The following is a 57,671-nucleotide window of genomic DNA, read 5'->3' as shown; positions in this document are numbered from 1 at the left end:
TCACCGCCAGTTAGTGCCCATTGCTGATTGTTGAAGCTTGGTGTCAGGCGCTTTAACAGCAGTGCTTCAAATATCGACTCTTTACTCTTAAAGTGGGCATAAAGGCCACCTTTCGAAAGCTCCGCTCGCTGGGCGATATCCTCCATACGGGCAGAGGAGAAGCCATGTTGTGAAAATTCCACCAGGGCCGCACGGAGTATTTGTTCTATACGAACGTCAGAAGGAAGACGGCGATGTTTGCGAATAGAGTTAATAGCAGGATAAGACAAAGCGAAGTTACTCATCAGTGGGCGTATGAAAGGCGTTATTTTTTATCACTTCTTGTTCTCCAGTGCGAGAAATTGCATGCCCGAGAGTATCCCTGACCAGCATAACGGGTACGGGAGCGATACGTGCAACTTGCTCGGCATCGCTGCCGAGTAGTAAGCGTTGCACTCCGCGCCGACCATGGGTGCCCAGAATAATGAGATCGGCCAAGGATGTCGTTGCATGGTCAGCGATGAGTTCCGATACCCGCTTTCCATCGGCCTCTAGAAGTACTGTAGTGACGATGACCCCCTGTGCCTCTAGCTGGCCGCGTGACCTGTCGAGAAGAGTATTGCCCACTTTCAGAAAATAGGGCCTGACTTTTTCGATATAGGCCCGTGGGCTTTCGAAGCCATTGGAGTACTCCAGTGCATTAACGATATGAAGTAGCTCGATGCTGGCGCCGGTCAACTTGGCCAGGGAACTTGCCTGAGCCAAGGCCAAAAGGGAGGTTCGGCTGCCGTCGATGGGTACAAGCAATTTTTTGTACATAGTTGATTCCTGAAAATTTCTTTCTTAGAGGATCGGGTTGTTGTGAAACCTTGCGGCTACGACTCTCAATCCTGTTCGTGGGCCGCTGCGGCGAATAACGCCAGCATCTGCTCCAAGCTGGCTTGCTCTTCCGGCAGGAGTGGTTCGGTAGCGGTCAGCATCTGCTCGATAAGTCTCGCCATATCCCGTATCTCGTGGGGGCGGCTACCCGCCAATAATGCGGGTATGGCAGCGATCGTCGCATCGAGGTCGAGGCGCATCAGCTTGGCTTGGCGTCGAAACAGTGCGCGGAAGGTGGTCATGTTGAAAGTAGCCAGGTAGTCCGGCTGTTGCATCTGGGCCGCGAGATTAGCCCGTCGCTCATCGGCTTCACCTTGAAAACGTCGGACAAAGAGCAGTGCACGAATAGCGGCTTCCAGCAGGCCGCCCTGATCGATCTCTGCGCGTAGGCGTTTGCTCTCCTCCGCGACGAAGGCACGATGCTCCGGTGAGACACCGGGATGCGGACGTGAGGGCTGGTCATCGGCGGCTAGCCCAGCTACGGCCTGTATCCAGGGGGATCCGTAGATCAGGTTGAATGTGCGCTCGTAAGTGTTATCACGCTGTATGCGCCAATGATCCAGCGCCGACACCAGGGCATCGGAGTAAGCTTGCTGCCATTGCACAAAGGGATTGTCACTGGCGACGGGGAGACGCGCTTCACGAATATGGCGTGCCTGCTCGGCCACCGTCGAGGCCAAGGGGTGCCGGCTCGACCAGCGTTCGTAGGCGATACGCAGTGGATGTACGCTCTGCAGCCAGTGGGCTAATGCAGGCGTGGAACGGGAGCGTACCCAGGGCTGAACGAACTGACGATAAAGCCCCAGGTTAATTCGTGATACCTGGTTGACAGCTGCAAATTTTCGGTCGTTTTCCTCGTCTGGCTGAACGATTGCGCGGACGTCTTCGACACGGCGAGCCTTGAACGACAATACGAAGTCGCCCTCGACCAGCTCGGCTTGTGGCATGTCCTCGGTCTTATCCTGAATCTCTGCTTGGTAGATACCGGCGGGCAGCACGTCGATTAAGTCTATGTTACTGGCGAATTTTTGGTGCTCCTTGCGGGCTACGCTGCCGGAAACAAAGATCCCCAGGTGGCCGATGTTGTCGTGTACTGCGTAGACAATGGTCTGGTCGTGACTGATCACTTCATCATCATCGCGGTAGAGGTCGGTGATCCAGCCAAGTGCCTGCGGAGGAGGGGAGATATTGTCGCCATTGGAACAGAACACCACGATCGGTGAGCGGATATTGCGTAAGTCCAGGCGGATTCCATCCGAGGTGACCAGCTCGGCGCTCGACAGACGGTTACCGATAAACAGGTTGTCAACGATATACTGCATTTCGACGGCGTTGAGGAAGACGTGGCCACCCCAGTATTTCTCAAAGCCCAGGTAGCGCGGCGCCTCGGTATCGATATTGGCGTACAGGTTGTACTGTTTGCCCCACAGGGTGTTGGCGGGGTTGAGACTTTCAAAGTTTTGCACCAAGTGGGCACCGTCGAAGCGACCGTTGCCCAGATCGCTGGCCAGCGCAGTTGCCCAACTGCCGCCGAGCAGACCACCCGCGTAGCGCATGGGGTTCTTACCCGGCCCGCCGGCCCAGTACGATACTGGGGTGCCAGCGACAATGATGGGGCCAAACAGCTCGGGACGCAGAGCCGCGGCCATCAGTATCTGCCACCCGGCCTGGCAGTTGGCGACCACCGCAGGCTTGCCTTCGCTGTGTGGATGCAGCTCGGTGACCTTCTCAAGGAAGGCGACTTCTGCGCGCATTACGTCTTCGACGGTTTGACCCGGCTCGGGGTCGGGGCCGAAGCCGATAAAATAGCAGGGATGCCCGGCAGAAAGTGCGACACCGACCTCACTCTCAGCCTTGAAACCGCCAATCCCAGGGCCATGGCCAGCACGCGGATCGACCACCACGAAGGGCCGCTTGTGAGGTTCTACGGGAACATCTTCCAGTGCTTGAATTCGCGCCAGCCCATAGTTCACTGGGCGCGGTAGATCGCGACCTGAGACGACGACGTCATAGGCGAAGTCGAGCACATGTGGGGCGTCATCTTCCAGATGCTCCCGGTACTGGTCACCACGCTGACGCATCACATCAGCATAGAGTACGGCACGTTGCCAAGCATCGGTCGAGTAATCCAGTGCGGCAGCCGCATACCCCTGAGTCATGTCCAGTAGTGGCCACCCAGCAGGGCGCTGGGTGGGTTCATTAAGCGCTTTTACCATGGGATCTTCTCCTTTGTAAGAGAATAGTGCCGAGTGGGAGGGGCGATGTCCCCCTCCCGTTACGCGGGCCGCTTAGTACATATGCTGCCCGCCGTTCATCGCCACATTACTGCCGGTCATGAAACCAGCTTGTTCGCTACAGATGAAGGCGATCAATGTGGCTATCTCGTCCGGTTTGCCGAGCCGCCCAACCGGAATCTGGGAGATCACCTTCGACTCCAATACCTCCTTGGGTACCGCCATCACCATGCTGGTCTCTAGGTAGCCAGGAGAGACGGTGTTGACGGTAACGCCACGCTTCGCCACTTCCATGGCCAGCGACTTGGTGAAGCCATGAATGCCAGCCTTGGCAGCGGCGTAGTTGGTCTGGCCGAACTGGCCCTTGGAACCGTTGATCGAGGAGATATTGACGATACGCCCCCAGCCGCGCTCGACCATTGCGTCGCAAAATGGCTGGGTCATATGGAACATCGAGTCCAGATTGGTACGCATCACCGCATCCCAGTCGACCTTTGTCAGTTTGCGGAAGGTGGCATCGCGGGTGATGCCAGCGTTATTGATCAGAATGTCGACAACGGTGCCTTCGGCCTCGATATTGCTTGCCAGTCGCTGACAATCGTCAAAGTTGGCCACATCGACGGCGTAGGCGGAGAAGTGGTAGCCCTTACTGGCCTGCTGCTGCAGCCACGTTTGGACATGGTCATTGTTGGGCGAGTGAGTGACCAGGACGTGATGTCCCGCATCGTGTAGTGTCCGCGCGATAGCTTCACCGAGGCCGCCCATGCCACCAGTTACAAGTGCTGTGTGTTGAGCTGTCATCCGTTCACTCTCCTTTTTTTGCTGTGTCTTGGGCGTCTGGTGTGCAGGTGTATAGCCAGTAGAGCGCTGGAGAGTTAGCACAGGTAGTGTCAAGCAAGGCTTTTGTCGTTTGAACCTGCCAACTTAATAGAGCTTCATACAGGCCCATTAGCAGAGCACTCTGTTTATCAAAGGACTGCTGTATGTATGTGCCCTTAGCGTAGGGTTGAGTGTCGAATATGTGCCACGCTTGCTGACTTTTCTGTGTCAGTTCCATCGTTTGATAACAAAGATCCTGATTGGCTTGAAAAAGCGCCAGAGGTAGGTTGATGTTGTGGTTCATTGTGTGCTCCTTCTGGTTTGTTGCGCGAATGGGCGCTGCTTTCCTCAGGCCATCTGGCTGATGGTCTTGCGAAAGCGAGTCAATGAGATGGTGAATAGCACGCTGCCAATTATCAGCAGCATCAGAAACTGACCCCAGACGACATCAATGCCGGCCCCACGGAATAGAATGGCCTGGCTCAGCTCGACGAAGTGTGTAGTGGGGGCGATGAGCATTACATTCTGGACAAATTCGGGCATGCTTTCGCGTGGTGTAGCACTGCCCGAGAGCATTTGAAGCGGCATTAGAAATAAGATCATCAGCATGCCAAATTGCGGCATGCTGCGTGCCAGGGTGGCCAGGAAGATACCCATCGAGGTGGTGGCGAACAGGTGCAGGGCGGCTCCTGCCAAAAACAGGGCGACCGACCCTTCTACCGGTACTTGCAGCAGGCCCCGTACGACGAAGGTTAGCGAGAGTGTCACGGCGATCAAGACGACCGCCCCCATCGACCACACCTTGGCCAGCATGATCTCCGTTGGGGTGACTGGCATGACCAGCAAGTGTTCGATGGTGCCGTGCTCACGCTCGCGGATCAGTGCCGCACCAGTGAGAATGATGGAGAGCATCGTGACGTTATCGATGATTGACATTAGCGAGCCAAACCAGAACTGTTCCAACCCAGGGTTGAAGCGTGCGCGCAGGGCCAGGTCGACAGGCGGTACGGCTCTAGCGCGATACCGCTGGACGAACCCATTGATCTCGCCCATGACGATCTGCTGTACATAGTTATTGCCCGAGAAGGCCTGACTCATGCGGGTGGCGTCGATATTGAGCTGGAGGTCGGGCGTGCGTCCGGCCAGTACGTCACGCTGGAAGTTGGCGGGAATAACCAGCACAAAGGTGTAGTGCCCGGCATCCAGTCCCGCGTCCATTTCTGGAAATGAGATGATTTTCGGATGGACGAACTGTGGGGGATAGAAGGCTGAAACAATACGCGCGGAGAGCGGTGAGTCGTCTTCGTCGACGATCGCAATAGGCGCGTTGTTCAGCGTCTCGGGCATCGCCGTGGCGGAGGTATAAACGGCGATACTGAATACGTAAACGATGAGCACCAGCATTGTCGGGTCGCGCAACAGGCTCCAGAACTCCTTGATGCCGAGGCGAAAAATAGTGGCGATTTGGCGCATCTTAACGCTCCTGCTTTTTGAGGAGGATGATCGCCAGCCCCATGATCACGGGAACCGACAACAGCATCGGTAAGAACGAACCGATGAGGTCGCGAAGGTCGAGTGCCTTGCTAAATACGCCGCGGCTGATGGTGAACATATGGCTTGCCGGGTAGATATTGCCGATGAATCGCCCGACACCGTCTAGTGACGAGACCGGGTCGGTCAGGCCTGAGAACTGAGTAGCGGGGATGAGGGTGCCGATCATGGCGAAAAACATGGCGGCGATCTGACTTTTGGTGATAGTGGATGCCAACAAACCCATCCCCGTAGCAATGATCGAGAACACTAGCGCCGAAAGTGCCAGCGTAGGGAAACTGCCGGTGATCGGCACGCCGAACAGCGTGATCGCAAGCCCGGTCATCAACAGAAAGTTGATCATTGCCAAGCCAATGTAGGGAATCTGCTTGCCGATTAGGAATTCGGCTCGGGTGACCGGGGTGACATAGAGGTTGATGATCGAGCCCATCTCTTTTTCACGTACTACCGACAGCGCGGTAAGCATTGCCGGGAGCATCAGTAACAGTAGTGGAATCACGGCAGGTACCATGGCTGGAAGGCTCTGTATATCGGGGTTGTAGCGGTAGCGGTTCTCGATGCTGGCCGCCATCGCGATGGCCGCTATTCCAGACTGCCTTGCCTGCTCCTGTAGCCACTGCTGATGCATGCCCTGGACGTAGCCCTGCACGGTTTCAGCGCGCTGGGGCATGGCGCCATCGATCCAGGCCCCGATCGCCACGTTGCGTCCACGCATCACGTCACGTGCAAATCCCGGAGGTATCTCGATCGCCAGGGCCAGTTCTCCGCTACGCATGCGGCGATCAAGCTCTTCATAGTCAGTCAGTGGTGGGCGCTCGATAAAATAGTGAGGGGCTCCAGAGAGATTCAGAGCGTAATTGTGGCTAAGCGAGGTTTGGTCACGGTCGAGGATGGCGTAGCTGAGATCCTCGACATCCATGCTGATACCGAAACCAATCACAAACATCAAGATAAGCGAGCCGACCAGTGCCAGGGCCGCACGCACCGGGTCTCGGCGTAACTCCAGGGTTTCGCGCCACATATAGCTAAGCATGCGCTGCAGGCTGAAATGCTGGTGGCGCGGTGAGTCAAGATGGCTCTCTTCGGCGATAGGGGGTGATTCTGAGGCGCTGCCGACTTCCTGTGGTGTGTTTTGCGGTTCTGAGCTCTCCTGATCCGCGCCCGCCTCGAGCAGGTAGCCTATAAAGGCTTCCTCCAGTGTTGCAGCGCCACGCTTCTCGACCAGCGCCGCTGGCGTGTCGCTGTCGAGTACACGGCCGGCGTGCATCATCGACATGCGGTCGCAGCGCTCGGCCTCATTCATGAAGTGAGTAGAGATAAAGATAGTCACCCGATCCCGTCGCGACAGCTCGACCAGGAGGCGCCAGAAGTTGTCACGGGCGATCGGGTCGACACCTGAGGTAGGCTCGTCGAGTATCAATAGTTCGGGCTTGTGGACCATCGCGACTGCCAGCGATAGCCGCTGACGCACCCCCAGCGGTAGACTCTCCGGCAGGTCGTCGAGGACATGATCGAGCTCGAAGCGCTTGACCATCTCGGTGACCCGGTCGGGGATGTCGTGCTTTGCAATCTGGAATAGACGCGCGTGCAGCAACAAGTTCTGGCGCACGGTGAGTTCGCCATACAATGAGAATGCTTGGGACATGTAGCCCACTCGTCGGCGGGTATCGATATCCCGTGGATCGACCTCCTGACCGAACAGCCAAGCCCGGCCTTCGCTGGCAGGCAGTAGACCGGTGAGCATTTTCATGGTGGTTGACTTGCCGCAGCCGTTGGAACCGAGGAAACCAAAGATTTCGCCGCGCCGGATACGAAAGCTGACATGGTCGACGGCCACAAAATCGCCGAAACGCATGGTCAAGCCCTTGGCTTCGATGGCGATGTCGGTCTCGGTATCGACTTCCAGCGGAGGGATATGCACAGGTTGATAGCCGCGTTTCTTCTCTTCCGGTAGCAGCTCAATATAGGCGCCATCCAGTGAGTCGCTGGCGGTACGTTCAAGCAGCTCCTTGGCGGTGCCGGTGGCGAGTATGCGTCCTGCATCCATCACTACCAGCCAGTCAAAACGCTGGGCTTCGTCCATGTAGGCGGTGGCAACTATCACGCTCATCTGTGGTCGATCGACGCGGATGCGGGTGATCAAGTCCCAGAACTGGGCGCGGGCCAGCGGGTCGACGCCGGTGGTGGGTTCGTCAAGAATCAGCAGGTCGGGGTCATGAATCAGCGCACAACACAACCCGAGCTTCTGCTTCATGCCGCCTGAGAGTTTTCCAGCAGGGCGCGTCAAGAACGAGTGTAGCCCTGTGCTGCGAGTCAGGTCGTCGATACGTCGGCGACGCTCACTGGCCCCGTGGCCGAACAGCCGGGCGAAGAACTGCAGATTCTCCTCAACGGAGAGGGTGGGATAGAGGTTTTTACCTAGCCCTTGGGGCATGTAGGCAATACGTGGCCCTACGCGGCTCCGGTGCCGCTTGTCACGCATGTCGCCGCCTAGCACCGTAACCTCGCCCTCTTGCACTTTGCGAGCGCCAGCGAGTAACGCCAGCAGGCTGGATTTTCCGACACCATCTGGGCCGATCAACCCGATCATGCAGCCAGCTGGCAGTTCCAGATCCAGTGCGTCAAGTGCTGTGATGCTGCCGAAGCGCAATGTTAGCGCGCTGACGTGGGCGACAGAGTGTGTATCTTGGATCATGGTGAAACATTGACCTGGAGATGGTCGGGCCAGGTCGCTTCTTTCTCGATTTTTAGATAGGCCATGCCGGGCAGTCCTGTCTTGACCTGCTCAATATGTTCGAGAAGCAGTGCTGGATCTATCTGAGCGCGAATTCGGAACATCAATTTTTCCCGTTCGCTCTCCGTTTCTACGGTTTTGGGGGTGAACTGTGCAATGCTGGCTACGAAGCTGACCCGTGCAGGAATCACATAGTCCGGGGCAGCATCTAGCACTAGGCGAACCTCGTCGCCGATGGCAACCCGGCCTGCCTCGCTGGTGGGTAAGAAGAACGTCATATAGACTTTGGTGAGGTCGACTAGGTTGAGTACCTTGCCTCCGGCACCCAACACCTCGCCTGGTTCGGTCACCCGGTACTGTACTCGGGCCAAGCGGTCAGTTTTCAGCTCGCTGTCCTCCAGGTCGGCCTCGATGCGCTGGATCGAGGCCTGGGTGGCTTCCACCTCTGACTCGGCTTCGATTACCTGGGATTCGGAAGCGCGGATAGCGGCTTGGGCGGAGAGCACCTGTGCATTGGCTGAAGCCAGGGCGGCCTGCTGGCTTTGGTAGTCGGCTAGGGTATCGTCGAATTGCTGGCGAGAGATGGCGTTTCGCTCTACCAATTCAGCCGAACGCTCGTAGCGCTTTCGAGAGGCATTCAGTTCAGCTTGTCGCTGGTTGACTACAGCGCGTGCGGTTTCCAGCTCGCTCTGGCGCATGGCAACCATGGCTCGGGCTGTCTCTAGGGCGTTCTCGGCTCGGCGAGTTTGTGCTCTGGCCTGAGCTAGATCGGCCTCCAGGGTGGCGGTATCCATGCGGGCGACCACTTGGCCGACTTCAACGAACTCTCCCTCCTCAACCAATACCTCGGCGAGGCGGCCGGCGACGCGGGTGGCAATATCGATCTCAGTGGCTTCAATGCGTCCGTTGCCGCTAGTGATACCCTTGCCTGGGCCATCTGGCTGCAGTTCCCTCCAGACCAACCAAGCCACGATACTGATAGCGGCAAGGGTTGCCAGACTCTTGATCAACTTGCTTTTACTGCTTGACTTCATGGTGTTGTACTCTTATTTGGCAGTCGATTAATGGGTTAACGTGACTGACTCAGTCACCGTGTCGAGGTTTTGGCTGTCAAAGCAAGATTGACTTGATTTCAGACGGAGCGCTCACCGCTACTCTCCCGATAGATGTGAAGAGCTAGCGCTGAGAAAACTTTTGTGGCGTACGCTTGGATTAAAAAGTTAAATTTGTCGTTACTATTATCTAATTATTTATAGACAAGGTTTTGACCTTGATCAATTAAAAACCGTCTAGTCGGTTTTTAATTTTTAAAATTTACTCTCGTGCTGCTAACAATGAAATGACTCTCCTACGCCATTTTTGCAATCCATACTCATCCCAACGTCGAAAGCACCAAGCGAATGGGGCGGCCCAGGGTTTCAGCTTAACCATTGATGCGAGATCGACTAGGTAGACACGCCCGCCTGGGGCCACCAAGATGTTTCCTCCACTGCGTAAATCCATATGGAAGAGGCGGCGTTCATGCAAAATTTCAACGCTTTTCTGAAGTTTGAGGTTGGCTTGTATTAGCTGGCGAGTGTCGAGTTTTGAAATAGGTATGGACGGCACGTAACGTAACATAAAAGCGTCTTTGTCGAGCCAGCCCAACCACTCGGGAACAAGCTCCGTACCATAAAGCCGCTGGTATGCTTTGCACTCTCGTCGCAATAACCAACGAATCAAGGGGCGTGCTAGCTTGGGGCGATAACGACAATCCTTAATTACAATCATTTCTTGTTGCCAATTTAAGGCGTAGGTGTCCGCATTGAGTGCTGAAGGCTTTTTTTTTCAAAGGCATGCGTAAAGTTTGCGCCAAATGGTGCCGACGAAGAGCTTCCTTTTTGGGTAGAGAACTCCTGGCTCTCGTGTCTTGGCAGAGTTTGGTTTGATTCATATCAGTTCCCTTTTGAGGGGGGGAAAAGCAGAAGTAGAATAGAGCCGAAAGCGGCGATGCTTTAATGATTCAACGAGTTATGAGGAAAGCAGAAGCTAATAATACACATACATTTTCGAATGTATGTGTATTAAGCAACAGCCCCAATGATTGCAATTATTCATTAGATTTAATCATTTAAATTTGATGGTCGTCAATAAAAACCGACCAGACGGTTTTTATAAGAGGGTGAGCTAGTTACACTAACGTAACGTGTCATCTACCGAGTAGGTTGCTACTAGGGCCTGTTGGCGTATCACTCACAGCCGCGTTGGTGACCGTCTTTATTTGGGGGAAGGCAGGAAGAGAGATGTTTGGTGTTTCCACATGAACGACGACTTACTGTGCGGGCCGCCAGTGCAATGATTTCGTTAGCAAGATATCTTGCTGATATCTTTCGTCACAAGGTGGTATCGCCTGCTGTGGGGCTGATGGAGCTGAATATTTAAAATTAAATCAAACATAAGTTCGCTAAGCAAGGAGATGTGATGTATCGCCAAGCCACCTCAGGGTTATTCAAGGGAATGAATGCTCGCGTCACGTTGATCGCCATTATTATGGTGGTAGCGGCTTTAATTTATGGGGCCTTTTTTACCGGACACCTCGCCGACGTCCTTGAACGCATGCGTCGCTCAGTGAACCCCTTTCTTGAGTGGTACTACGTCTTACTCGTCGCGTTTTTACTGCTGTTTATGATCTGGCTGGGTGTAGGGCGCTTCAAGAACGTACGCTTGGGTGGTGATAACGAACAGCCGGAGTTCACCTTTTTCTCCTGGGTTTCAATGCTGTTCGCCGCGGGCACTGGGGTAGGGCTTCTATTCTGGGCGGTGGCTCAGCCGATCCTGCAATTTCAGGAAAATCCTTTCATATCCGAAGGTATGAGCCCTGAGGCAGCGCGGGTGGCGATGCGCCTGACCTACTTCCACTGGGGGTTGAATGGCTGGGCGATCTTCTCTTTCGTTGCGTTAGTGCTGGCCTACTTCGCCTATCGCCGTAACCTGCCGCTGACGGTGCGCTCTGGGTTGGAGCCGATTCTGGGCAAGCATAATCATGGCATATTAGGCGACGTGGTCGACCTGCTTGCCGTATTCGGCACGGTGTTCGGGATCGCTACCACGTTGGGGCTCGGCGTTCAGCAAATGAATGCGGGCCTTGATGCAGTGTTCGGGTGGGAGCCATCGGTCAGACTCCAACTGCTGGTCACTGCCGTGATTATGAGCGTGGCGACGCTGTCAGTGGTCTCTGGAGTCAAGCGCGGCGTGCGCCTACTCTCCGAGGTTAACTTCTGGCTAAGTATTGCGGTGGTGGTCTTCATGCTGCTATTTGGCCCGACCCAGTACCTGATAGCGCTAACGATCGAATCCGCTGGCGACTATTTACAAAACCTGCTCGGCATGGCCTTTCACACCAATGCCACCGTCGCTGATGGCTGGCAATCAGAATGGACGGTCTTTTTCTGGGGGTGGTGGCTTGCTTGGTCGCCTTTCGTCGGTATGTTCATTGCCCGGGTCTCCCGGGGGCGTACCTTCCGCGAGTTCGTGATGGGGGTACTGCTAGTGCCCACGGTGATCACCATTATCTGGATTGGCCTGTTTGGCGGCACCGCGCTCTATCACGAACTCTTTGGCGCAGGGGGGATCATCCAGGCCGTGGACGACGATGTGGCTACGGCGCTGTTTGCCACGGTAGCGGCAATGGATCTGGGCATGCTTGGCATCGGCGTATCGGCGGTACTGGTGGTGTTGATTGCGACCTACCTGATCACCTCTGCCAACGCTGGAACACTGGTGATCAACACTATTCTCGCCGGCGGTGATCCTGAACCGCCCACTGTACATCGCATCATCTGGGGGGCTGGGCTGGGTTTGCTGACAGCCGTAATGCTGCTGGCGGGTGGCCTTGAAACCCTTCAGTCAGCGGTGATTATGGCTGCCTTGCCATTTTCAGTGGTAGTGATCTTAATGGTGTTTGGACTACTCAAAGCATTGCACAGTGAGAGATTTGCCGCCCGTACCGGTTCGCGTATTGAAGCACCTCGCGAGCCTTGGGTAGACCTGGAAGATGCAGGGGCTCTCCCCACACAAGTAAAGCCGGATGAGGACTTTAAGCGGCATTGATTGGGCTGAGCCTTGTGCCGTGTTAGCTTGGCTTCCCGAGATGAGGCTTACGCAATGCTAAAGTGCCGGAAAGCACTTATCTCGGCCCGCCTAAATTTGAAGGCTATGAGGTAATGCTGTAAGACCGACTTTATAACACCTCTACCACTCCAGTCGGCGTCAGTGGCGGCAAATAGCGCTCAAGCAACTGAGCGGCATGCAGCACTTTTAGATCCTGGAATTTGCCTGCTACAAGGTGCAAGCCTACTGGCAGGCCTTGGTTATCCAGCCCGCAAGGCAGCGATGCGGCTGGCTGCTGGGTGAGATTGAAGGGGTAGCTGAACGGCGTCCAGTCCATCCAGTCGCGGTAGGTGCCACCCGGTGGCACGTTGTGGCCCGCGGCAAAGGGGGCAATCGGCATGGTGGGTGTGACCAGCAGGTCATACTGTTGATGAAACGCCTCCATATATGCCGTCAGCTCGCTACGCTCGCGCCGCGCGGCAAGGTAGGCGGAAAGCGATACATCCTGCCCGCGCCTCGCAATATCCAGAAACCCTGGGTCGAGTGCCTCCTGCTGCTGCTCGTTGAGTTTTTCGAGCGCTTGGATGGCGCCCGCAAACCACAGCGTATTAAACGTCTCAAGCGGATCACTAAAGCCAGGGTCAATTCGCTCTACCGTCGCGCCCAATGCTTCTAGATGGGCAACTGCTTCCTCAACCCGCTGCGCAATATCAGGTGCTACTTCTACATAGCCAAGGTCAGCGCTAAAGGCGATTCGCCAGCCGCGTAGATCAGCAGGGGGGGGCGTTAGCCAGTCTGGTCCAAGCGGATTACCGGAATAGCCATCCCGAGTATCGGGCTGCGCCATCACGCTAAGCATGAGCGCGCTGTCGGCGGCGGTGCGGGTCATCGGGCCCAAGTGAGAAAGCGTACTCATGGCGCTGGCGGGCCACTGGGGCACCCAGCCAAAGGTCGGTTTAATACCAAAAGTGCCCGTAAAGCTGCATGGAATGCGTATGGAACCACCCGCGTCGCTGCCCTGATGCAACAGGCCAAGGTTAAGTGCCGCGGCTGCCCCCGCGCCGCCGGATGATCCCCCGGGCGTTAATGCCGTGTTCCAGGGGTTGCGGGTAATGCCATGCAACGGGTTATCGGTGACGCCTTTCCAACCAAATTCCGGCGAGGTGGTCTTGCCGATCACGATGGCCCCAGCATTGCGTAGATGACGGCTGATCGGAGCATCTACCTCCCAAGGGCCATCCGGGGTGGTCGTTGAACCCAAGCGCGTGGGCAGTCCTTTGGTTAAGGTTAAATCCTTAATGGTGACAGGAACGCCATCCAGCGGGCCGCAGGGTGTGCCTGTTTGCCAGCGTCGAGTGGATTCTGCGGCTAATCGGCGGGCCTCTTTTCCGTTAATACAGGTGAAGGCATTTACCTTGGGGTTATGTCGCTCAATACGCGCTAAGCAGTCATCAACCAGCGTTTCCGGCGAGAGCGATCCCTCGCCGAAGCGTGCCAATGCGTCGACTGCCGTCAGTGTTTCAAAGGTCTCGGCCATGATTATTCACCACCCTCAACACCGGCAGCTTCAAGCATGGCGTGGAGTAGCACATTACAACCTGCGTGTACGTGCTCTGGCGTGGCGCTCTCAATCTCGTTATGGCTGATGCCATCCTTGCAGGGGATAAAGATCATCGCGGCAGGGGCAACCCGGCCAACGAACATTGCATCGTGCCCGGCACCGCTGATGATATCCATATGCGACAGTTGGAGCTTTTCGGCGGCCTGGCGCACGGTATCAACACACGCTTGATTGAAGTGTTCAGGTTCAAAGTCTGCGGTGGGGGTTAGCTCGTATTCAAGCCCATGGCGTTGGCAAATTTCTTCAACGGCATTGGCAACGGCTTGGCCCATCGTCTCAAGCGCTTCAGGTTCCCAATGGCGCATATCCAGGGTCATTTTGACCTGGCCGGGAATCACGTTTCGTGAACCAGGGTGTAGCGTCATACAGCCGACCGTGCCGCGCCCGTGGGGCTGGTGATCAAAGGCGATGCGGTTGAGCGCTTGGGTAACTTCCGCAGCACCCATCATGGCGTCGCGACGTAGGTTCATCGGTGTAGGGCCCGCGTGGGCTTCAAGCCCGGTCAGGGTTAAATCAAACCACTTCTGGCCAAGCCCGCCAATAACCACGCCAATGGTAGTGTCGGTGTCTTCTAAAATAGGCCCTTGCTCAATGTGCGGTTCAAAATAGGCTTTGATCTCGCTTGGCGAGACCTCATCGCTGCCGCGATAGTGGATAGCATCAAGCGCATCGCTAACGGTCACGCCATCAGCGTCGGTGCGTGCCATCATGGCGTCAAATTCGAGCACACCGGTGAAGACACCGGAACCCATCATGCAGGGGGCAAAACGGCAGCCCTCTTCGTTAGTCCAAGCGACGACTTCGATAGGCGCTTGAGTAGTGATTTTGTGCTCATTAAGGGTGCGAATCACTTCGAGGCCAGAAAGCACGCCGAAGCAGCCATCATATTTTCCGCCAGTAGGCTGGCTATCAAGGTGGCTGCCCGCCATAACCGTTTTGGCGTTAGGATCGCAGCCTTCCCTGCGGGCAAAAATATTGCCGATATTATCAATTCGAATCGTGCAGCCTTCCGCCCGGCACCATTGAATAAACAGGTCGCGCCCTTGGCGCTCAAGGTCGGTGAGCGCCTGGCGATTCACCCCACCTTTGGGGGTGGCGCCTAGCTTGGCCATTTCCATCAGCGCCTGCCATAGGCGGTCACTGTCGGTGCGTAAGTTGGTTATATCGTTGGTGGGTGTAACGTAAGTATTCATCTCAGTATCCTCGCAAGGTTAAACGGACGCGTTTTCCGTTGGTAAGTCGTGTAGCTTGGAACGGTGATTATGGGCGTGCAGTAAATCGCCGCTAAACAGCATCTGTGCAGCCATTTCTGTTTCCAGTGCGCTCATATGGTGCTCGGCATCAGCCATGTGCTCAGCCATAATGTTGCGGACACGCTGAGTATCTTCTGCACGGTAGGCCTCAACCAACTGGCGGTGGTAATCCTGGTTGGCGTGGTCGAACTGCTTGCGCTCAGGCACATAAGCTTTTTTGATCACCACTAAATCGCGCAGCATGTCGTTTAAAAACTGGCACATAAACGCCAGCAAAGGGTTAGGGCAGACGCGGGCCAGAAGTTGGTGAAACTCCAGCTCTAAAAAGCGCTGGCGGCGATGATCCTCCTCTCCGCCACAGCAGGCGCAGGCTGACATGTTGGCTTCAAGCTGCTGGAAATCATGCTCTGTCAGCCTGCCTACTACCGAGGCCGCCAGCTCAACCTCCAATAGCTTGCGTAGTTGGTAGACTTGCCTGCCATCCAACTGTTGGAAGTGCAGAAAGTTGCGCAGCATGCGACTAGCGGGCTCCATGCCCGGCTGGTTAATTACCGCGCCGCCTTTAGGCCCGGTTTTTAAGGTGATTAGCCCCTCAACCTCGAGGATCTTCAATGCTTCGCGTACTGTGGCCTTAGCGCTGCCGTAAAGCTCCATCAGGGCTTTCTCATTGGGTAGCCGGTCGCCTTCCCCCAATGACTCGGCGGCAATCCAGCGCTTGATATCATCGCTAATCAACTCGGCAAGCTTGGGTCGGCGCCTTGAGGCTGAAACAGGGGTTTGAGCCATCAACTCCACTCCTTATTTGTAGTTAGCGGCGTTGGTCGTTTCTTGGGTGTATGCAAGCAAGCGCTCGGGGTGGTACTCGGCATCATAGTCGTAGCGTGCCTGGGTAAAACGTTCTACTACTGCTGTATCGCGACGATGTAGCGCATGGCTTAGGCCTACAAACAGCGCAGTGTTTAGCAATAGGCCCCAAATACCCGCATGGTAGCCAAAGGGAGCGCTTAGCGGGCCAAAGGTCATCAGTAGCACGCAGGCAACACCCGCCCACAAACCAGCGAGCGCAGCGGTGGGGTGGGCTTTTTTCCAAGTGATGGCACCAATAGTAGGAATCACCAGCTGTGCAGTGCCCGCCAGCGCAGCAATACCAATGGTGACCAGTACGCCGGGTACCGTAAGCGCCATGATATAAGCCGTCAGAGAGAAGCCCACCAACGATAGACGACCGATATAAACGATACGTGCCTGGCTTGCTTCACGGTTCACATAGCGTTTGTAGATATCCATTGTGACCACAGTGGAAACCGCGTGAATCTGCGAGTTAGCGGTCGACATGGCGGCCGAAGCGCCTGCCGCCATAATCAGCGAGGCGAGTAAGTAAGGCGCATACTCCATCAGCATAATGGGCAGGATTTGATCAGGATTTTCTACATTGGGTTCGAGTATTACGCCGGAGTAACCAGAAAGCACCGACCCCACGTAGGCAAAGGCTGCCAGGCCAAGTAGAAATGGCATTAGGTTAAACAGTTTGCCGTGTTTTACCGAGTACATGCGCAGCCAGATTTGTGGGCCCATAAAGGCACCAATCGCGGTAATAGCGAAAAGCGAGAACCACATGGGGTAACCCATCGTGCCGTTAGGCCCTGGCATGGTGAGGTGTTCGGGGGAGGTTTGGTGTAGCTGGCTAAATAGTGCCGTTGGCCCTCCTAACTGGGTGGAAATATAGTAGCCCGCGTACAGCATGCCAAAGAACAGCAGTGCGCCGTATATCACGTCGGTCCAGGCGATGGCGCGTATACCACCGATCCACACATAGATAATAATAATGAAGTAAAACAGCAACGCTGCTAACCAGAAAGGAATTAATCCCCCTGAGGCAACTTCAATTAAGTAAGCGCCCCCGGTTAATTGGATCTGTAAATAAGGCACGGTAAAAATCAGCGTGATTGCTGCAACGGTAATGCGCAGCGCCTCACTATTATAAAAGTCGCCAATTAAATCTGAAGGCGTTAAATAGTTGAATCGTTTACCTAAAAACCAAACCCGCTTGCCTATCCAGTAATACATAAAGCCAAATAGCAGGTTCCAGGCTAGCGCGGTAAGAAATACCGGGCCGTTGGTATAAAACGTTGCGTTAGAACCCAGGAAGGCAAAGGCACTCCACCAAGTGGCGGCAACGGTGAAGAACACCGCAATACTACCCATGGCACGACCTTGAACGAAAAAGTCTTCACTGGTTTCCTGTGATTGTCTTGCTGATAAAATCCCTACTATCAAGGGGATAATCATAAATGCAGCGATAATTAATAGACTACCTGTCATGGTTAATCCCTCTCTTTATGGCTGTTGTTTAGCAGTGTTTTCAGCCATTGGTGTCGGGCTGCCCCAATTAGTAAAGTACGCCACCAAAAAAAGCGCTGTTAACGCAAACCACCAAAACAGGTTCCATACAATAAGAAACGGAATGCCCAGTACCATGGGTTCAATCCGATTAGCCAGCATAATGATGGGACTTTCCAACATGAAAAAACTGAATATCATGCCGCCATAAATGGACAGTTTGAGCGGAGTTAAATATTTCATAGCAAGTAAGCCCTATGTTCCTGGTGAATTATTTATGTTTAGTAAGTGAGCGTTCTTTTCAGCACATGGCAGCCAACAGCAGCGGTTATTAGCGCGACGCTATCGGTGCTGTGGACTGTTTGGGCGTGATCCAGATATTTGTTGTATTTATTCGCATAAATATAATGATTAGGTGTTTTTTAAGCAGCCGTCAAGGTTGCAAGGTCTTCACAACACCGTTTTACGTATAGATTCTCTAACGTGAACAAAAGAAGAGCGTAATTTTATAAACGTGTTCGGTGGCGCATGCTGGGGCAATGCCTCATACGATGGAGCCGGACACCATGTTTGGAATAAAAAGCAAAACCAAGACTAAAGCCTCACCTTCTTCTATGGGGGATGCGCCCTCAAAAACGGCACTTAATCAACACTACTGGATGCCGTTTAGCGCCAACCGCGACTTCCATGCCAACCCGCGGGTGATCGCTGGGGCAGAAGGGCGTTACTACATTGATGACCAAGGCCGTAAGCTGTTCGATTCGCTTTCCGGGCTATGGACCTGCGGCGCGGGGCATAACCGCGAAGAGATCCAAAAGGCTGTAGCAGCGCAGCTCGGCAGCCTCGATTTTGCCCCAGGTTTTCAGCTTGGCCATCCGCTGGCGTTCAAGCTGGCGGAAAAAGTCGCTAGCCTAACGCCTGCTGGGCTGGATCACGTGTTCTTCACTAACTCAGGTTCAGAAGCCGCCGATACCTCGGTCAAAATGGCCAAGGCCTACTGGCGACTAAAAGGTAAGCCTGAGAAGACCCGTATGATCGGCCGTGCCAAGGGCTATCACGGGGTGAATATCGGTGGCACCAGCCTGGGCGGTATCGGTGGCAACCGTAAACACTACGGCCAGTTAATGGATGTGACGCACCTACCGCATACCCTTCAAGCGGGCCACGCTTACACCCGTGGTCAAGCGGAAACCGGCGCTGAGCTTGCCGATGCGCTGCTCGACCAAATTGCGCTGCACGATGCCTCTACCATTGCCGCGGTGATTGTCGAGCCGATGTCTGGCTCAGCGGGCGTCATTGTGCCGCCAAAAGGCTATCTAAATCGGCTGCGCGAGATCTGCACCGCCCACGATATTCTGTTGATTTTTGACGAAGTGATTACCGCCTTTGGCCGCAGTGGTGCGACCACTGGCGCGGAAGCCTTTGGCGTAACGCCAGATATCATGAACGTGGCGAAGCAGATCACCAATGGCGCCATTCCTATGGGCGCGGTCATTGCTTCCAGCGAGATATTCGACACCTTTATGCATGCTGGTGGCCCTCAGCACGCCGTTGAGTTCTCCCATGGTTACACTTACAGCGCCCACCCAGTGGCTTGCGCGGCGGGTCTAGCGGCGCTTGAAATGTTGGAGCGTGAAAATTTCCCCGCTCAGGTTAGCGCCATAGCGCCCACCTTTGAACAGAAACTTCATGCCCTGCAAGGTCGCAATCACGTCGTTGATATTCGTAATTATGGTTTGGCAGGGGCGATTCAGCTAACGCCCCGGGACGGCGACCCCATTATCCGTCCGCGTGATGCGCATATGGCGCTCTGGGAAGCGGGTTTCTACGTGCGCTACGGCGGTGACACGCTGCAGTTTGGCCCTCCGTTTGGCACCACCGAGGCCGAGCTAGAGCGGCTGTTCGACGCGGTGGCGACCACCTTGGATTCATTAGCCTAACCTACTGATCAACTTCAGCGAGTTTAAATATAGAGAGTTTAACTATGAGTGTTGTTTCCCACCTGATTAACGGTGAGTTAGTTGAAAGTAAGCGCACGTTGGATGTCACCAACCCTTCAACAGGCAAGGTGATTCGCCAAGTCGCTGACGCGAATGCCGCCGATGTAGAGCGTGCTATTGCCGCTGCCCAGGCGGCCTTTCCTGCCTGGCGCGATACGCCGCCCGCCAAGCGCGCCCAGGTGATGTACCGTTTTAAGCAGCTGCTGGAAGAGCACGCTGACCGTCTAGTGCAACTGGTCAGCGAAGAGCATGGCAAAACTCCCGAAGACGCCATGGGCGAGCTCAAGCGGGGCATTGAGAACGTTGAGTATGCCTGCGGTGTGCCAGAACTGCTTAAAGGCGAGTACTCCCACAACGTAGGGCCAGGCATTGATGCGTGGTCTAACTTTCAGCCGTTAGGCGTGGTGGCGGGCATTACCCCGTTTAACTTCCCCGCCATGGTGCCGCTGTGGATGTACCCCATGGCGATTGCCTGCGGTAATACTTTCATCCTTAAACCGTCAGAAAAAGACCCTTCAGCGGCCATGGCCGTGGCCGAGCTGCTGCAAGAAGCGGGGCTACCTAAAGGCGTGATGAATGTCATTCACGGCGGTCGCGAAGCCGTGGAAACACTGCTGGATGCCAAGACCGTCAAAGCCATTTCGTTTGTTGGCTCCACGCCAGTGGCGGAAGCGATTTACTCACGCGGTTCCGCTGCTGGTAAGCGCGTACAAGCCCTTGGCGGGGCGAAGAACCACGCTGTCGTCCTGCCGGATGCCGATTTAGAGAATGCCGCTAATACGTTAATGGGCGCCGCTTACGGTAGCTGCGGCGAGCGCTGTATGGCGATTTCGGTGGCGGTGTGCGTCGGCGATGAAACGGCCAATCGTCTGGTCGAAACCATGCTGCCCAAAATCGCTCAGCTAAAAGTGGGTCCCGGCACTGACAAAGGCCTGGATATGGGCCCGCTAGTGACGGCAGAACACCGCGATAAAGTGCTCGGCTTCATCGAAGACGGTGTTAACGCCGGTGCCACGCTGGTCGCTGATGGTCGCAGCCTAACAGTTGCTGGCCACGAAGAGGGCTATTTTGTAGGCGGCTGTCTGTTCGATAACGTCACCGCTGAGATGCGTATTTACCAGGAAGAGATCTTTGGACCGGTGCTGTGCATTGTGCGGGTCGGCAGTTTGGACGACGCCATGCAGCTGATTAATGATCATGAATACGGCAATGGCACCTGCCTATTCACTCGCGATGGCGAGGCCGCCCGCCGTTTTACCGACGCTATTGAGGTTGGCATGGTGGGGGTGAACGTACCGCTGCCCGTGCCCGTGGCCTACCACAGCTTTGGTGGTTGGAAGCGCTCACTGTTTGGTGACCTTCACGCTTACGGCCCCGACTCGGTACGCTTCTATACCCGCCGCAAAGCGGTTTCCCAGCGCTGGCCGTCAGTTAGCGAAGCGACCCGGGCGGAATTCTCGTTTCCCGCCAATCAAAGTTGACGTCTTGGGGTAACTAGGACATCTTCTCAGCACCACCGCCCTGCGGTGGTGCTTTTTTTGGTCGTTTACTTCAGCTGTAAGGGATAAAGGCACCGTGGCGCGAACTCAGGATGAAATTCGGCAAACCAACGTTAAAAAGATCCTCTTGGCAGCGGAGCAGCTATTTGCCGAGAAAGGCTACGCCGGTGCCTCCATGGGTGAAATCGCCCAGTTGGCCGATATTCCCAAGTCCAACGTTCACTACTACTTCTCCACCAAAAAAGCGCTTTACCAAGATGTGTTGCTGGAGCTTCTAGAAGTATGGAAGCAGGATGCGCTGTGTTTTGAGCTCTATGATGACCCTCGCGTCGTACTCTCTACTTATATTCGCGCCAAGATGACCCACTCCCGCAATCGCGCCCACGGCTCAAAAGTATGGGCGGCTGAAGTCATGCAGGGCGCGCCAATCCTTAAAGAACGCTTGCGTGAAAATCTCTACGAATGGGCCAAGCTTAAAGAGTCAAAAATACGTGAATGGGTGGAATCCGGTCAGATCAACCCCGTCGAGCCTTCCTACTTGCTGTATATGATCTGGGCATCAACTCAGCATTACGCCGACTTTGACTACCAAATCTATCTGCTCAACGACGACCAACCGCTGGATGACCTACAGTTTGAGAAAGCCGTGCAGTCGGTGACTTCGGTGATCTTGAAGGGCATTGGGCTAACGGCTTAGGCCTTACTGACGAATTGAGAATGTTGTCCAGTGCTTATGCTCGCATTGGAGTTCGCAGAAGCTTTCGGTTACGCCTTTCAGTTACTGTTAACAAAAGAGGGCATGTTCTAATGATACGAAATCTTGTTGGTTTTCTCTCTGTGCTTATTACAGCCCTCTTATGTGCTCAAAGTGCTTATGCCCAGCCAACAGTTCAAACATTAAATATTGAGTCCGACGAGGGCGCAGCGCTATTAGAGCGCCTCCGTGAAGGTGGACTAGTGATGTATATACGCCATGCCGATACAGCTGGGCAGCAATGCGATACCTATAACGATAGCGCTGGGCGAGAGGGGCAACGCAACATATCACCAGCGGGACGCGAACAAGCGGTTGAACTCGGTGAACGGATTGAGGAACTCGAGATCCCTATCGCGGAACCGATCCTGTCCGGCCCAGTGTACCGTGCGCGTGATACCGCTGAACTGGCTTTCGGCGTCGATAGAGTGAGCGTGACGGATAGCCTACTCGCTGATGACTATGCCCGTGGACGTCTCGACTGGGTGCTGTCAGAACACCGGCGTCTGTTCAGTGAGCCTGTGACGAAGGGAGAGAATCGCGTTCTCGTTGGCCACCGCACTCCTGCTCAAATGATTTTCGGAAGCATCGTTTCCGGCACAGGTTTGCCGGAAGCTGGCGTTCTGGTGCTGGAACCGCGCGGGACTGAAGGCACCGAACTGCTGGGTGTTCTGGAGATTGTGCCGGCTATTAATGGTGGTAATCCACCCTGTTCGTAGGGTTGATGCAATGACCGTTCGATATATTGTCTGTGTTGTCTAGGTCTAAAACTCCACAAGACTTAGTCTTTATCAGTAGCCACCTGCTCAGCAATCAAGCACAGCAGCTCATACATAATGGTAGCGCCAAGCAGCGCCGTATTGCCGCTGGGGTCAAAGGGTGGCGAGACTTCCACCACATCGGCACCGATCAGCGGTAGGCCGCGAAAGCCGCGCACCAGCTGAAGTGCTTGCAGGCTGGTGAGGCCACCTACTTCAGGGGTGCCAGTGCCAGGTGCAAAAGCGGGGTCGATGCTATCGATATCGAAGGATAGATATACTGGGCTATTGCCGACCACGCGGCGTGCTTCGGCGATTACCGCTTCGATACCCAGTGCATCCACTTCCTCCATAAACATCACCCGCATGCCGGTGGCATCAGAGTAGTCCCAGCCTTGGGTGGTGTTTTGTGCACCGCGAATACCGATCTGCACCGTGCGTTTAGGATCAATCAGGCCATGTTCACAGGCGAGCCGGAAGGGGCCGCCGTGGTGAAATTTTGAGCCTTGGAATTCGTCCCAGGTGTCGGTATGAGCATCGATATGGATCAATCCCACCGGGCCATCGGCCGCTAAGCCGCGCAGAATCGGGTAGGTAACTGAGTGGTCGCCACCGGCGCTAAGTGGGATAACGCCTGCCCGACGAATGACACTGTAATAGGCGGCGATATCATTAGAGACCTGCTCAAGGTCGTAGATCGATGAAAAACGTACATCACCGATATCGGCAATGCGTGCCTGGGCAAAGGGATCAAGCCTGGTTATGTGATGCAGGCTGCGCATCATGCTTGACTGGTTGCGAATCTCCCGCGGGCCGTGGCGGGTGCCGGGGCGATTGCTCACGCCGCCATCGAACGGAATGCCGACCAGGGCAATATCGAGTTCCTCTAACGATTCGGCTAGCGGTGCACGCAAGAAGCTGGCTATTTCGCGATAGCGTGGCTCTTGGCGTGGTAGGTAGCTTTCGCCGGTGGCGGCGTTGCGGCGAGTACCGTCGGTGCCCTTGGCCATTTTGCTCTCCTTATCGGGTTAGGCTAGCTAAACTGGCGGCTAACAGTTGCGTGCCTGCGACGGCATCATCGAGTTCGGTATGCTCATCGGGGTGATGACTAAGGCCATCGCGGCAGGGCACAAACAGCATCGCCGTTGGGCAGTGGTTGGCGAGGTGAATCGAATCGTGAAAGGCACCCGATACTAATCGCGGTGCAGTAATCCCTAGCTCGTGGGCAGTATCATCAAGCAGGGTGGTAAGTGTGGCGGGAAACGCGACTGGCTCAATCCGAGACAATGGTGTAAGGGTTGCTTGGCAACCTGCCCAGCTCTGTTGAGCGAGCTGATTAAATTCGGCTTCCAGCGCTTTGAGCGTGGTTGCTTCGGGGTGGCGTAAATCAATGCTGAAGGTGACATGGTCAGGAATCGTATTCACCGAACCGGGGTTGACGGCGAACTTGCCGATGGTAAAGCGTACCCGGTCTTCGTTGTCTCTCGCGGCTTCTCGTAATGCAGTTGCCAGTGCACAGGCGCCTTCTAACGCATCGCGGCGCATGGCACGCGGGGTGGTGCCCGCGTGGTTGGCGCTCCCTGTTACCGTTACTTCAAACCAGCTAACGCCTTGAATTCCTTCAACAACACCTACGGAAGCACCGGCTCGCTCCAATATTGGGCCTTGCTCAATATGCAGTTCCAGGAAAGTGTGCATGGGCGTTGCCAATGAACGTCGTGGCACACCGGCGGTGTTCAGTGCAGCCAAGCAAGTGTCTAATGCACTTCCCAGGCTGACGCCGTCGCTGTCTTCAACCTCGCGCGTTTCATCAAGGCTGCGCACACCGCAAAATACCGCCGAACCTGAGGTGCCGGGGGAGAAGCGCGCCCCCTCTTCATTGGTCCAACTCACCAGCGATAGAGGGCGGCGCGGGTTAAAACCAGCCTGTTTAAGTGCGCGTAGTGCCTCAAGCCCTGCCAGCACGCCCAGCGCACCATCGTACTTGCCACCCGCCGGTTGGCTATCCAAATGACTGCCCGTGACGACAGGCTCAAGCGCAGGGTCGCTGCCGGGCACATCAAGAAACACGTTGCCGATAGCGTCGACGCTTGCCTTGGCACCCAGGGCGCTGGCCTGCTCAATCAGCCAAAGCCGGGCGCGGGTGTCGTTGTCATCAAGCGCTAAACGCGCCACGCCACCATCTGAACGGCCGCCCATCATCGCGACCGTGGCTAAGTCGTTGGCGAGTCGTTCCGGGTTTACCGCTGCCGCTATCGCCGCTAAATCAATAACGGTCTTGTCGGTTGGATAATGAAGGTGGCTTTCCATCAGGCTCTCCCTAGAGGCTTTTATTCGTAGACTTCAAAATGTACCTCGACAGGCACACAGTCTGCACCGTTGATTGGGATGATGTCTTGCGGGCAGGCGGACATTGCCACAATACAGTCCATCTCTGCGCGTAGCTCAACATAGTCGCCAGCTTTTGAAACCGGCGGGCACCAGTCGACTTTCATCTGCGCATTCACGGGAATGTTCATCCATAAATTGAGCGGCTGGGGCACCTCGGGGACATCTACACCGATAGCTTTCATGGCTAACCGTAAGTTATCGGCACAGCTATCATGATAGCCCTCTACGCCCAGCGTCATATAACGGAACAGGTCGCAGGCGGCCATTAGCGTATCGTGAATGCCCGGCGAGGTGTCGGCGGTGAGGGTCATAATCGGGCGGCGGCGGTTACTCATCAGTGGGTCGCCTACCTGAGGAATCAGCCCACTCAACCAGGCGCGCCCATGCTCCCAAGACATAAATTCATTGGGGTTCGCGGTGCTAAACGCCCAGGTATCGCATACCTGAGTGCCGTGGGTGTTAATAATACGGATGGTTTGTCCGGCTTTGAGGCGTACTGCCTTGCCTCCTCGGGCGGCGACTTCGTAACGTTCGCCGAGCACTGGCGTGCCATCGGGAGAAATGGGGTTGTCCAGGGTGTGGTTGTGACCACAAGGTTCACTGTTACTGTGGGGCAATTGGTCAATGCGCGCGTGGTCAAAACGTGTGTCAGTGCTCATAGGATTCTCCAGGGGTGTCGTAATGGTGTTAGCTAATCGGTACATGCAAGTCGAATTAGTCGATATGACGCTCGCGCCAGGTATTCAGAAACTGTTGCAGGCGCTCGCTTTTCGGTTGGCGGAATAACGTGGAGGGCGGGTCACTTTCCACCACCCGGCCTTGATCCATAAAGATCACCCGGTCGGCGACTTTGGCGGCAAAGCCCATCTCGTGGGTGACGATCACCATGGTCATGCCGTCTGCGGCCAGCTTCTTCATGACATCTAGCACTTCGCCGACCAGTTCAGGGTCAAGCGCCGAGGTAGGCTCATCGAAAAACATTACCCTGGGCTTCATGGCGAGTGCCCGAGCAATCGCCACCCGCTGCTTCTGGCCACCGGAAAGACTCTCAGGAAAGTGACCCGCACGATCGGCAAGGCCGACCTGTTCGAGCATCGCCATGCCTTCCACTTCCGCATCCCAGCGGGAAAGGCCGTTGACCAGACGCAATGCCTCGGTCACGTTCTCCAGTGCCGTGCGATGGGGCCATAGGTGAAAGTGCTGGAACACCATGCCCACCGGGGCGCGCACTTCGTCCACGCGCTTTTCGCTGGTGCGCACACGTTTGCCGCTGCGGTCTTCATAGCCCAATAGCTGGCCGTCGATATAGACGCTGCCGTGATCGTAGGGCTCCAAAAATGCCAGACAGCGTAGCAGGGTGGATTTGCCTGAGCCGGAGGGACCAATCACACAGACCACTTCGGAAGGGGCGAGGCTGAAGTCGATGTTGGTCAGCACTTCCAGATCGCCAAACTGCTTACTGATGCCGTGTGCCTCAACAATGGCTTTTTGTCGGGTAGGCGTAGGTGGTGTGAGCGTGTCAGCCGTTGGCATGGGAGTTATCCTTTTGAGCGACATGGCGCGGTTGACGATTGGCTAAGCGTTTTTCCAGCGCATAGCCACCCCGGGCGACCAGTTCAATCATCAGCCAGTAGAGCAGCGCAACTGCCAGGTACGGTTCGATTACTTGAAACGTTTGATTAACAATGGTGGTGGCGTTTTTGGTCAGGTCATCCACCGAGATAATCGAAATCAGCGCGGACTCTTTCACCAAAATGATCAGTTGATTGGTGCCGGGCGGTACGATCAGACGTGCCATCTGAGGAATCTGAATACGTATCAGCGCGTGCCAGGGTGAAATGCCGAGCATTCGCGCCGCCTCAAGCTGGCCTTTGGGAATGGATTTGAAGCCGCCACGATAAATTTCTGCAAAGTAGCCTGCGCCATAAAGGCCAATCCCCACGACACCCGCTATCTCAGCGTCCAGTCGGAGGCCAATGCTGGGGCCGCCGTAATAGAGTAAAAACAGTAAAATAAGCAGCGGTGTGCCACGGCATATTTCCACGTAGCAGGCCACCGGGTAGCCGAAAAGGCGTGGGTTAGCGAGCCTAAGCGCTGCAAGCACCAACCCCAACGAAAGAGCGAGCAGGCAGCCTAAAAGACAGATCCACAGCGTGTTCCACAACCCTTGCAGAATCAGACCACGCATTTCCCATAGCAGGGTAATATCTAACATAGCGGACACTCCCCTATTCGGTGGCTAGGCCGCCGCTCATGCGGCGTTCTAAGTAAGCGCTGATGCGTGCCAGCACAAGATTGACAGCGAGATAAAGCAGTGCAGCGGCCAGATAGGTCTCTAGTGGCTGAAAGGTGCGCGAAGCGATTTGTTCGCTGACGCGCATTAGTTCGGTGACGGCGATCACCGAAATCAGCGACGAGTTTTTGAGAATCGTAATGATCTCGTTGGTCAACGGTGGCAAGGTCAGGCGAAACACCTGGGGCATAATAATGCGCCGCCGAGTTTGCCAAGCGGAGATGCCCGCCATGCGCGCTGCTTCTATTTGCCCAGCGGGAATATGGCTGATACCACTGCGGAAAATTTCCGCCTGAAAAGCAGTGGTATTCAGTGTTAAGGTCAAAATGGCAGCTGAAATAGGCGCTATCTCAACGCCGATTTCGGGCAGTAGGTAATAGACCAACAGCAGTTGCAGCAAAATAGGGGTGCCACGCCAAAAGCTGCGGTAAAGCCCGCAGGGCCAGCGCACCAGGCGGTACCGGCTGGTCAAACCAAAGGCCAGTAAAACGCCTAATACCAAACCCAATGCGATGGCGGAAAGCGAGACCACCATGGTGGTGGTCAAGCCTTTAAGCAGCACAGGGTAGTGGTTGAGTAGAATCTCAAACATGGTGCACCCTTAGAGAGAAGTGAATCGTCTTAGCGAACTGCTCGGTGTGCTACTCGGCCGCTGGCAGTTCTAAAGGCAGATCCATCGGGCCGCCAAACCATTTTTCTTGTAGCTCATTTAGCGTGCCGTCTTCATTGAGGCGTTGAATCTGCTCATCCATAAACGCATTCAGTGACGCGCTTGCTGCGTCGTTACGCCCAGCCCAGCTGAAATAGACCGGATCGCCGAAGGTGCCGACCACTTCAAATACCTCCGGGCGGGTGCGTTCTGCCTCGAGCAAGTTGGGTAGGCTATTAATCACTACATCGACACGCCCGGTGCCCAGCTCGGCGTAAGCTTCGTCAACGCCTGTATAAGTGCGGATGTTGGCGACCGGTGTGCCCGCTTCCTCAAGTTCGGCAGCCAAGGCTTCCAGTGCTTCTAGCTGTGCCGAACCCGCTTGAGCGGCGGCTACTTTGCCAGCGATATCCTCAGGTGAGTTGATTTTTTCTTCGCCAGCACGTTTGAGAATCGCCATGGTGGCATCGGCAATGGGCGCGCTTAAGTGGTAGCGCTCCATACGCTCGGGTGTAGCGGTGACCGAGGTAATCACGTAGTCAAAACGCTCGCGCTCCAGCCCCGGCAGAATACCTTGCCAAGGGAGATCCATGCGGATCAGTTCGACGCCCTCAAGCTCGCTCATGATGTGTTCCATGATGTCGGCGGAGTAGCCGACAATTTCGCCATCTTCAATGTATTCAAACGGGGCGAAGCGCGCTTCAGTACCAACGGTAAAGGTGCCCTCTGAGCGAATGTCGTCTAGCAAATCACTATGGGCAGTAGTGGCAAAGCTAACGCTGAGTAGGAGGCCAGCGGTAATAGTGGGGATGCGTTGCATGGGGATGCTCCTCGGGGTGGTGATACTCGAATCAGCGGCGAAGGCCTACTGAGCAAGAACACCTTGAGTTAAGCAGGCGTTATGCAACAATAAAACTGTTATCTTTCGATGTTCATACCCGTTTTATTGATGTTAATTGCACTAACTTAGAGCATGCCGATGAAACTCTCCGCCGCTGACCTGAAAAGCCTCTCTGTATTCCTTGCGGTGACCGAGCACCGTGGCTTTGCCGGTGCGCAAACGGCGCTGCATATGAGCCAGTCTGCCATCAGTTTTCATATTCGAGCACTCGAAGAGCGTGTGGGATTTACCGTATGTCGGCGGGGGCGGCAGGGTTTTGAACTAACCGAGCGGGGCACGATTGTGTATGAGCGCGCTAAACAGTTGCTCTCTTCGGTGGACGATTTCGACAGCGAGATGAGCGAACTGCGCAGCTCTGTTTACGGCACGTTGCGCTTGGGAGTAGTCGACAACACGATTATGGATGTCGATCTTGATCTGCAGGGCGTGATTGGCGAGTTCCTGCGTAAGAACCCTAAGGCGCGCCTCAATATCACCGTGGGTAGCCCCGACCGCTTGATCGGCGAGATCGCAAACGGCGCCGTACAGCTCGGCATCCTGCCGGAAACCGCGCAAATGGAAGGCTTGCAGCACCGTCAGGTATACACTGAGGTACACGGTATTTACTGTGCAAAACGCCATCCGCTGTTTACTCGAAGCAGCGACCAGCTAACGGTTGAGGAAGTGATCAAGCATCCCTTTGTTGTCCGCCCTTATGCCAACCTACAAGAGCTGAAGTGTTTCCCTAATGCCAAGGTAGGCGCCCATGCTTCCAATATGGAAGCCCAGGCGCTGCTGATTTTAAGCGGCCACTTTATCGGCAATTTACCCCATTATTACGCTAACCACTGGGTCGAGAGGGGTGAGCTCAAAGCGCTGTTACCGGACCAGGTCGAGATTGCATCGCCGTTTTGTGTGGTTACGCGGGCAGGTCGGCGGCCCTCTCTGATTGTGCGCTCATTTATTCAGGAACTGGTCGCCCGGCTTTGGCAGCAGTCGCATTTGGTTGAAGCGTATAAAGGGGATGAGTTGTTACCTAAGGCTGCTACCATGGACGATGCATCATTCGATTAATTATGGGTTAAAAATACTGCTCCCTTACCTACCAAGACGGCATGACCACTCACCGTCACACATCCAGACTTAATCTCGCCGTTGGCGGCAGTGTAGATAACACTGGGTCGACCCATTTCTACCCCTTGCTGAATCTTACAGTGCAAGGCAGTTGGTTGGAGTGATGCTAAATAGCCGGTTAAGGCGGCAGCAGCGCTGCCGGTAGCAGGGTCTTCGCAAATACTGGCGTGCATACAGAACATGCGGCTGCGAATTACTGTTTCTTTTTCGCCTTGCTGTTCAATGACGTAAAGATAAATCTGCACCGCGCTGCTCGCCATAACGGCACTCGCCCAAATAGCCGATGAAATATGTACGTTCTCTAACGCAGCCACATCGGCTAGCTCAATCAAATGAAAGGGCAGCCCGAAGGAGGCAACCACGGGGTCACCCATCACCTGATGGATGTCCAATCCCAGCAGCTCAACGGCAGTGAGGCGATCAATCGTGCTGTCTGCGAGCATGGCGGGCTGTGCGGTCTTAAACGTTGCTCTTCCCTGCTCATAACTGATCGCCAGCTCGCCGATGGGTGGCTGAAGCACCAAGGTCTGCTCAGGTTTTACTAAATTCAACGCCCCTAGCAGATGCGCGGTGCCTACCGTGGGGTGGCCTGCAAAAGGTAGCTCACGAGTAGGCGTGAAAATCCGCATTGGGTAGTGATTCGGCGCGTTGGTAGCACTTAAAAACACCACTTCAGCAAGGTTTAGCTCATTGGCAATAGCCTGCATAGTGCTGGTATCCAACCCATCGGACTCTAGAAACACAGCCAATGGGTTGCCGGTAAACGGCTGGTCGGTAAACACGTCCAGTAGGTAATACTCAGCGGTTTTCATAAGGCCCCTTTTTAAATGACGTCTTTTTCCAAAATGCTTTGTGACCCTCTTTGATCGCCTGAGTACGGTCAATGCCGATATCTTCAAGTAGCCGGTCATCAAGTGATAGCAGTTGTCGGCGGCTACGGCGGTAGTGACGATACTGGCCTAGGTGATGAAAGAGTTGTTGAAAAAGTTGATGACCTAGCTGATAGCGAAGCTGAGTAAGGTTGAAGCGTGGCATGGCGGCTCTCCTTGGGTGTGATGAGCCTAACCAGATTACTCAGTGGAATTGATTAGATACAGATATAGGTTTTTATATTTTTTAGATACAGATAAGGTGAATTACCACTCTGTATGGACTATAAATAGTTATCTGTATTGTTTTTAAGCTTAAAGAGATCGGTTGTCGTGACGCGCTATGAAGAAGTCGCCACGGTGTTGCGGGAGCGTATTGAGCACGGCATTTATCGTGTAGGTGATCGTCTGCCCTCCATTCGCGCGGTCTGCCAGGAACTGGATGTGAGTATCTCAACGGCACAGGAAGCTTACCGGCAGTTGATGGATGTGGCACTGATTGAGTCGCGTCCGAAATCGGGCTATTTCGTACTGCCGAGCAGAGCGCCTTCGGTACTGCCTTCGATTTCCCGCCCTGCACAGCGGCCATTGGATATTTCTCAATGGGATCAGGTGCTAGAGCTTGTCGCCACCCAGCGGGATGATGAACGGCTGTTGCTGGGGCGCGGCATACCGAATTTTGAATACGAGACGCTGCGACCGCTGTCCAAAATCCTCGCTGGCCTGCATCGCAGTAATGACCTGCACGGGTTCAACTACGACAAGTTGAGCGGTAGCCCAGAGCTTCGCCAGCAGGTGGCGCGGCTGGCTATTTCGTCCGGCTGCCTGCTGCATCCGGACGACATTATGATCACTACTGGCTGTCAGGAGGCACTCTCTATCTCGCTGCGTACCCTTACCCAGCCGGGTGATGTGGTGGCCGTGGATTCGCCAAGCTTCTACGGCACTATGCAGATCCTTAAGGCCAATGGCTTAAAAGCACTGGAGATCCCCACCGATCCGCAAACGGGAATTAGTCTTGAGGCGTTGGAGTTGGCACTAGAGCAATGGCCGATACGCGCCATACAAGTGACGCCGACATATAACAATCCGCTAGGCTATACCATGCCCGAGGCGCGCAAGCGGGCGCTTTTTCAGCTCGCTCAACGCTTCGATGTAGCCATTATCGAAGATGATATCTACGGTGACCTATCATTTACCCTTCCAAGGCCGCGCACGGTGAAATCATTTGATGACGATGGCCGCGTAATGCTGTGCAGTGGCTTTTCTAAAACGGTAGGGCCTGGCTTGCGGGTAGGCTGGCTGGCGCCGGGCCGCTATCGTGATCAGGCGTTGCATATGAAGTATGTCTCCACCGGCGCCTCGGCGACGTTGCCGCAGCTGGCAGTGGCGGAGTTCGTCGCCAAAGGGCACTACGAGCGCCATCTTCGCTTTGCCACCCGACAATATCAGCGTCAGCGAGACATTATGATTAGTTGGGTGCAACGCTACTTTCCTAAGGGCGCGGGCATCAGCTACCCAAAAGGCAGCTTTTTGCTATGGGTAGAGCTGCCCGCCGCCGTGGACTGCGTGCGCCTGAACGAACGTTTGGCCAAGCGCAACATCCACGTTGCACCGGGATCGTTGTTTTCAGCCTCGGGTAAATTCCGCCAATGTTTACGCTTGAACTATGCTTTTACATTAACCCCCTCTATCGAAGCGGCCGTGCGAACGGTGGGTGAGTTTGCTACCGTGATGGTAGAAGAGGCGCAGGAGCATGCGGTTTTGCTGGGATGAGGGTGGTGCGACCAAAGGCCTCACAAGGTGAGGTTGCCCTGGCGGACATCCAACTGTGCCAGGCGCTGCTTCAACAGTCCCGGGGAGCGGGCATACCAGGTCTGATTGAGCGGGGAGGGGTGAGGAAGCGGGTAGAGGGTAAAGGCCTGTGTCTCGCCCTGATCATCCTCTAAGGTCACCTCGATACTACTTTCAAAGCGATCTTCACGCTTCCAGAACGCCTCCAGGCGTGCACGCTCCTCTTTTGAACGGCCAATACCGAACCACAGGAAGACTTCGCGCCCCAGCGTTATCAGAGTCCGCCCCTCCCAGCGGGAGATCAGAATTTCATTCATCAGGCCGTGAAAGTGGCGCTTGACCTTCATGGGCCACGCCTTGTTGCCGACGGGCTTGTAAGGCACCGTGTTAATCCAGAAAAAGTGCTCTCCCACTGCACGCGAGGCCTCGAAGTCAGGCATTTCCTCGCCATAAAGTTGCCCATACAGCGCCTTTCTAACCAGTTGCCCACCAGCGCCGATAAAGGGTTCGCCGTAGCGCACTTCATCGCGCCCTGGGTCGCGCCCGAAAAAGCCGATGCGCAGGTTCGGGTTGCCAAGGCCGATGATTGGCTCCAGTGGATCGCGCTCGAAGCGTTGGTAGACCTCGACATCAATCCCTTCGATTTCTGCCGCCAGTGTTTTGAATTTTTCCTGTTGTCGCGGGGTCAGTGGCATTCTCCATGCTCCTTGCTGCAGCCGGTTGGCTGGTTCAATCAAACCACTCTTGCGCCGTACGCCATAGGCACATGCCAGCGAAGTAAACGGAGGCAACGCCCCATCCCCAAAGTGCCCAAGCGGCGTGCTCAGGGCTGGAAAGTATCAATGACGTAGCACACACACACCATAGCAGTGTGATCGCGATATTGAGCGGCATGAACAGGCGCACCCGAAAGGGGTGCAGGAACTTCATCTTAGTCACGGTGAGAATAGCCAGAACAACGATAGCGGCAAAGGTAATAAAGGGCGGAAAATCAAGAATATAAAAATAGGCGGCGGTGATGTTCCAGGCGGCAGGAAAGCCAACGAAGTAATTATCCTGGCTTTTCATATCGACGTTGCAGAAACAGAACATTGATGACAGCAGAATGATAAACACTGCGAGCAGCGCAAAATAGGGCGGCAGTTCAATAAAGTAGTAGATAAATAGGGCGGGAATAAAGGCCCAGGTCAGGTAATCTATGACCATATCAAGGGTTGAACCATCGAAATGGGGCAGTATGGTTTTCACTTCATACTTGCGCGCCAGAGTGCCATCAATACCATCAATCATCATCGCAGCACCCAGCCAGAGGAGGCAGGCGACGGGGTTATTGTCCACTAGTGCAAGCAGCGCCATTGTGCCAAGCAGCACTCCGCTGGCAGTGAACACGTGGACACTCCAAGCCTTGTATATTGAAGCCCGCGATTCTGTCGGCGAAAAGAGTGATTGAGCCACATTAACCCCATTGGGAACGTGGTGTCCCCTTGCTGTTCGGTTTATAGATAAGCGTGTAAAAAAACCATACCCTACTACAAGAAGGCATCCAGCGAATACGCAGGCAGGCCAACTCTCCATGGCGCGGTCATTTGCAATGGGTGCTTAGAAGTATAGTGCCTTGTCGCTTGTTTGTTACACCGGCCGCTTAAATTGCTGTCGCGCCTGTTCAACCTGCGCATGTGTTACGCAAGCTCGTGAGTGATCATTAATCAGCCCTATGGCCTGCATAAAAGCAAAAGCGGTTGTCGGTCCAACGAATTTCCAGCCGCGCTTTTTTAACGCTTTGGAAAGTGCGATGGATTCAGGTGAGGTGGTCTGAATTTGTGGCTCGGCTAGCGAAGGGGCGTCTGGCTCGTACTGCCAGAAAAAAGCAGCTAGCGAACCTTCTTGTTCAACCATTTCTATCGCCCGCTGAGCATTATTAATCACCGCTTCAATTTTACCGCGATGGCGAATAATGCCGGCATTTTGCAACAAGTGTTGTACATCACTTTCACTGAAAAGGGCGACTTGTGGGAAGTCGAAATGGTGGAAGGCAGTGCGAAAATTTTCGCGCTTGTTGAGTATGGTGCGCCAGCTAAGGCCCGATTGAAAACTTTCCAAGCAGAGTTTCTCAAACAACCGTTGATCATCCGCGACGGGAAAGCCCCACTCATTGTCATGGTAGGGCAGAAACTCCGGCGCTCCGCCACACCATAGGCAGCGGGGATGTCCATCGGGGGCGATAAAGTCGAGCATTGAACGCTCCTTAGCGTGTTGAGCGTAGCGTTATTGGCGTAAGCTTAACCATGTGGTGCTAAGCCAAGTACCTGCTTTTGTAAGCTCGCTTTCCGTTGAACCAGCATAGCCAAGTACTAAACCGGGACGCTGGTTATCAGCTAAGTAATAGCGAGAAAGGGGTGAAAGCGTAATGCCTGCTTTATTGGCGCGTTTAACGAGTATCTCTTCTTCCTCAATAGTATCGAGTTCGGCTAACAGGTGCATGCCCGCATGGCCGTCAGAAAGCCGAAGTCCTGCGGCCACTGCAGGCACTAATGCCGTGCGTAAACACGCTTGTCGCTGACGATAAGCCGCCCGCATACGGGCGATGTGACGAGTAAAATGCCCGCTGGTAATAAATTCAGCAAGCGCCGATTGCACGGGATAGTTACCTTCACGGTGCAGTCGTGCATGGGCACGTCTGAAGTCGTTGGCAAGTGTATCAGGTAGTACCAAATAGCCTAAGCGTAAGCCGGGATAGAGCACTTTACTAAAGGTACCTACATAAATAACCGATGCCTGTTCGGCAAGACCCTGTAGTGAGGGAGTCGGTGGTGTGTCGTAACGAAATTCGCTATCGTAATCGTCTTCAATGATCCAACTGCTAGCGCGAGAAGCATGCTCAAGTAACGCCAGCCGTCTGGGTACTGGCATGGTAACGCCGCTGGGATATTGGTGGGAGGGTGTCACGTAAATTAGCCTAGGTGCTGGGGCATTCTCTGGGGCAAGTGACGGGTTTAATCCTTCTTTATCTACGGGTATGGGCGTTACCACTAAGCCTGAAGCCAGAAAACAGGCCTGGGCGCCGCCGTATCCCGGCTCCTCCATCCAAACCGAATCCCCATGATCGGTGAGTAGTTGGGTAATCAGTTCAAACGCCTGCTGGGCGCCTTGGGTAATCACAATCTGTTCTGGTTGGCAGCGCACCGCTCGGGAGAGTCTTAGATAGTCACTAAGAGCCGCTTTGAGTACAGGTAGACCACCGCTGGTTTGATAATCCATCCATGACATTTCCGCGTGATAATAGTGACGCCGTAGAAGGCGCTGCCACTGCTCGCGGGGAAACAGGTCGAGCGCCGGGACGCCTGGGGCAAAGGCGCGATGGCCGTGGCTCAACGTTCCGCTTAGTGTTAATAGCTGGTTACCCCGGCTTGAGTAGCGAATAGGTAAAGGTGGTGGAAGCTCGTCTCTGGTTAACAGCGCGGGGAGGTTCGCCACATAGAGCCCTACTCCCTGGCGCGCAATCAGCAATCCTTCCGCTAGTAGACGATCCATGGCGGCCAGCACCGTATTACGGCTAATACCCAAAGCGCTTGCCAAGTAGCGGGAAGAGGGAAGCGCATCGCCCGCCATCAGTTCTCCATGTTGAATCCACTCCTTAAACGAGTGGTAAAGTTGCTGTACCAGCGTGGCGGCTTCATTCGCAGTTAGCCTTAGCGCCAGCGCCTCCGCAACCCAGTCGCTGGCAGCATCACGTCTTTTCACTGGTTCCCCCCATTTAGCGATAAGTGGCTCTTTGTCTTAGGCCACTATAGCGGCAAACTCTGTTAAATCACTACACCGATGGAGCAGTCGTTATGGTTAATATTCGTTCAGCGGCATTAAATGATTTGGAAGCACTTAGTCGCTTATTAGATGGCTATCGCCAGTTTTATAAGCAGCCGAGTGATATTCAGGCGGCGCGTGATTTTTTAGGTCAGCGTATGGGGTTGGGGGATTCGTTTATTTTGGTTAGCGAGAGTAGTGAAGGAGCGCTCACGGGGTTTGTGCAGCTGTACCCGGGTGTTTCCACGGTGGGGTTAAATGCGCGCTGGACGTTAAATGATCTCTTCGTGTTGCCGGAGTGTCGCGATAAAGGCACCGGAAGGGCATTGATGGAAGCCGCCACCCAGCTTGCGCATGACCACGGTGTGGCACGCTTGATATTAATGACGCAGGTAGAGAACGAACGCGCTCAACACCTTTATGAATCACTGGGCTGGCAGCGCAATACGGCGTTTTACGGTTATTTACTGGATATTAAATAGGGGGAAAATGATGAGTAAGAAACGGCAGCTGCTAACATCGGTGATTTGCTAAACGTGACAGGCCCAGCTTCGCTGGGCCTGAATCTTAACGGGTCAAGCGTTGCTTAGTTTGCGCGCTCTATGCAGGTTTTCGATGGTATTTAGGCATGCCTGGGCGGCTTCTCTGCCTTTGGATACAAAGTGCTGGGTGTAGAAGTCGTGATGCGTGCTGTGCTCATGGAAGTGGTGTGGCGTTAATACGACGGAGATCACCGGCACTTGGGTGTCTAACTGTACGCGCATCAAACCATCGATTACCGCATGAGCTACGAAGTCGTGGCGATAAATACCCCCATCGACCACAAAGCCTGCGCCAACAATGGCGCCATACCGGCCACTCTCTGCCAGCACTTTTGCTTGTAAGGGAATTTCGTAAGCGCCGGAAACGGTGAAAGTGTCCACTTGCTCGGCATGAAGGCCGCAGCGCTCTACTTCGGCGATGAAAGCCTTATAGGCCTTCGCAACAATATCCTGATGCCAATGACCCATAATAAACGCAATGCGTTGAGAGGTGGTGTGAGTCGAAAGCGTCAGCGGAAATGTCTGATTCATGGTCATTCTCTTGGTTAAGTTGTACCAGAATCAGGGCATGCGGAACCGTTCGTCAGGCAAACGTAAAAAGTGGCTTAAGCCACTTTTTTAAGTTGCATGTCTAAGGTGCCGTTCTCTTTCATCCGGACTATCACCGTCGGCTTCGGTTTTTCACCGAATCTGCTGACCTCAAGAAACTATAAGAAAAACAATAAGCTTGAGCGCTCGCGGGCTTAGATAACCAGCTGCATTAGCTGGCATCATCACCGCCGGTGGGGACTTTCACCCCGCCCTGAGAACTTTGCTGAATAACAGCTCGGCTATTTTACGCTTATTCTAAGCGCCTAGCCATGAAGGTGTTGTAATCTTTGCCGGCTCGCGCTGCAGGATGACCTCGCCATGGCGTACCGAAAGGAGCACTTCACCCTGGGTGCGTAGCACGCTGTAGTCATCTTCACCCTCCAGCAGATTGAAGCTGGCGGGCTTGCCTACCTCAATGCCGTAACGCGCTTCAATATTCATGGTGCGGGCGCTGTTATCGGTTATTAAGGACAACGCCTGGCTGAAATCCTGATAACCCATCATTTGGCAAATATGCAGGCCAAAATCCAGCGTTCTTAGCAGTTTCCCGTTACCCAATGAGTACCAAGGGTCGAAAATAGAGTCTTCGGCAAAGCAGACATTTATGCCCGCTGCGTTTAGCTCTTTAACACGCGTCACGCCGCGTCGTTTTGGATAAGTGTCAAAGCGGCCCTGCAGGTGAATGCTTTCAGTGGGGCAGGAGACAAAGTTGATGCCTGAGCGTTTGAGCAGTAGGAAAAGCTTGGAGCAGTAGGCGTTATCATAAGAGTGCATCGCCGTGGTGTGGCTAGCGGTGACGCGGCTACCTAAATCGTTAAACAGTGCTTCGCAGGCCAACACTTCGAGAAAGCGCGAGTTGGGGTCGTCGATCTCGTCGCAGTGTACGTCTACCAAACGGTCATACTTGATTGCCAGCTCGATGACTCGCTTCATGGAAGCCACCCCTAGCTCGCGGGTGTATTCAAAGTGGGGGATACCGCCAACGACATCAGCGCCAATTTCCAGCGCCTCTTCCATTAGCCTATCACCGCCGGGGTAAGAAAGTAGGCCATCCTGTGGGAAGGCAACCACCTGAATATCAATCTTATCCTTCAGTTCATCACGCAGCGCGCACAGGGTTTTCAAGCCAACTAAGCTGGGATCACTGGTATCGGCGTGTGTGCGCACAAACTGAACACCGTTTCCAATTAACAAATTAAGCGTTTTCAGTACCCGCTCGCGAATATCGGCTTCCGTGAGCAGTGGTTTACGCTCGCCCCAGCGCTCAATGCCTTCAAACAGCGTGCCGCTCTGGTTCCAGTGGGGTTCACCAGCGGTAAGGGCAGCATCCAGATGAATATGCGGCTCTATAAACGGTGCACAAATGAGTTTAGAGCCCGCATCAATCTGCCCTTCGCTCACAGTTTGCGGGGCATCTTGTACGGTAATCGCTGTAAAAATGCCGTTTTCAACCTCGAGTCGGTAAAGCTCTGGACGCTGGCGTAAGCGGGCGTTAATAATCTGCATGCGCATATAAACAAGGCTCACTTATGGTTTGGCGATGGACGGTTGGCTATCGCTCAGCGTAGCGTGGTTTACGCGAAGCAGCACGGCGTAGCTACCCGCTGCCACCGCGACGCCTACCAATGGCGGCAGTAAAGGGGAGAAGTACGCTGCTCCCGCGCCTAACGCATAGGCGGCTAAACCTCGGCGATTGAAGTCGGGTAATTGGGCATACTCCAATGCGGGGTAACGACCTTGATGTTTGAGCCAGAAGTCCGCCATGATGACGCCACCCATAGGCGGAATGAAAGTGCCCAGCAGTACCAGAAAAGGTATCAACAAGTTGTACATGCCGCCTACCGCCAGCACGGTGCCAATGGCTGCACCGCCTACCGTTACTAAGCGGCGTTTTTCGGTGCGCAGCAAATTGCAGCCCGCCACGGCGAAGTTATAGATAGTGTTATCTTGAGTGGTCCAAATATTTAGAAACAGCATCAGCACAGCGATGGTGACAAATCCCTGGGCGATCAGCACATCCACTATATCCGCCTGCTGATAAATCATGCTGCCTAGCGCGCCAGTCAGCACCATTAAGCCGTTACCCACGAAGAAAGCCGACATGGTCGCGATAACCGCAATTTTTGGCGTTTGCGCAAACCGGCTCCAGTTAGTCGCTTGGGTGCCACCGCTAATAAAGGTACCGATAATGACTGTAACCGCCGCCGCCACGCTCATGCTCTGTGTGGGTGTTTGCTGGCTAAGCCCTGTAAAACCACGCACATCCACTAGCCCTGTAAACAGACTAATCAATATGAATATCATCATAGCGGGGACAGCAAAACGCGAAAGCCAGTCCATGCCCTTATAGCCGATCATCGCGGTGACGCAGAAACCAAACCCAAACAGCACCATTAAGGGGATTTCCAGCCAATCCGGCATCCCAGTGGTGCGTACTAATACGAGTGCGATGGTGGCCGTGCCCCAGGCGTACCAGCCGATTTGCGTAAAGCCCAGTATGAAATCGGAAAGCTTGCTGCCTTTTTCACCGAAGCAAAAGCGTCCCATGAGTACCGAATTAAGCCCGCTTTTGCAGGCGATATACGCAAGTGTTGCTGCGTATACACCCAGCAGCAGGTTACCAATCAGTATGATCCAGAGCAGTTGACCAATAGAAAAGGCTTGGCCTAGGGTGCCGCCCGCCCACATGGTGGCAGTGAAGAAAGTAAAACCGAGCAACACCGCAGACGTAGAGAGCAGCCCCTTACGGGCGCTCAATGGCACTTCATGAAGCGGATAGTCAGAGTGGTGCATAGCAGTAAGCTCCTAGTGGACAGGGAAAATCGTTTCAACACTCAAACAACAAGCAAAAGATGAGCCAGCTAGCGAACATTTTCCACGAGAACACAAAAAAGCCGCCAAAGTGGCGGCCGATCGAGACAATGGAGCAATAGAGAGAGAACTGGTTTTCTAGGCACGCGCCTTCTTGGCAGCGTTAGTGGGTACCGCCTTTTCCCGGCGTTCGGCAAGGTTTTCCACTTTGCGCTGTTTTTCATAGAGAAAACGCAGCACTTCCTGGCGATAGTGGTTGTAGTTGGGGTTATCCGCCAGCTCAATACGATTGCGTGGGCGCGGCAGGTCGATATCCAGAATCTCACCGATGCGTGCCGAGGGCCCGTTGGTCAGCATCACGATACGGTCAGACAACAACACCGCTTCGTCTACATCGTGAGTAATCATAATCACCGTATTGCCTAGTTCGTCCTGAATGCGCATCACTTCTTCTTGAAGGTGAGCGCGGGTGAGCGCATCCAGTGCGCCAAACGGCTCATCCAGCAGCAGCACTTTGGGTTCCATTGAAATCGCCCGGGCGATACCCACTCGCTGCTTCATGCCTCCGGAAATCTCTGCGGGGCGCTTGTTTAGCGCATGAGACATGCCGACCATCTCCAGGTTTTTAAGCACCCACTCATGCCGCTCTGCTTTGCTTTTGCTACGAGCAAAGGTTTTGTTAACGGCCAGCGAGACGTTTTCATAGACTGTCAACCAGGGCAGTAGCGAGTGGTTTTGAAACACCACGCTGCGATCCGGCCCTGGGGCATTAACCTCTTTGCCATCAAGTATAACAGCGCCCGAAGTGGATTCGGTTAATCCGGCAATGATGTTTAACAGGGTCGACTTACCGCAGCCTGAGTGGCCGATAATGGAGATATATTCGCCACGTTCAACGGCTAAGTTAATATCTTTTAAAACGTTAGTGGTCGCACCTTTGGTTGCAAAGGTCATTTCGACCTGCTCGACGCTTAGGTAGTGTGTCGCCATGATCAAAACTCCCTTCGATTAACTTTGAGTGGTGCCGCGGGTAACGCGGTTGCCGATAAATGCCACGATGCGATCGAGGAAAAAGCCGACAATACCGACATATATCAGGGCGAGCACAATGTCGCTGAGCATGGAGGCGTTCCAGGCATCCCAGATAAAGAAGCCAATGCCGACACCGCCAATGAGCATTTCAGCGGCCACTATTGCCAGCCACGAAAGCCCAACGCCGATCCGCAGGCCGGAGAAAATATAAGGTGCAGCAGCAGGCAACATAATGCGCGTAAAGTACTCCGCACCGTTTAAGCGAATGACCCGCGCCACGTTACGGTAATCTTCAGGGATATTGCGCACCCCCACGGAGGTGTTGATGATGATCGGCCAGATAGCCGTAATAAAGATGACGAAAATCGCCGATGGCGTGCTGTCCTGAAAACCAGCCAGTGAGATAGGCAACCAGGCGAGTGGGGGCACGGTGCGCAGCACCTGAAACACCGGATCTAACCCGCGTAGCGCCCAGGTCGACTGACCCACCAATACGCCTAAACTAATGCCTACCACCACGGCCAACAGGTAACCGTAAGCGACACGCTCCAGGCTGGCTAATATCTGCCAGCCCATGCCTTTGTCATTGCCTCCATAGTCGTAAAATGGGTTAACGATGAGCTCCCAGGTGTCGCTAATGACTTGGGACGGCGCGGGCAGCGCGGCGGTTGGCGACGAGCAGAGTATTTCCCAAAGCCCCATTAGCAGCGCCAGGATTACCACCGGCGGCAGCACTTTTTGCACCAGCGTATCGCGTAGACGGGTCAGTGGGGGCCCAACGCTTAGCAGCGGCTTGGCCAGTGTTTCAGAGCGTGTTGATGTGTTCATTGTGAGTCTCCCAAGCGCGGCGGGTTAAGCCAATGCCTTTATCTCGAGGCTATCGAGGTAGGCTTGTGGGTTTTCGGGATCGAATACCTTGCCGTCAAACAGCGTCTCGACGCCTCGAGAAGTGGTGTCAGGAATATCGGCAGAGGCAACGCCTAGCGCATCTGCAGCTTCACGCCACAGATCTTCACGGTTGACCTGCTCTATCAGTGCGGCGCTGTCAAAATCCTGGGGGAGGTAGCCCCAGCGCTTGTTCTCAGTCAGGAACCAAAGGTCATGGCTTTTGTATGGGTAGGAAGCGTGTTTGTCCCAATAGCGCATCATGTGAGGATGATTTTCCACCACACGGCCAGTGCCGTAATCAAAGTTGCCTTGAATACGGTCGATCAGGTCAGCATAGGGAGCGTGAATCCAGCGGCGGCGAGAGCAAATTTGTGCCATCTCTTCATGGTTTGCGGTGTCTTCACACCACATCTGGGCTTCCATAATGGCCATCATGAGCGCTTTAGTGGCGTTGGGGTTGGCTTCCACGTAGTCGCTACGCATGGCGAAGGCTTTCTCTGGGTGGTCGTTCCAGAGTTCGCCAGTGGTGTTGGCGGTATAGCCGATGCCCTGATTAATCAATTGATGGTTCCACGGCTCACAGACGCAAAAAGTATCCATGCTGCCTACGCGCATATTGGCAACCATTTGAGCTGGCGGAATGGTGATCGTGGAAATATCGCGGTTAGGGTCGATGCCGCCCGCTGCCATCCAGTAGCGAATCCACATATCATGGGTGCCACCAGGGAATGTCATGGCGGCACTCACTTCGTTACCACCACTGCGTTTAGTGGCTAGCGCCTGGGCGAATTCACTCGTATCCAGCGCTACCTCTAAATCGGCGTACTCACTGCCCACCGAGATACATTGGCCGTTAAGGTTTAAGCGCGCCAAAACGTTCATCGGTACGGGGTGGTTATTGGGTGTAATGGCCCCCGCGCTCATTAAATAAGGCATCGGCGTTAGAATATGCGCTCCATCAATGCCATTTCGCTGTGAGCCCAACACTAGGTTGTCACGGGTAGTGCCCCAGGAGGACTGTTTAAGCACCTCCACATTGGTCATGCCATGCTTGGCGAAAAATCCCTTTTCATCGGCAACAAATAGCGGCGCGGCATCAGTCAGGGCAATAAATCCTAACTTTGCGGCAGTCGTTTCCGGTGTTCCATTCGCGAAAGCCCAGCTAACCGGCAAGCTGCTAAGCAGTGCCGAGCCACCGACAACAGTCGCGGAGCTTTTGAGAAAGTGGCGACGTTCTGGAGAGTGAGAGATTTTTTTGCTCATTGCACGTTACCTGTCTTTTAAAGCGTCGTTTGAAAACGTCTTTTTAAACGCAAAAACGGCGTCTGCAATTAAGTCCTCACTTAATTAAGTGAAGACCATTGCAGACGCCGTTGTCTGTTTACTAATCGTTCTGAGCTGAACCTACGTTGGCTCAGGTGATTAGCATGCTGCAGCTTGTATGCCAATACGCCTAACAAATTGCAGTAAACATCCATCTTTCAATGGGTTGTTAAAAGTAATGGTAATGGCAGGAGAAAAGCCTGTTATCGATTGTTGTGCAATGCAACGTAGAAATGGTGCGGTTTTCATAGACATGCACCAAAAGGGCAATGTCCCAGGCTTAAAATTGCCTGAGACGAGCAAAATACCCCAGTGAATTATGGTTGTGCTACCAAGGCGCTGGTCACTTCTTCGATCTGCAGCGGAAGGCTCTGCAGGCCACCACCAGAGAGATACCATAGCGCAGGGGTCAGCATAATGACCCGGGTATTTACCGCACCTGCATCTGAGAGCATTTGGGTTAACGCATCAGCTTCAGCGGGTTCATCGCCAATGGCGGCGCTGCGGTCAATGACCAGTACAACTTCCGGATCGATTTCGGCAATGGCGTCAGCTGATAGCGGTGTGAAAGTACGCGTACCGCGGGTTTCTGATATCACGCTATCGGGCATCTCAAGTGCTGCTACGCCCAGTACGTCGTGAACCACAGAGTGCTGGTTTAACATCAGGTTACCGCCGTTGTGCGTCACCACTAGCGTGCTGGGTGCATCGCTTAAGGCGTCGCGCTTGTTTGCAATGTCAGCGTGAAGCACTTTAAGCGCCTCTTCTGCGCGCTCTTCTGCGTGCAACAGCGTCGCCAGTTGGCGAACGTTATCGTCAAATGACGTTAAATAGTCGTCGCCTTGTAGGCTGGTATTAAGAGTAGGGGCAATAACCTCGAGCTCGCGTTGCCAGTCGCCTTGCCGCCCAGTAAAGAGAATGAAATGCGGTTTGCTATCGGTCAACGCTTCGATGTCTGGTGAGCGTAGGCCGCCAATATCGGTGACTTCATCGTTTGCATACTGCTCCAGATAGTCCGGTAGGCTGGATTTGGGCACACCTACCACCTGCTCGCTTAAACCTAACGCATCCAGCGTATCCAGACTGCCTAAATCGAACGTGGCAATGCGCTGGCTGGCTTGGGCGACGCTAACGGCTGTAAGCAATAACGTAGCAGCAGCGGTAGTTGCGAATCGTGCGGTAATCACCTGAGACTTCATGCTAATTCCTTTTATGAGAAAATATTCTATATGCGATATTTTCTCATATTCTCAAGGAAAAATGTGACGTGTCGTTAATGGGTGCTGGAACAGCATGTTGCGCAAAACGCGACCGCCCTCAATGATTGAGGGCGGAGCTGCTGTGATGATTGTTTAAAACGGTGCTTAGGAAGCGACACGGAAAGGATTACGCGGGTCGTCATCCCAAGCGAGGAAGGGCTTGCCGGTTTCCTGAGGCACCATGGTGATGCAGTTTTCCACCGGGCAGGTGATCTGGCAAAGGTTGCAGCCCACGCACTCGTCTTCGATGACCTCGTAGCGGCGCGCGCCGTCTTGCTCGGTGAGCTTGGCAATCGACTGGTGGGAGGTGTCCTCGCAGGCGATATAGCAGCGGCCACACTCGATGCACAGGTCCTGGTCGATATGGGCGATGGTCTTGAAGTTGATGTCCAGGTGCTTCCAGTCGGTGGTTTGTGGCACCGCCTTGCGGGAAAACGCTTCGATGGAGTCGTAGCCTTTTTCCGCCATCCAGCGGGAGAGGCCATCTTTCATCTCTTCAACAATGCGAAAACCGTTGAGCATGGCAGCGGTGCACACCTGCACGCTGCCCGCGCCCAGGGCGATGAATTCCGCCGCATCCCGCCAGGTGGAAATCCCGCCAATGCCTGAAATGGGCAGCGTGGGCGTGGCTGGGTCTCGGGCAATTTCTGCCACCATGTTCAGGGCGATGGGTTTCACCGCGCTGCCGCAGTAGCCGCCGTGGGTGCTCTGATGGCCCACGGTGGGTTTGGCGACCATGTTGTCCAGGTCGATGCTGGTAATGGAGTTGATGGTGTTGATCAACGAGACTGCATCAGCGCCGCCTCGCAGTGCCGCCTGGGCGCCCACGCGAATATCGGTGATGTTGGGGGTGAGCTTGACGATGACCGGCTTGGAGTAGTGCTTTTTACACCAGTAGGTGACTTTTTCGATCAAATCCGGGTTTTGGCCCACCGCCGCGCCCATGCCGCGTTCCGGCATGCCGTGGGGGCAGCCCAGGTTGAGCTCGATGCCGTCTGCGCCGGTGGCTTCCACCCGCGGCAGGATATACGCCCAGGCCTCCTCGTTGCAGGGCACCATGATGGAGACGATCAGCGCCCGGTCCGGCCAATCCTTCTTCACCTGGGTGATCTCTTGAAGGTTGATCTCCAGCGAACGGTCGGTAATCAGCTCGATATTGTTGAAACCGATCACCTCGCGGTTTTTGCCGTAGTGGGCCGAGTAGCGGGAGGAGACGTTCACCGCCGCGGGCTCTTCGCCAAGGGTTTTCCATACCACGCCGCCCCAGCCCGCTTCATAGGCGCGCACCACGTTGTAGGCTTTGTCGGTAGGCGGGGCCGAGGCCAGCCAGAAGGGGTTGGGGGCTTTGATACCGGCAAAGTTCACCGACAGATCGACGCCGTTCACCACGCTGTCGCCGCTATGTTTCTTGCCTGGAAAAGAGAGGGTGTTGAAAGGTGTGGTGTTCATGCGGCCTCCTGCTGGGCGGCGAGCGCTTGATGGATGGCGTGGGCGGCCAGCTTGCCGTGCTGTACTGCTTGCACGGTGAGGTCCTGGCCGGGTTTGACGCAGTCGCCACCGGCATACACGTTGGGCAGTGAGGTTTGGAACATTTCATCAACGTGGATGCGTTCACCTTCGCGGGCGAGTTCTGAGGCGGTTGCATCGCGTAGGCTGTCGGCTTGGAAACCTTGGCCAATGGCAGTGAAAATAGCATCGGCGGCGAGTTCAAAGGTGTCGCCCGTGACGGCTAAGCGGCCTTCCCGCTCAGCGGTGTTGGCAAAGCGCATGCCTGCCACTTGCCCTTGCTCATTTAGCAAGATCTCATCGGGCTGTGCCCAGGTGATCATACGCACGCCGTTGGCCTTGGCGATCTCCTGCTCATGGTCGGTGGCGGACATCGCCTCAGTGCCACGTCGATACACCAGAGTGACCTCTTTGGCCCCCAGACGCGACATTTGCGTGGCCATATCGATGGCGGTATTGCCAGCGCCAATCACGATGCAGCGCTTGGCCACGGCCAGGCTGCCCAGGTCATCGGTTTGGCGCAGGGTTTTGATGTAGTCCACCGCAGGCATCAGACCCGGTGCATCCTCGCCGGTTAGCCCCAGCGTACGGCTAGCCCCCAGCCCCAAACCCAGGAATACGCTGTCGCACTGCTGGCGCAGGTTGTCGAGGGTGAGGTTATCGCCAAGGCGTTGACCGTACTGTAGGTCGATGCCGCCAATGTCCAGCAGGAACTCGACTTCCTTGCGGGCAAAATCGTCGGTCATCTTGTAGCGGGCAATGCCGTACTCGTTGAGCCCGCCAGGCTTTTGCTCGGCCTCGAAGAGGGTGACCTGGTGGCCCAGCATGGCCAAGCGATGAGCGCAGGAGAGGCCCGCAGGCCCCGCGCCCACCACGGCAACATGGCGGCCAGTGCTGGCGGCCCGCTTGAAGGGGTGGCTATCGAACTGCATGTGATCGGTAGCGTGACGCTGGAGCAAACCGATCAGCACCGGCTGGCACTCGGCGTCGTGGTTACGCACGCAGCTGCGTTCGCAAAGGATTTCCGTGGGGCACACCCGGGCGCAGCTGCCGCCGAGGATATTGGCTTCCAGAATGGTTTCTGCTGCGCCATTAATGTTGTTGTCACTGATTTGGCGGATGAAGCTGGGAATGTCGATGTCCGACGGGCAGGCCTCGACGCAGGGCGCGTCATAGCAGTACAGGCAGCGCTGGCTTTCGATGATGGCCTGGCGCGGCGTCAGCGGCGGATGCAGGTCGCTGAAGTTGCTTGCCAGCGTCGCTGGGTCGTAGGTGCCGACCTCTTTTGCGCTGGGCAGATGATCAAGTGAATGGGTCACGGTCGTTTCTCCCTGGTCCTTCTGGATCGTTCTGTTCTTCGTGGGGCGTCTGTTCTTTGTGGGGCTAGGCTCAGCGAGTGACCGCCACGGGGGCATTCAGCTCGGCACGTTTTGCGAGCAGCTCGAACACGCCGGGGTAGGCGGGGCGTTCCAAGTAGCGTCCTGCGCCGCGTTCGGCATGGAGTTCACCGTCCCGCCATGTCCACTTGCCCTGGCTGATGGTATGGCGGGCAATGCCGCGCACCGTTTTGCCCTCGAAGATGTTGAAGTCGACGTTCTGATGGTGGGTTTTAGCGGAAATGGTGCGGGTGCCGTTAGGGTCCCACACCACGATGTCAGCATCGGAGCCCACTTGGATCGCCCCCTTGCGCGGGTAGAGGTTGAAGATTTTGGCGGTATTGGTAGAGGTGACTGCGACGAACTCCTGGGGCGAGAGCTTGCCGGTATTCACGCCTTCGTCCCACAGCACGGCCAAGCGGTCTTCCACGCCGGCGGTGCCGTTGGGGATTTTGGTGAAGTCATCTTTCCCTGCGGCCTTTTGCTCTTCGCAGAAGCAGCAGTGGTCGGTGGCGGTGGTTTGCAGGTTGCCGGATTGAAGGCCGTGCCAAAGCGCTTCCTGATGGCCTTTGGGTCGGAAGGGCGGGCTCATCACATGGGCGGCGGCAGTCGCCCAGTCCGGGTTTTGATAAACGCTATCGTCGATCACTAGATGGCCCGCTAAGCACTCGCCAAACACCGGATGGCCCTGCTGTCGGGCGTAGGCGATTTCGTCCACCGCGTCCTTGGTGGAAACGTGCACCAAATAAACCGGTGCACCCAGGGTGCTGGCAATACGAATCGCCCGGCTGGCGGCTTCGCCTTCCACCTGAGGCGGTCGAGAAAGCGGGTGCGCTTCTGGCCCGGTCATCCCCTGGGCGAGCAGCTTTTGCTGCATGTGGTAGACCAGCTCGCCGTTTTCCGCGTGTACGGTGGGAATCGCGCCCAGCTCCAGGCAGCGGGAAAAACTCTCCACCAGGATATCGTCAGTGGCCATGATCGCGCCCTTGTAGGCCATAAAGTGCTTGAAGCTGTTAACGCCGTGGTCCCGCACCAGCGTCCCCATCTCTTCTTTGACGCTCTCATCCCACCAGGTAATCGCCACGTGGAAAGCGAAGTCGGTGGCGGCTTTTTCGGCCCAACCTTGCCAGGTGTTAAACGCTTCCAGCAGCGACTGGCCGGGGCTGGGAATCACGAAGTCGATGATGGTCGTGGTACCCCCTGCCATGGCGGCGGCGGTGCCGGTGTAGAAATCTTCGCTGGCCACCGCTCCCATAAACGGCATCTGCATATGGGTGTGGGGGTCGATGCCGCCGGGCATCACCAATTGGTGGCTGGCATCGACGATCTCGCAGCCTTCCGGCACGTCTAAATCGGTGCCAATGGCGTGGATTTTTCCATCGACGCAGAGCACGTCAGCGCGGTAAGTGTCGGCGTGGGTGACGACGGTGCCGCCCTTGATCAATAAACTCATGGTTCACTCCTGGGGTAATTGACTGAGGGGCTTATTCGCCGTCGGTTAAACGGGTGTAGGTTTCCGGGCGGCGGTCACGGAAGAACTGCCAGTTGTTGCGTACCTCGCGCACCATGTCTAAATCGATCTCGTGTACCAGCAGCTCGTCTTCGGTTTCGCTGGCCTGGGCTTCGATTTTGCCGCGTGGGTTGACGATATAGCTGGAGCCGTAAAAATCGCCGATATTCCAAGGCGCTTCGCTGCCGACGCGGTTGATGGCAGCGATAAAGCAGCCGTTAGCGGCGGCCGAGGCGGGCTGTTCAAGCTCCCATAAATATTGGGATAGCCCGGCCACGGTGGCGGAGGGGTTGAAGATGACTTCGGCACCGTTAAGGGCCAGTGCTCGCCAGCCTTCGGGGAAGTGACGGTCGTAGCAGATATACACGCCGATCTTGCCGTAGGCGGTATCGAACACTGGCCAGTTGGATTGGCCCGGCTTAAAGAAGAATTTTTCCCAAAAGCCAGCCACTTGGGGAATGTGTGTCTTGTGGTATTTGCCTAGATAGCTACCGTCAGCGTCGAATACTGCCGCCGTGTTGTAGTAAACGCCGGTCTCGGTCTCTTCATAGATAGGGACGATGATCACCATGCGGTGCTCAGCCGCGAGCTTCTGCATCATCTGGCAGGTGGGGCCTTCCGGCACCCGCTCGGCAGCGGCGTACCATTTGCTGTCCTGGCTGGGGCAAAAGTAGGGCTGATTGAACACTTCCTGGAAGCACAGCACCTGCACGCCTTGTTCGGCGGCTTGCTTGATCAGCGGCAGATGCGCTTCGTTCATCGCGTCTCGAATGGCAGCGGGTTCTAAGTCGGTACTGGTTTTCAGGCCCATTTGAATCAGGCCGATTTTCATCTTCTGCATAAAAAGCCCTCTCGTGTCATACGCGCTCACCATTGGCTAGCGCATCACGGCAAGTTAAAACACTAATCGCTAATATTTATGAGTGTGATGACGGTCACTTGGCGTGTGATGACACCGGCGTTAAAGCCGAGTGTTTATTGTTATGTTGAAAGTTGTCATGTTTGACAGCTTTTTGAACATAGTCCTTTATGCCGTCTCTTTTCAAGGATTTTTTATCTACCGTTGAATGTGATATTAAGTTGTTGATTTTATATGTTTTTGTTTTTTAAAGAGCCTGTTTTTACTGATTTGGTGAATACGTGCACATGTTTGGTGATTTTTTTATATTTTTATAAATCAACAGTTTGTGAAGTTGATGTGGGGTTTTAAATGATTTTTTTTGTATCTTTTTGGTGCGTTATTTTTTTAACCAGCTAAGGTTTTTAGTGGTCTTACGTCGCGTTCAAAAACACAATAACAATTGAGGGTGCGGTGACTGCCTATCTGTCGATTAAGTCAGCTTTTTGTTCAATAAGTTATCCGTCATGCGGTGTTTTTAGGCATGTTTATTGCTGCAACGAAAGCTGAACCCGTGAATGCGATCGGCAATGTCGCTGCTGAGGAGAATAAAATGACAGGCTCAAGAACCCAGATGGTAGACAGAGAGGGGCTGATTGAACTCCATGTTGAGGACGACGTGCGTGAGAGTCCTCGTTTCAATGACGATATTGCACCTACCCAGGCAAGTGAGCGCACGTGGAGCAAGTGGAACATTGCAGCGCTGTGGGTAGGAATGTCGATTTGTGTACCCACCTATACGCTGGGCGGGGTGTTAACCGCTTATTTTGGCTTAAGCGTGGGAGAGGCGCTCTTTGCCATCTTGCTCGCCAACGTGATCGTACTGATTCCACTGACGCTGAATGCTTTTCCCGGTACTAAGTTCGGTATTCCTTTTCCGGTGGTATTGCGCTCATCCTTCGGTATTTTGGGCTCGAATGTGCCGTGCCTAGTACGTGCGCTGGTGGGCTGCGGCTGGTTCGGTATTCAAACCATGTTTGGCGGGTTGGCGATTCACTTGCTGTTGTCTGAGTTGATTCCCGCCTGGGCGGCACTTGGCGGCGTGGGGGAAGTGATTGGCTTCTTTGTTTTCGGGGCGATGAATCTCTACGTGGTAATTCGTGGGGCAGAATCGATTAAGTGGTTGGAAACACTAGCTGCGCCGTTACTGTTGGCGGTAGGCATTGGGCTGATGATGTGGGCGTGGCCGAATATGTCAATGACCGAGCTGCTGGCGCAGCCGCCGTCACGTCCTGAAGGCGCGTCGGTGTATGGCTACTTCTTTGCTGGCTTAACCGCCATGGTGGGGTTTTGGGCCACGCTGTCACTTAATATTCCTGATTTCAGTCGCTTTGCGAAAAGTCAAAAGGATCAAATTGCTGGCCAGATAATCGGTTTACCGCTGACGATGTTCTTCTTTGCCGCCCTCGGTGTGGTGTTAACCGCGGCGTCTGAGACGCTAGTGGGTCAAACCGTTGCTGACCCGGTGCGTTTGATCGGCTATATCGACAGTCCCTTCTGGGTAGTGATGGCAATGCTGTTAATCATTATTGCCACCATTTCGACCAATACTGCGTCGAATATTGTTTCTCCTACCAATGACTTCCAAAATATTGCCCCCAAGTTGATCAATCAGACCCGCGGCGTACTGATGACCGGTGCGGTGGGGGTACTATTGATGGGCTACGATCTTTTGCAAAAAGCGGGGGTAATTCCTCCCGGCGTATCACTTGAACAGATGTATTCGAACTGGCTGCTTGGCTACTCAAGCCTGCTTGGTCCTATCGCCGGCATTATGGCGGTCGATTATTTTTTGATTAAAAAGCAGCGCCTTGATATCCCTAGCCTGTATATGGATAACCAAGCCTACCCTGCGGTGAACATGGCTGGTTTTATCGCCTTTGGCGTGCCGGTGCTACTCACGTTGATCTCACTAGTAACGGGAACGATGAACTGGTTCTACGATTACGGCTGGTTCACCGGCTCGGCGCTGGGTGCGATTGTTTACTATGTGGCAAGCCAAGTGTTGGCTTCGTCTCCCCAGGCGGGACCCGCACCGATCATGGCCAGCGAGGCAACCAAGCCACGCTAAAAAATGTAACAAGCCACGCTAAAAAACGTAACAAGCAACGCTAGGAAAGTAAAAATGGCGTTACGGTTTAAGCCCGGCCTCATGCCGGGTTTTTCGTTAATTACTTTTGATTAAGCTCAGGAATGCATCCACCACTCGGTTGGCCCGGCGGTCGTGGCGGGTGATCAGCACAAAGGGAATACGGTAGTGCTGCGTGGCAATATGCAGGGCTCGCATCTTGCCCGCTGCCACCCACTGAGCGGCGACATGTTCTGGTAGAAAGCCTATAAAACGCCCGGTGAGGATCAAAAAGGCGGCACCTTCGCGATCTGATGCGGAAGCACGCAGGCTGAGCGCATCATGGGCTTGGCGTGCCTCAAAAGGCAGCGGATAACGCGGCGAAATAGCCGGGTAGGGGGCGATGTCAGAAAAAAGGAGCACTTCATCTCGTTCAGCAAACAGCGGATGCCCTACGGCGCAATAAAGATACGATGGCTCGTCGTATAGATGTCGGGTTTCTAAACTAGTGGGCAGGTTGACGGCGGGCACTACCCCAACATGCAGGTGACCATCCATCACACCTCGAATAACAGCGTCAGAGGGCTCCATGTGAATATGTAGCGTCACCTCATGCTCCGGCGCGCTAAGCTCGGCGAGCGCATTGGTAACGTGCATGGCGGGCAGCGTTACTAGATTATCGGTGATACCGATATTCAGCTCGCCCTTAATGGTTTGATGCAGGGCGTTAACATCGCTTTTAAACGTTTCCAGTGCGGTAAGCAGTGTTAAACCCGCCTGATAAATCTCTTTTCCCTCTTCGGTTAAGCTAAAGCCACCCCGGCCACGCTGGCAGAGGGAAAAGCCCAGCCGTCCTTCTAAATCATTCATATGTTGGCTAATCGCCGAGCGGCTAATACCAAGCGTTGTCTCTGCAGCGGTGAAGCCGCCACACTCAACGACCGTTTTAAAAATGCGGATTAAGCGTATTTCGTAGTCGCTCATTTGCCCTAGCGATGCCATAACACTCCTTGGTAAATAGACAATCAATAGGTAACGTCACGCTTTTTAACCAATCACCCGCGAGAAAAACTGATATACATCACAAATGCACCGCGTCAATATCGCATAAGTTATGTGTCCGCGAGCGTGGTGTGGCGTTTCTGGTTCCTTTTTTACACTGTATCAGGTGTCCTGGTAAGGCGCCTGAATAAGGCTTTTCTGCGATGTCTATCATTACGACTGATGTAAATAATGAAGCTTTAAAGGCAGGCAAAAGCTACCACCAACAGCGGTGGCAAGTAATAGCGCTTTACCTGCTGGCACTTATCATCACCATGTTGCTGTTTGGCTGGTTACTTCGTGAACAGTATAAGCAGGAAATCGAGTCTGCCGAGTCGCAGATTACAGCGCGTGCCAATGTCGTCACCGAGTGGGCAAAAGGCGTATTTGCGCAAAGTGGTCAGGCGCTATTTGGCCTTGATGAGCTAATAACCATGCAGGGGGTGTCCGATACTAGCAATTCTCAGGCCCTTCAGCAGGTATTAGAAAATCTTACTTTATATGTGCCTATGACGGATGAAATAGCCGTGCTGGGGCCTAATGGTCGAGTGTTGGCGAGAGGTAGCAATAACCATAATGCAGGGAGTGATATTAGCAATACGCGGTTTTTTAACGCTTTTAAGCAAGGTGGTCAGCAGGAAATAATTACTCCGCTACATTGGTCTGCCAGAGATCAAGCTTATTATTTGTACCATGGTAGGCGGTTAGATACCTCAAGTGGTGACTTTGCGGGTTTGGTTATCTCTAGCATTGTTCCAAGCATCTTTGCCGATGCATTACAACAAATGCACGTGTATGACGGCGAAAGCATTGCACTGGTCGATTCTGATTCGAAGTTAATTGCTAGACACCCTGCAAGTGATCGCTTTTCCATCGGCATGAAAGTTGAGAATTCTCAAGCGTTACAAGGAGTAGTGAGCGGAGAGTCTTTTTGGTCATTCAAAGCGCTATCGCCCATTGATGGACGTGAGCGACTGTTCCATATGCAGCGGGTAGGTGAATATCCCATGTTGGCGGTGGTGGGTATTGATCTACATGAATTGTTGTCGGGCTGGCGGCAGCGGGTGTTGATTTTATTACTGGTCATGGGGGTAATTACGCTGCTAGGTGCCTGGGGAGTGCGCCATTATCTCAACCGCTTAGCATTAGCCCATCAATTACAGCAGCGTATAGAAGAGCGTGAAGAAGCCCGTGCCGAAGCACAAGTGGCTGCTGCTGCGTTTCAAACGCATTTAGGGATTCTGATTACCGACGCACAAGGGTCAATTATCAAGGTGAATGACACCTTTAAGCGAATTACTGGCTACGATGAAGTCGATCTCATCGGTAAAAATCCGCGGATGTTTAGTTCGGGTTACCATAATGACGCATTTTATAGGCGCTTATGGAAGCGTATTGCCAAAACCGGTAATTGGGAGGGTGAGATTTGGAATAAGCGCAAAAATGGTGAGCTTTTTCCTGAGTGGTTAACCATTAGCGCCGTATACAGCCCAACGAGAGTGCTTACCCATTACGTCGCCACGATGAGCGATATTAGTGAGCGAAAAGCTGCTGAGCAGGAGATACATCAATTAGCCTTTTATGACCCGTTAACAGGACTCGCCAATCGTCGGCTATTTATGGATCGCATGGAAGCTGCGCTAAAAGAGCTACAGCGCCATCAGCGCTGCGGTGCGCTGTTATTTATCGATATAGATAACTTTAAGCAGATCAATGACACCTTGGGTCACTACAACGGCGACCAGTTACTGCAAGGTGTGGCGCGAAGGTTAGGCCAAATGCTGCGGGATACGGATACCTTAGCGCGTTTAGGTGGCGATGAGTTTGCGGTATTAATTGAAGGTGTTGATAGTAGTCCAGCACAAACTGCTCAGCTCGCCGAAGGCATTGCTCATAAATTATTAACGCAGCTTGGCAAGCCTATCATTCTAGCTGAGGAGAGCATTGAGGTTACTGGCTGTATCGGTATTACCATCCTGGCAGACAGTCTGCACAAGGTGGATGATTATTTGCAGCAAGTGGATATGGCGCTCTTTCAAGCAAAAAGTAATGGTCGCCATAGCGTGTGCTTTTTTGACCCTGAAATGCAAACGGCCCTGTTGGCTCATGTGAAGCTTGAAGCTGACTTGCGCCAAGCACTTGCAGATAAACAGTGGCAGCTCTATTACCAGCCTCAGGTAAACCATCTAGGAACGATAACAGGCGTAGAGGCACTACTGCGCTGGCAGCACCCCGAGCGCGGGATGGTGTCGCCAGGTGAATTTATTCCATTGCTAGAAAGTAATGGGCTGATCAACGATGTGGGTGAATGGGTATTGGAAGATGCCTGTTATCAGTTGGTTCGTTGGGCCAAGAGCCCTAGATTTAGTGGGTTAACGGTGTCGGTAAATATCAGCCCGATGCAGTTCCGTGATGAGAACTTTTTAAAGCGCGTCGAAGGCGTGTTTGCACGTACCCAAGCTCCTCTCAATCGCTTAAAGCTTGAAGTGACTGAATCACTGTTTGTGGAAGCGCGTGATGATGCTCGCGAAAAAATGCTGCACCTCAAGGCAAAAGGAGTGCGCTTTTCGCTCGATGACTTTGGCACTGGCTACTCATCGCTTGCTTATTTGGCTCAGCTGCCGCTGGATCAATTAAAAATTGATCAATCATTTGTACAGCAGGTGCTCGAAAGCCAGGCTAATGCGGCCATTGTGGAGAGTACGATTGCGTTGGCAGAGAGCCTTAACCTGGAAGTAATCGCCGAGGGCGTAGAAAGCGAAGCGCAGCAGGCGTGGCTTTTGGCACACGACTGCCATGCTTATCAAGGTTATCTATTTGGACATCCCGTCACGGCTGAGGCATTTGAAACATTGATGCTTAGCGATTAACACTCATTAGCATGCTAGGCCCATCATGCGTGCTTCAAGGTCAGTATGGGGAACATTTAATGTATCGGGCAAGATAATTTCCAGGCGAGAATCCTGCCGCCAAACACAGCTTTCAACGCTTAACGTACCCTCCATGCGATTAAGGCGTTTCCAGCCATGATTGGTATGGAACACGCCTTTAATGCGCGCTTCCCTGGGTAGCTCTGCTAAGTAGGCGGCCAGCTGATCCAGGTCGAATTGATCGCTCGGATGCCAGCGTAAACCCGTGCTGGTATAGCCGAGCGCCGTGCCGGTTTCGCGCTGTGGTTTGCCTGGCGGGGGAGGGAAGTCGAAAAATGAGCCTTTTAGGCTGGGTGCTGCGGCCAACTGTTGATGGTTGGTGGGTATGCTTATAGCGCCTGCGGCGGCATGATGGCCGCTCTGGATTAATAGTGAAATGGGCAGTTCGCCTTGAGGTGCTTCCTGCACCCATTTGCGTGGCGGCCAGCGCTGCGCCACAAAGTTGTTGGCAGCCGATAACTGCTCTGGCGTGCTTTGATCCAGCATGGTGAGCGCTACCGCATCGGCCATATCGAGCTGGTCACGAAAGGTGTCGTGCTGCCGAGCACGAGGGTCGTCAAGACGGCGTGGGTCGAGGGTGGCAATCACATCGCGCACCTCAGCGAACTTATCAAACGCCTCTCCGCGCAGAAGATCTAATAGGCCCGCCGGATGGCCCAGACCAGAGGGTTCGATAATGACCCGGTCGGGTTTGCTGCGTGCCAATAAATTAACCAGTGCCGCTTGCAGCACAAAGGCGAGCTGGCAGCATAGGCAGCCGCCGGGCAGGCCTTTGATGACCACGTCATCGCGAGCGTCAAACATGGCTTGGTCGATACCGATTTGACCAAACTCATTAACCAGGATGGCCCACTTTTCATCCACAGGCTTCTGCTCAATGAGGCTGTGGATAAGCGTGGTTTTGCCGCTGCCAAGAAAACCGGTAACGATATGCACCGGTACTTTTAGTTTTGCCGTTCCTGCTGATGCTGCCAACGACTAACCCCCTGTCATATTCATAAAACGTACCACCTGGACATCGCCATCAGTGGTGAAGTGGTGGCGCTCGGGTTTCAGTGGCAAAGCGTTAATGATGGCCTCTTTCAGCGCCTGCATATTGCCGGGGTGGCGGCGCAGCACGGCGCGCAAATCCACCGAGTGCTCGTTGCCTAAACAAAGCAGCAGGCGACCTTCCACGGTGACGCGCACGCGGTTGCAAGTATCGCAAAAGTTGTGGCTATGGGGGGAGATAAACCCAACGCGGCTGTCGCTGTCGGCCATTTTAAAGTAGCGCGATGGACCTGGGGTGGTTTCGGTCGTAGGCGTCAGCGGGTAGCGGGACTCAATCAGGGTCTGGACATCATCGCTGGAGTAGAAGGTTTCCGCCCGTGAGTGATCGGAGACATCGCCCAGCGGCATCTCTTCGATAAAACTAATATCGAGACCTTCCTGGCGGGCAAAGGTGACCAGGTCGATTACTTCGTCGTCGTTGCGGCCTTTTAAGATCACCGCGTTGAGCTTAATACGCTCAAAGCCAGCCTCTTTGGCAGCGTGAATGCCATCGATCACTTTGGCTAAATCGCCGGTGCGGGTTAG

At 54.4% G+C, this 57,671-nt stretch carries 51 protein-coding genes and 1 riboswitch (2 of these 52 cut by a window edge); of the genes, 10 read left to right on the top strand and 41 right to left on the bottom strand.

The features are described 5' to 3' along the window. The 9 genes from ACQKE4_RS00780 to ACQKE4_RS00740 all read right to left on the bottom strand — a co-directional run. Positions 1-269, bottom strand: partial view of a TetR/AcrR family transcriptional regulator gene (locus ACQKE4_RS00780; protein WP_427386470.1) — the 5' end (the start) only. 364 nt of this gene lie to the left of the window's left edge; 269 of the gene's 633 nt are visible here — the first part of the coding sequence; it begins with the start codon at positions 267-269; its stop codon lies off the left edge, out of view. Positions 270-276: 7 nt separating this feature from the next. Continuing rightward, a complete protein-coding gene (locus tag ACQKE4_RS00775; protein ID WP_022521708.1) occupies positions 277-798 on the bottom strand; it encodes a universal stress protein in 522 nt (173 codons plus the stop codon). Between the two features lie 65 nt (positions 799-863). Further along, a complete protein-coding gene (locus tag ACQKE4_RS00770) occupies positions 864-3,074 on the bottom strand; it encodes a DUF3141 domain-containing protein (protein WP_427386469.1) in 2,211 nt (736 codons plus the stop codon). Between the two features lie 72 nt (positions 3,075-3,146). Then, positions 3,147-3,893: an acetoacetyl-CoA reductase gene (phbB, locus tag ACQKE4_RS00765; protein ID WP_022521710.1), complete on the bottom strand. Its 747-nt coding sequence runs from the start codon at positions 3,891-3,893 to the stop codon at positions 3,147-3,149. Between the two features lie 4 nt (positions 3,894-3,897). Continuing rightward, complete coding sequence (locus tag ACQKE4_RS00760) at positions 3,898-4,215, bottom strand: hypothetical protein (protein ID WP_022521712.1); 318 nt, start codon at positions 4,213-4,215, stop codon at positions 3,898-3,900. A 44-nt stretch (positions 4,216-4,259) separates the two neighbouring features. Then, complete coding sequence (locus ACQKE4_RS00755) at positions 4,260-5,384, bottom strand: ABC transporter permease (RefSeq protein WP_427386468.1); 1,125 nt, start codon at positions 5,382-5,384, stop codon at positions 4,260-4,262. Between the two features lies 1 nt (position 5,385). Continuing rightward, entirely contained in the window at positions 5,386-8,157 is a 2,772-nt protein-coding gene (gene rbbA / locus ACQKE4_RS00750) for a ribosome-associated ATPase/putative transporter RbbA (protein ID WP_427386467.1), read from the bottom strand. Then, positions 8,154-9,230 (bottom strand): HlyD family secretion protein, encoded by a 1,077-nt coding sequence (locus ACQKE4_RS00745; protein WP_427386466.1) that lies wholly within the window; start codon positions 9,228-9,230, stop codon positions 8,154-8,156. Before ACQKE4_RS00745 ends, rbbA begins: the two co-directional genes overlap by 4 nt. Before the next feature lie 280 nt (positions 9,231-9,510). Then, on the bottom strand, positions 9,511-9,966 hold the full coding sequence (locus ACQKE4_RS00740; RefSeq protein WP_427386465.1) for a hypothetical protein: 456 nt from the start codon (positions 9,964-9,966) through the stop codon (positions 9,511-9,513). A gap of 690 nt (positions 9,967-10,656) precedes the next feature. On the opposite strand from ACQKE4_RS00740, the gene ACQKE4_RS00735 reads away from it, so the two are divergent. Continuing rightward, entirely contained in the window at positions 10,657-12,285 is a 1,629-nt protein-coding gene (locus tag ACQKE4_RS00735) for a BCCT family transporter (protein WP_427386464.1), read from the top strand. A gap of 130 nt (positions 12,286-12,415) precedes the next feature. Here ACQKE4_RS00735 and ACQKE4_RS00730 read toward each other — a convergent pair whose 3' ends face one another. From ACQKE4_RS00730 to ACQKE4_RS00710, 5 genes are read right to left on the bottom strand one after another with little or no spacing between them, the layout of a single operon-like run. Continuing rightward, positions 12,416-13,822 carry an amidase gene (locus tag ACQKE4_RS00730; protein ID WP_427386463.1) on the bottom strand — a complete coding sequence of 469 codons (1,407 nt, stop codon included), beginning with the start codon at positions 13,820-13,822 and terminating at the stop codon, positions 12,416-12,418. Between the two features lie 2 nt (positions 13,823-13,824). Further along, positions 13,825-15,099: a Zn-dependent hydrolase gene (locus tag ACQKE4_RS00725; protein ID WP_427386462.1), complete on the bottom strand. Its 1,275-nt coding sequence runs from the start codon at positions 15,097-15,099 to the stop codon at positions 13,825-13,827. A gap of 18 nt (positions 15,100-15,117) precedes the next feature. After that, positions 15,118-15,945, bottom strand: coding sequence for a FadR/GntR family transcriptional regulator (locus ACQKE4_RS00720; protein WP_427386461.1), 828 nt, complete (start codon positions 15,943-15,945; stop codon positions 15,118-15,120). A 12-nt stretch (positions 15,946-15,957) separates the two neighbouring features. Next, entirely contained in the window at positions 15,958-17,481 is a 1,524-nt protein-coding gene (locus tag ACQKE4_RS00715; RefSeq protein WP_427386460.1) for a sodium:solute symporter family protein, read from the bottom strand. A 15-nt stretch (positions 17,482-17,496) separates the two neighbouring features. Next, on the bottom strand, positions 17,497-17,742 hold the full coding sequence (locus ACQKE4_RS00710) for a hypothetical protein (RefSeq protein ID WP_022521722.1): 246 nt from the start codon (positions 17,740-17,742) through the stop codon (positions 17,497-17,499). A gap of 323 nt (positions 17,743-18,065) precedes the next feature. On the opposite strand from ACQKE4_RS00710, the gene ACQKE4_RS00705 reads away from it, so the two are divergent. The 4 genes from ACQKE4_RS00705 to ACQKE4_RS00690 all read left to right on the top strand — a co-directional run bounded on the left by ACQKE4_RS00705 (position 18,066) and on the right by ACQKE4_RS00690 (position 22,471). Then, positions 18,066-19,439 (top strand): aspartate aminotransferase family protein, encoded by a 1,374-nt coding sequence (locus tag ACQKE4_RS00705; protein ID WP_427386459.1) that lies wholly within the window; start codon positions 18,066-18,068, stop codon positions 19,437-19,439. Positions 19,440-19,483: 44 nt separating this feature from the next. After that, positions 19,484-20,980 carry a CoA-acylating methylmalonate-semialdehyde dehydrogenase gene (locus ACQKE4_RS00700; protein WP_427386458.1) on the top strand — a complete coding sequence of 499 codons (1,497 nt, stop codon included), beginning with the start codon at positions 19,484-19,486 and terminating at the stop codon, positions 20,978-20,980. Positions 20,981-21,074: 94 nt separating this feature from the next. Beyond that, a complete protein-coding gene (locus tag ACQKE4_RS00695; RefSeq protein WP_427386457.1) occupies positions 21,075-21,695 on the top strand; it encodes a TetR/AcrR family transcriptional regulator in 621 nt (206 codons plus the stop codon). Between the two features lie 110 nt (positions 21,696-21,805). Continuing rightward, a complete protein-coding gene (locus ACQKE4_RS00690; RefSeq protein ID WP_427386456.1) occupies positions 21,806-22,471 on the top strand; it encodes a histidine phosphatase family protein in 666 nt (221 codons plus the stop codon). 62 nt (positions 22,472-22,533) lie between these two features. On the opposite strand, the gene speB is transcribed toward ACQKE4_RS00690, so the two are convergent. Genes speB through ACQKE4_RS00655 form a run of 7 tightly spaced genes read right to left on the bottom strand, consistent with a single transcriptional unit; the run spans position 22,534 to position 28,663 of the window. Further along, positions 22,534-23,520, bottom strand: coding sequence for an agmatinase (gene speB / locus ACQKE4_RS00685; RefSeq protein WP_427386455.1), 987 nt, complete (start codon positions 23,518-23,520; stop codon positions 22,534-22,536). Positions 23,521-23,530: 10 nt separating this feature from the next. Continuing rightward, positions 23,531-24,820: a M20 family metallo-hydrolase gene (locus ACQKE4_RS00680; protein WP_427386454.1), complete on the bottom strand. Its 1,290-nt coding sequence runs from the start codon at positions 24,818-24,820 to the stop codon at positions 23,531-23,533. A gap of 20 nt (positions 24,821-24,840) precedes the next feature. Continuing rightward, positions 24,841-25,560 (bottom strand): DUF1989 domain-containing protein, encoded by a 720-nt coding sequence (locus ACQKE4_RS00675; RefSeq protein ID WP_427386453.1) that lies wholly within the window; start codon positions 25,558-25,560, stop codon positions 24,841-24,843. Between the two features lie 55 nt (positions 25,561-25,615). Next, positions 25,616-26,434, bottom strand: a complete 819-nt coding sequence (locus ACQKE4_RS00670; RefSeq protein ID WP_427386452.1) for an amino acid ABC transporter ATP-binding protein — start codon at positions 26,432-26,434, stop codon at positions 25,616-25,618. Then, positions 26,421-27,116, bottom strand: coding sequence for an amino acid ABC transporter permease (locus ACQKE4_RS00665; RefSeq protein ID WP_427386451.1), 696 nt, complete (start codon positions 27,114-27,116; stop codon positions 26,421-26,423). The genes ACQKE4_RS00670 and ACQKE4_RS00665 overlap by 14 nt, the downstream gene beginning before the upstream one ends. Before the next feature lie 13 nt (positions 27,117-27,129). Next, positions 27,130-27,786: an amino acid ABC transporter permease gene (locus ACQKE4_RS00660; RefSeq protein WP_427386450.1), complete on the bottom strand. Its 657-nt coding sequence runs from the start codon at positions 27,784-27,786 to the stop codon at positions 27,130-27,132. Positions 27,787-27,835: 49 nt separating this feature from the next. Next, positions 27,836-28,663, bottom strand: a complete 828-nt coding sequence (locus ACQKE4_RS00655) for a transporter substrate-binding domain-containing protein (RefSeq protein ID WP_427386449.1) — start codon at positions 28,661-28,663, stop codon at positions 27,836-27,838. A gap of 159 nt (positions 28,664-28,822) precedes the next feature. Here ACQKE4_RS00655 and ACQKE4_RS00650 point away from each other — a divergent pair, with 159 nt between their 5' ends. Then, positions 28,823-29,797, top strand: coding sequence for a LysR family transcriptional regulator (locus tag ACQKE4_RS00650; protein WP_427386448.1), 975 nt, complete (start codon positions 28,823-28,825; stop codon positions 29,795-29,797). On the opposite strand, the gene ACQKE4_RS00645 is transcribed toward ACQKE4_RS00650, so the two are convergent. Both ACQKE4_RS00645 and ACQKE4_RS00640 read right to left on the bottom strand, forming a co-directional pair. After that, the gene (locus tag ACQKE4_RS00645) at positions 29,794-30,669 is read right to left on the bottom strand and encodes a PhzF family phenazine biosynthesis protein (protein ID WP_427386447.1); all 876 of its coding nucleotides are present in this window, start codon (positions 30,667-30,669) and stop codon (positions 29,794-29,796) included. The genes ACQKE4_RS00650 and ACQKE4_RS00645 overlap by 4 nt on opposite strands. After that, on the bottom strand, positions 30,656-30,892 hold the full coding sequence (locus ACQKE4_RS00640; RefSeq protein WP_427386446.1) for a DUF1127 domain-containing protein: 237 nt from the start codon (positions 30,890-30,892) through the stop codon (positions 30,656-30,658). The genes ACQKE4_RS00645 and ACQKE4_RS00640 overlap by 14 nt, the downstream gene beginning before the upstream one ends. Positions 30,893-31,059: 167 nt before the next feature. Here ACQKE4_RS00640 and ACQKE4_RS00635 point away from each other — a divergent pair, with 167 nt between their 5' ends. After that, the gene (locus ACQKE4_RS00635) at positions 31,060-32,502 is read left to right on the top strand and encodes a PLP-dependent aminotransferase family protein (RefSeq protein WP_427386445.1); all 1,443 of its coding nucleotides are present in this window, start codon (positions 31,060-31,062) and stop codon (positions 32,500-32,502) included. 20 nt (positions 32,503-32,522) lie between these two features. Here the strand turns inward: ACQKE4_RS00635 and ACQKE4_RS00630 are convergent, their stop codons facing one another. The 4 genes from ACQKE4_RS00630 to ACQKE4_RS00615 form a co-directional block, all read right to left on the bottom strand. Further along, positions 32,523-33,215: a uracil-DNA glycosylase family protein gene (locus tag ACQKE4_RS00630; protein WP_427386444.1), complete on the bottom strand. Its 693-nt coding sequence runs from the start codon at positions 33,213-33,215 to the stop codon at positions 32,523-32,525. Positions 33,216-33,249: 34 nt separating this feature from the next. Then, positions 33,250-33,933, bottom strand: a complete 684-nt coding sequence (pcsA, locus tag ACQKE4_RS00625) for a phosphatidylcholine synthase (protein ID WP_427386515.1) — start codon at positions 33,931-33,933, stop codon at positions 33,250-33,252. Positions 33,934-34,149: 216 nt separating this feature from the next. Continuing rightward, positions 34,150-34,755 carry a DNA-3-methyladenine glycosylase I gene (locus ACQKE4_RS00620; RefSeq protein WP_427386443.1) on the bottom strand — a complete coding sequence of 202 codons (606 nt, stop codon included), beginning with the start codon at positions 34,753-34,755 and terminating at the stop codon, positions 34,150-34,152. Between the two features lie 30 nt (positions 34,756-34,785). Next, positions 34,786-36,261, bottom strand: a complete 1,476-nt coding sequence (locus ACQKE4_RS00615; protein ID WP_427386442.1) for a PLP-dependent aminotransferase family protein — start codon at positions 36,259-36,261, stop codon at positions 34,786-34,788. A gap of 92 nt (positions 36,262-36,353) precedes the next feature. On the opposite strand from ACQKE4_RS00615, the gene ACQKE4_RS00610 reads away from it, so the two are divergent. Further along, positions 36,354-36,803: a GNAT family N-acetyltransferase gene (locus ACQKE4_RS00610; RefSeq protein ID WP_290836338.1), complete on the top strand. Its 450-nt coding sequence runs from the start codon at positions 36,354-36,356 to the stop codon at positions 36,801-36,803. A 93-nt stretch (positions 36,804-36,896) separates the two neighbouring features. Here the strand turns inward: ACQKE4_RS00610 and ACQKE4_RS00605 are convergent, their stop codons facing one another. The 11 genes from ACQKE4_RS00605 to ACQKE4_RS00555 form a co-directional block, all read right to left on the bottom strand. Beyond that, complete coding sequence (locus ACQKE4_RS00605) at positions 36,897-37,394, bottom strand: 6,7-dimethyl-8-ribityllumazine synthase (RefSeq protein ID WP_290836337.1); 498 nt, start codon at positions 37,392-37,394, stop codon at positions 36,897-36,899. A gap of 106 nt (positions 37,395-37,500) precedes the next feature. Then, positions 37,501-37,677, bottom strand: a riboswitch (FMN riboswitch). Positions 37,678-37,709: 32 nt separating this feature from the next. Beyond that, positions 37,710-38,966: a cytosine deaminase gene (gene codA / locus ACQKE4_RS00600; RefSeq protein ID WP_427386441.1), complete on the bottom strand. Its 1,257-nt coding sequence runs from the start codon at positions 38,964-38,966 to the stop codon at positions 37,710-37,712. Positions 38,967-38,981: 15 nt separating this feature from the next. Beyond that, entirely contained in the window at positions 38,982-40,247 is a 1,266-nt protein-coding gene (gene codB, locus ACQKE4_RS00595; protein ID WP_290836335.1) for a cytosine permease, read from the bottom strand. Positions 40,248-40,403: 156 nt separating this feature from the next. Beyond that, on the bottom strand, positions 40,404-41,255 hold the full coding sequence (locus ACQKE4_RS00590) for an ABC transporter ATP-binding protein (protein WP_427386440.1): 852 nt from the start codon (positions 41,253-41,255) through the stop codon (positions 40,404-40,406). Positions 41,256-41,273: 18 nt separating this feature from the next. Then, on the bottom strand, positions 41,274-42,125 hold the full coding sequence (gene ntrB, locus ACQKE4_RS00585; protein WP_427386439.1) for a nitrate ABC transporter permease: 852 nt from the start codon (positions 42,123-42,125) through the stop codon (positions 41,274-41,276). 24 nt (positions 42,126-42,149) lie between these two features. Then, the gene (locus ACQKE4_RS00580) at positions 42,150-43,448 is read right to left on the bottom strand and encodes a CmpA/NrtA family ABC transporter substrate-binding protein (protein WP_427386438.1); all 1,299 of its coding nucleotides are present in this window, start codon (positions 43,446-43,448) and stop codon (positions 42,150-42,152) included. A 377-nt stretch (positions 43,449-43,825) separates the two neighbouring features. Beyond that, positions 43,826-44,707, bottom strand: a complete 882-nt coding sequence (locus ACQKE4_RS00575) for an ABC transporter substrate-binding protein (protein ID WP_427386437.1) — start codon at positions 44,705-44,707, stop codon at positions 43,826-43,828. A 165-nt stretch (positions 44,708-44,872) separates the two neighbouring features. Then, complete coding sequence (gene preA, locus ACQKE4_RS00570) at positions 44,873-46,216, bottom strand: NAD-dependent dihydropyrimidine dehydrogenase subunit PreA (protein WP_100731319.1); 1,344 nt, start codon at positions 46,214-46,216, stop codon at positions 44,873-44,875. After that, on the bottom strand, positions 46,213-47,592 hold the full coding sequence (locus tag ACQKE4_RS00565; RefSeq protein WP_427386436.1) for an NAD(P)-dependent oxidoreductase: 1,380 nt from the start codon (positions 47,590-47,592) through the stop codon (positions 46,213-46,215). The genes preA and ACQKE4_RS00565 overlap by 4 nt, the downstream gene beginning before the upstream one ends. Positions 47,593-47,662: 70 nt before the next feature. Then, a complete protein-coding gene (gene hydA / locus ACQKE4_RS00560) occupies positions 47,663-49,102 on the bottom strand; it encodes a dihydropyrimidinase (protein WP_188639852.1) in 1,440 nt (479 codons plus the stop codon). Between the two features lie 31 nt (positions 49,103-49,133). Then, positions 49,134-50,000 carry a nitrilase-related carbon-nitrogen hydrolase gene (locus ACQKE4_RS00555; protein WP_285263647.1) on the bottom strand — a complete coding sequence of 289 codons (867 nt, stop codon included), beginning with the start codon at positions 49,998-50,000 and terminating at the stop codon, positions 49,134-49,136. Positions 50,001-50,610: 610 nt separating this feature from the next. Between ACQKE4_RS00555 and ACQKE4_RS00550 the strand changes: the two genes are divergently transcribed. Next, positions 50,611-52,128, top strand: coding sequence for an NCS1 family nucleobase:cation symporter-1 (locus ACQKE4_RS00550; protein WP_427386435.1), 1,518 nt, complete (start codon positions 50,611-50,613; stop codon positions 52,126-52,128). A 96-nt stretch (positions 52,129-52,224) separates the two neighbouring features. On the opposite strand, the gene ACQKE4_RS00545 is transcribed toward ACQKE4_RS00550, so the two are convergent. Further along, positions 52,225-53,127 (bottom strand): LysR family transcriptional regulator, encoded by a 903-nt coding sequence (locus tag ACQKE4_RS00545; RefSeq protein ID WP_427386434.1) that lies wholly within the window; start codon positions 53,125-53,127, stop codon positions 52,225-52,227. 203 nt (positions 53,128-53,330) lie between these two features. On the opposite strand from ACQKE4_RS00545, the gene ACQKE4_RS00540 reads away from it, so the two are divergent. Further along, positions 53,331-56,036 (top strand): bifunctional diguanylate cyclase/phosphodiesterase, encoded by a 2,706-nt coding sequence (locus ACQKE4_RS00540; protein ID WP_427386433.1) that lies wholly within the window; start codon positions 53,331-53,333, stop codon positions 56,034-56,036. A 6-nt stretch (positions 56,037-56,042) separates the two neighbouring features. On the opposite strand, the gene ACQKE4_RS00535 is transcribed toward ACQKE4_RS00540, so the two are convergent. Next, positions 56,043-57,071, bottom strand: coding sequence for a CobW family GTP-binding protein (locus tag ACQKE4_RS00535; RefSeq protein ID WP_427386432.1), 1,029 nt, complete (start codon positions 57,069-57,071; stop codon positions 56,043-56,045). 3 nt (positions 57,072-57,074) lie between these two features. Continuing rightward, positions 57,075-57,671, bottom strand: partial view of a GTP 3',8-cyclase MoaA gene (moaA, locus tag ACQKE4_RS00530; RefSeq protein WP_427386431.1) — the 3' portion only. 450 nt of this gene lie beyond the right edge of the window; 597 of the gene's 1,047 nt are visible here — the last part of the coding sequence; its start codon lies beyond the right edge, outside the window; its stop codon occupies positions 57,075-57,077.

The sequence above is a fragment of the Halomonas sp. NPDC076908 genome (assembly GCF_050269715.1).
Taxonomy (GTDB): Bacteria; Pseudomonadota; Gammaproteobacteria; order Pseudomonadales; family Halomonadaceae; genus Vreelandella.
Note: the sequence above shows the minus strand (reverse complement) of the source record. Positions and strands in the feature narration are given on the sequence as shown.

What these genes read in the sequence shown, in the direction of transcription:
- codA (WP_427386441.1), bottom strand. Translation starts at nt 38,966, where the DNA reads ATGCGCATGCAGATTATTAACGCCCGCTTACGCCAGCGTCCAGAGCTT.
- ACQKE4_RS00690 (WP_427386456.1), top strand. Translation starts at nt 21,806, where the DNA reads ATGATACGAAATCTTGTTGGTTTTCTCTCTGTGCTTATTACAGCCCTC.
- ACQKE4_RS00760 (WP_022521712.1), bottom strand. Translation starts at nt 4,215, where the DNA reads ATGAACCACAACATCAACCTACCTCTGGCGCTTTTTCAAGCCAATCAG.
- ACQKE4_RS00575 (WP_427386437.1), bottom strand. Translation starts at nt 44,707, where the DNA reads ATGAAGTCTCAGGTGATTACCGCACGATTCGCAACTACCGCTGCTGCT.
- phbB (WP_022521710.1), bottom strand. Translation starts at nt 3,893, where the DNA reads ATGACAGCTCAACACACAGCACTTGTAACTGGTGGCATGGGCGGCCTC.
- ACQKE4_RS00745 (WP_427386466.1), bottom strand. Translation starts at nt 9,230, where the DNA reads ATGAAGTCAAGCAGTAAAAGCAAGTTGATCAAGAGTCTGGCAACCCTT.
- ACQKE4_RS00675 (WP_427386453.1), bottom strand. Translation starts at nt 25,560, where the DNA reads ATGAGCACTGACACACGTTTTGACCACGCGCGCATTGACCAATTGCCC.
- speB (WP_427386455.1), bottom strand. Translation starts at nt 23,520, where the DNA reads ATGGCCAAGGGCACCGACGGTACTCGCCGCAACGCCGCCACCGGCGAA.
- ntrB (WP_427386439.1), bottom strand. Translation starts at nt 42,125, where the DNA reads ATGAACACATCAACACGCTCTGAAACACTGGCCAAGCCGCTGCTAAGC.
- ACQKE4_RS00630 (WP_427386444.1), bottom strand. Translation starts at nt 33,215, where the DNA reads ATGCCACTGACCCCGCGACAACAGGAAAAATTCAAAACACTGGCGGCA.
- ACQKE4_RS00700 (WP_427386458.1), top strand. Translation starts at nt 19,484, where the DNA reads ATGAGTGTTGTTTCCCACCTGATTAACGGTGAGTTAGTTGAAAGTAAG.
- ACQKE4_RS00645 (WP_427386447.1), bottom strand. Translation starts at nt 30,669, where the DNA reads ATGAAAACCGCTGAGTATTACCTACTGGACGTGTTTACCGACCAGCCG.
- ACQKE4_RS00580 (WP_427386438.1), bottom strand. Translation starts at nt 43,448, where the DNA reads ATGAGCAAAAAAATCTCTCACTCTCCAGAACGTCGCCACTTTCTCAAA.
- ACQKE4_RS00680 (WP_427386454.1), bottom strand. Translation starts at nt 24,820, where the DNA reads ATGGAAAGCCACCTTCATTATCCAACCGACAAGACCGTTATTGATTTA.
- ACQKE4_RS00650 (WP_427386448.1), top strand. Translation starts at nt 28,823, where the DNA reads ATGAAACTCTCCGCCGCTGACCTGAAAAGCCTCTCTGTATTCCTTGCG.
- ACQKE4_RS00610 (WP_290836338.1), top strand. Translation starts at nt 36,354, where the DNA reads ATGGTTAATATTCGTTCAGCGGCATTAAATGATTTGGAAGCACTTAGT.
- ACQKE4_RS00670 (WP_427386452.1), bottom strand. Translation starts at nt 26,434, where the DNA reads ATGCCAACGGCTGACACGCTCACACCACCTACGCCTACCCGACAAAAA.
- ACQKE4_RS00775 (WP_022521708.1), bottom strand. Translation starts at nt 798, where the DNA reads ATGTACAAAAAATTGCTTGTACCCATCGACGGCAGCCGAACCTCCCTT.
- rbbA (WP_427386467.1), bottom strand. Translation starts at nt 8,157, where the DNA reads ATGATCCAAGATACACACTCTGTCGCCCACGTCAGCGCGCTAACATTG.
- ACQKE4_RS00730 (WP_427386463.1), bottom strand. Translation starts at nt 13,822, where the DNA reads ATGGCCGAGACCTTTGAAACACTGACGGCAGTCGACGCATTGGCACGC.
- ACQKE4_RS00710 (WP_022521722.1), bottom strand. Translation starts at nt 17,742, where the DNA reads ATGAAATATTTAACTCCGCTCAAACTGTCCATTTATGGCGGCATGATA.
- ACQKE4_RS00660 (WP_427386450.1), bottom strand. Translation starts at nt 27,786, where the DNA reads ATGTTTGAGATTCTACTCAACCACTACCCTGTGCTGCTTAAAGGCTTG.
- ACQKE4_RS00720 (WP_427386461.1), bottom strand. Translation starts at nt 15,945, where the DNA reads ATGGCTCAAACCCCTGTTTCAGCCTCAAGGCGCCGACCCAAGCTTGCC.
- ACQKE4_RS00655 (WP_427386449.1), bottom strand. Translation starts at nt 28,663, where the DNA reads ATGCAACGCATCCCCACTATTACCGCTGGCCTCCTACTCAGCGTTAGC.
- ACQKE4_RS00545 (WP_427386434.1), bottom strand. Translation starts at nt 53,127, where the DNA reads ATGGCATCGCTAGGGCAAATGAGCGACTACGAAATACGCTTAATCCGC.
- ACQKE4_RS00605 (WP_290836337.1), bottom strand. Translation starts at nt 37,394, where the DNA reads ATGAATCAGACATTTCCGCTGACGCTTTCGACTCACACCACCTCTCAA.
- ACQKE4_RS00640 (WP_427386446.1), bottom strand. Translation starts at nt 30,892, where the DNA reads ATGCCACGCTTCAACCTTACTCAGCTTCGCTATCAGCTAGGTCATCAA.
- ACQKE4_RS00725 (WP_427386462.1), bottom strand. Translation starts at nt 15,099, where the DNA reads ATGAATACTTACGTTACACCCACCAACGATATAACCAACTTACGCACC.
- ACQKE4_RS00550 (WP_427386435.1), top strand. Translation starts at nt 50,611, where the DNA reads ATGACAGGCTCAAGAACCCAGATGGTAGACAGAGAGGGGCTGATTGAA.
- ACQKE4_RS00705 (WP_427386459.1), top strand. Translation starts at nt 18,066, where the DNA reads ATGTTTGGAATAAAAAGCAAAACCAAGACTAAAGCCTCACCTTCTTCT.
- preA (WP_100731319.1), bottom strand. Translation starts at nt 46,216, where the DNA reads ATGAACACCACACCTTTCAACACCCTCTCTTTTCCAGGCAAGAAACAT.
- ACQKE4_RS00735 (WP_427386464.1), top strand. Translation starts at nt 10,657, where the DNA reads ATGTATCGCCAAGCCACCTCAGGGTTATTCAAGGGAATGAATGCTCGC.
- codB (WP_290836335.1), bottom strand. Translation starts at nt 40,247, where the DNA reads ATGCACCACTCTGACTATCCGCTTCATGAAGTGCCATTGAGCGCCCGT.
- ACQKE4_RS00715 (WP_427386460.1), bottom strand. Translation starts at nt 17,481, where the DNA reads ATGACAGGTAGTCTATTAATTATCGCTGCATTTATGATTATCCCCTTG.
- ACQKE4_RS00740 (WP_427386465.1), bottom strand. Translation starts at nt 9,966, where the DNA reads ATGATTGTAATTAAGGATTGTCGTTATCGCCCCAAGCTAGCACGCCCC.
- hydA (WP_188639852.1), bottom strand. Translation starts at nt 49,102, where the DNA reads ATGAGTTTATTGATCAAGGGCGGCACCGTCGTCACCCACGCCGACACT.
- ACQKE4_RS00590 (WP_427386440.1), bottom strand. Translation starts at nt 41,255, where the DNA reads ATGGCGACACACTACCTAAGCGTCGAGCAGGTCGAAATGACCTTTGCA.
- ACQKE4_RS00540 (WP_427386433.1), top strand. Translation starts at nt 53,331, where the DNA reads ATGTCTATCATTACGACTGATGTAAATAATGAAGCTTTAAAGGCAGGC.
- ACQKE4_RS00755 (WP_427386468.1), bottom strand. Translation starts at nt 5,384, where the DNA reads ATGCGCCAAATCGCCACTATTTTTCGCCTCGGCATCAAGGAGTTCTGG.
- ACQKE4_RS00770 (WP_427386469.1), bottom strand. Translation starts at nt 3,074, where the DNA reads ATGGTAAAAGCGCTTAATGAACCCACCCAGCGCCCTGCTGGGTGGCCA.
- ACQKE4_RS00665 (WP_427386451.1), bottom strand. Translation starts at nt 27,116, where the DNA reads ATGTTAGATATTACCCTGCTATGGGAAATGCGTGGTCTGATTCTGCAA.
- ACQKE4_RS00555 (WP_285263647.1), bottom strand. Translation starts at nt 50,000, where the DNA reads ATGCAGAAGATGAAAATCGGCCTGATTCAAATGGGCCTGAAAACCAGT.
- ACQKE4_RS00620 (WP_427386443.1), bottom strand. Translation starts at nt 34,755, where the DNA reads ATGCTCGACTTTATCGCCCCCGATGGACATCCCCGCTGCCTATGGTGT.